The following is a 42,728-nucleotide window of genomic DNA, read 5'->3' on the forward strand; positions in this document are numbered from 1 at the left end:
GCAGTTTGTTCCAGGCTTTGAGCCGCCCGGTAAACGGGGATCCAGGGCTGGTTTACCTCCACGGAAACAATTTGAGGAGCCCCCTAGCTTAACTCCCAAAGCCTGCGCGACCACTTCTCCTTTCCGCCGGGCATCCTGCACGGCCAGGCTCAAAGCCTCAAGTTCCAATTCACGAGCACTAGATACCAAGAAACGTAAGCCGTGGACTTGATTTGCTCCCGCGGCAAGGGCAGCATCCACCACTTGACCTGCTTTTTGTACTGGCTTTACTGTTACGATCAAACTGCTAGTAGCCCGGTAAGCTACGATCCGGGGCACCTCTTCCTTCTCCGGAGAAGGAGCATATTCTGGAAAAAGGCTTAACTCTCCTGTCTTAAGATCAACATCCTCAATGCCAGCTTCTTTAAGTTTTTGAATTACTGCATGCATGATCCTGCTGTTTTCTTCTTGGGCCTGGCTAGCTGTAAGACCCCGGGTCACCACACCGACGGTGATTTCTGCTATATCAGGCACAGCCCACACCTTTCCAATACCGCTCACCGTTATTCCACTATAGTCAACACCCGCCATTGCCGGGGAAGCAAAGCACAAAATGAATACCAAAACTAAAAAAACTACTATCAGTTTGCTTGCCTGCATGAAATATACACTCCTCTCCCAATTTAAACGTTGCTAAAAACTGGTACCTTCCGAGTTTGCTAGTAAAAGCAAGCTCACGAAGGGCAAGTAGACAATTCTTTCTCGCCCTCAATAATTTCTTCCTCACTTCGCCAAAGGCTTCTTCTATCTAGATTGTCGCATAGCTTCAAGGATGGCAGAGTTTTCCTTAACCTTCTGAGCTATATCTTGAGCCGATTTTGAAGTGCGCGCAGCCAGCTCACGGACGGACTGCGCTACTACTGCAAAGGTTCGCCCGTGTTCCCCTGCCCTTGCCGCCTCTATAGAGGCATTTAAGGATAAAATTTTAGTTTGGTCGGCGATATCGCTGATTATAGAAGCCACAGCAGCTATCTCTTCATGGAAGTGGGTGAGCTTGTCGAGCTGGTCTACTATGTAGCTCTCAATGGCTAACTGCATATCAAAAATAATACGCTTAACAAAGGCTTCCATCAAGCGAAGGCATAATTCAGGGTCTTCACGGTTATATTTCCATATAATGCGTTGAATGCTCTGGATATACAGCCGATAAGCCCCTAAGTACCATTTGGGATAAAGCCCAATCTCCTGGTGTTTTTTGCCAATCTTTATCCGCCAGCGGATGTAATTGTTGTCGATCTTGTCATCGGTTAAACTTATAAAATATTCCTTTTGAGTTTTAGAAAGCCTTTCTACAGTGCTATGCTTATTTATAAGGGAATTAAGGTACGAATACTTCACAAGATAATCATAAAATTCCTTTACGACCTGGTCGGCTTCCTGTAGAAAATTTTCCCGTTGGCTATGCATCAACTTCAAATCTTCTTCTGTTATTTGAAGGAAATTCACCTGCTCGTAATAACTCTCTAGCACTTGCTTATCCTTCCCCACACCAACAGCCATTGTTCTGCCCTCCTAGACTTCGGTAATATAGGGTATATTTCGCCCTGAAGGTGGACTTTCCCTTTCGGGAATTTTTTAGAAACCTTGCTCCCGGAAAGGGCATATTTTAATCATGTAAGAAATTCTAAATAGTGGAGAATCCTAATGAGGCGTTTCGGTCTCGCCCTGGGAGGTGGGGGGCTTAAGGGGGCAGCCCACCTCGGAGTCCTTCAAGTGCTGGTAGAAAACCACCTTTATCCCGACCTGGTTGTGGGTACCAGCGCCGGCTCCATCGCCGCTGCCCTCTTTTGCAGCGGAAAAATGTCCAATCTTAGGGTCCTCAAAGAGTTGGTTCAATTTGTTATTCCTGGTAAAAACTTTCTTAAAAGCTGGCCATCGGGACTACTTAACGGAAAATTACTTGAGCAAATATTAAAAGAAACCTTAGGTACCTTAAAGTTTAGCGAGCTAAAGATACCCATGGCCGCAGTAGCTTGCGATCTTTATAGCGGTAATACCGTAGTTTATACTTCCTTAATTCCCTCTCGTCCCCTTCCCCCCGGGACAATATTAGGCGGCGATATCGCCGTCTGGCAGGCAGTCAGGGCTAGCATCTCTTTACCGGGTATTTTCTCCCCTGTCCCTGTAGGGCCTTACCTGTTAGTAGACGGAGGTGTAACCTGTAACGTTCCTGCTGATATCGCGCGCTTTTTGGGTGCCTCCGCTATAATTGCGGTAGACCTCAGTACCCCAAAGGCACCGCGCTCCTTTGACCATCCCGGAGAAGTTCTATGGCGAAGCTTCGAGATCATGGGCAGCCGCTTAACAACGACAATCCTGTCTCTTTATGCCGACTTGGTTATCTCCCCTTTCCGGGCCTTGGAGAATCCGCCGGGTTTCTGGGAAGCTCACCGTATTAAAGAATTTGTGGAAGCGGGAAAAGCCTCAACTCAGGCAGCTTTACCCAAAATTAAGGAATTGTTAGGAAAGTACTCTCTAATAGCCCCAAAAAACGGTGAATGAGGGCTGCAGCCTCTGCACGGGTAAGAAGGGCTTGGGGCTTAAGAAGCCTTCCGGGGTAACCGCGGAGCAGGCCCTGGTCTACCGCCCATTGGACACCTTCTGCAGCCCAGAGTGATACAGATGGCCCATCGATAAAGGCTTCTAAACTGTTAATACTGGCCTGCTCTTCCCCTTGGCCCTCCCCTACAGATACAGAGTTTCCCCTGCCATAAGAGGCCCTAGCATAGGCATCAACTCTTTCTTGCCCTTCAACTTTCTTTAAGCTCCTAAATAGGACTAGAGCAGCTTCCTCCCGTGTCACCCCGTTTTGAGGCCGAAAAGTACCATCCTGGTATCCGTTCATTATCCCTGCCCATGCAAGGCGGGCAACCGCTCCTCTATACCAAGCCCGGAAAGGCACATCTGGCCAGTCACCCTTACCCCCTTCCGGAAGCCCCAACACCCTGTCTAGCAATATAGCAAATTCTGCCCGGGTTATGGGGCTTTCCGGGGCGAAAAGGCCATCTCCCCTGCCATAGATTAAACCTTTATGAAACAAGGCCGTTATAGCTGTATAAGCCCAGTGGGAGGGAGGGACGTCTTTAAAACTTGCTATTTCACGTGCAGGCTTCTTCCTATCTTCTCTTTCCCGACCGCCATTACCGGTGTTATGGGAGAGTTCGCTCCCGATATCCCCAGATGAGCCATCATCAGAAAGAAAATCATTACCAGGAAAACCATTACTAGAAGAGTTACCGCTAGAAGATCCCTCACCCCCTTCAAAACCCTGCTGATCCTCGCTGTCATCACCCCCAGGTCCCGGCTGCTCAATCAACGGCGCGTATACGATGGTGGCCTTGGCTTCGGCCTCCCAGCCAGCTCCATCGCGGAAAATGACTATAACTCTCCGTTCCCCCGGCGGTCCGGGCAGGAGCTCCCACGCTTTAAATTCTGAAAAAGGCTCCCACGATCCTCTAGGTCCGCCTTCGTTGGATATAGATACTTCCTTTATACCGGTTGCATCCTCTCCGCGCAATCTCAGTTCCACTGTTAGTTGCGAGGTCTCCATAGCGCCTCCGTTAATCAATACCTCCAAATTAGAGGGGGGTTCCCGGTCAAGAACCAACCTGTCCTCAACCCTACGAGCATTACCCTTCCCATCCTCGGCTGCAAAGATTAGCGTATACCAGCCATCGGGTATCTCTGCCGTCTCCCAAACTAAGATCTCCTGTAAATTACGCCCTTCTTCCCCCCACCATATCCTCTCCATTACCTTTTCTCCAGAAGAACCATAGATAACCAAAGTGGCTTTATCCAGCCAGGTTTCTTCATATACGGCCACCCCTAATGTCAAAGGCTCCCTGGTAAGCCATTTTTCTGCTGGACAGGTAAGAGTGAGTTCGGGAGGTTTATCATCTAGATAATAACCATGAGGTGCCCAGGGTGAAAAAATCAGCTTCCCGGTTATGTATTCTCCATGCCCCTCCGGATTAAGTTCCCGGTGGTAAGGCCCGCTGCTGCTGCCCCAAAAGTTTAGGGGAGCAGCGATCTCTATTTCTTCCTGAGCCTTCACTCCCATGGTATTGTTAAAAATATCGTTACGGGTCAAATCTAATCGAGCTTGAGTTATACCCTGTAGATCTAAACCGGTATTATTAGCGTTAAGAAAGTTATCTTTAAAAACTCCTTCTATCCCTCCCACCATCCTTACTCCGGTATCATTTTCTTTAAAAGTGGAGTGCGAAAAAAGAAGGCCTGCAATATTCTCAATATGGGCACCTACGGTGCTCCGGGTAAAAATATTGCCCTCGAGATTTACTTGGGTAGACCCGGAAATCATCAATCCCGTATCATTTTCTTCCCATAAAGAACCAGAAAGGATTACATCCCTGCTTCCGCTCAACAACACGCCTATCCCGTTATTGCGGAAACTAGAACTTGTAATATTTACTCCTTCGCCTTCGCTCACTTTAAGACCTACAGGCCATCGTTCTGATCTAAGACCTTCTATATCCAAAGCACGGCTCCTCAAGATAAGTATGCCGGGAGCAACGCCACCCGTAAATCCCAACGGCCTCTGTATCGTATTATTTCTTAAGTTTCCGCCGGAAACAGTCTCCATTACAATACCCTGACTGGTAGATATTACGCTATTCTCTTCGGCTATTATTTTTTGAGCCCCGCTTATATAGAGGCCCGTGGCAAAACCTTCCAAAATATTGTCTCGCATTATTATATCTCCGGCTGCACTGATGGATAAGCCCAAATCCCCGGGCCCCTTTATTTCATTATTCTCAAGCTCTAGGAAGGCCGGCGGGCCTCCGCTACGGCTTTTTAGAACTATAGCAGGAATGTTGGGTGAGGGCGAGGTTGTAAAAGCTCCGCGGCTTAAAAAATTCTCTCTCAACCTTACTGCTTCAGTCTGGATATCTAAGGCTGTTCTATCGCCACGGTGTATAGATAAGCCCTTTATATCTACTTCGCCATAGGCATTTATTTTAATGATAGATAAACCTTCTCGGCTGGCTTCGATAGACCCGCCCTGGATGCTAACCGAAGTAGTCCCTGCCTCTACCCATAAGGCAGAACCGGCAAGCGGGTTGTCAGGTCTACCCCACTGGCAGTTCTGGAAGGCAAAATAAGTAGATGGATGATTACTGTTTAAGCCGCTAAAATAAACCGCCCCTTTTGTGTGACGTTCAAAGGTAACGGAGGAAAAAACACCGGTAAAATTTTGTACTGCATAAGCCACCCATACACCGTAATTCAACCCCCGGGCCGCTCCACCGTACCATTCCAGTTCCCCATCACGTTCGAATTTTATAGAGGAACTTCCTTCAATTTCCATGTTCTCCAACCGCAGTTTTAAAGGGTAGTAGGCCCCATCCCCAGGAGCGTAAATGCCGTTAGCCTTTATGCTGTCCGCTAATAAACTACCATTACGGATAACGGCATGGTAAACTTGGCCTGCTACCGTAAGGGCGTCCTGTCCACCCGGGGCCCTAACCCTAGCCCCGTTCAGATCTAATACGACGTCATTAACACGCAACTCCATTCCTTCGTTGAACTCCACCCCTGGCTCGGTCACCCTAATATAATCTCCTGGCCAAGCATCATCCAGGGCCTCTTGTAAAGTAGTAAAATACCTCCCTTGGGTTTCGTTATAAACTGCATAAGTAACGCCAGCAACAGCGTGGGTTCCCGCAGTTCCTGCTATAAAAGATAAACTTCCTCCGACTAAAGCTGCGAAAGTGATAAAGAGTAATTTGAAAAGTGGCTTCCGCACTTTCCCGTCACCTCATTGTCTTAATTCGCCCCTTTCCCCTATTTTTCCTCCTTTGGAACATTTTTCGACAAAATATGCACCCTTCTTCTAGAACCGGGTTCCCAGGGTTGCTCCTCCCAGGGAATAGCTGTTTCGCGGCGTACCGGTCGCAACCAAAAGTAGAGCCAGGCAATTATTTTTTCTCCGGTTTCTACTAACACTACTGGCCACAAGCGACGCCGGTAAAGCTTCCCATTGTCTTCCAGCTTATCGATGTCTAGAAGAAGCTCTAAAGATATTTCGTATAATTCCCCCCGCACCGCTTTGTTCTTTTCGGGGACAGCACCGGGAAAATAAGGGGTTACTGCATACAGCCCTACATCGTAGGCCACAGCTTCCCCTAGGAAACGAGCATGTTCCAAGAGCCCATGGTTTCGCCTACCTCTAAGGAGGGAACCGTACACAAAAAGGTTCTCCGGCATCCTAAAGCTCCCCTTCGGTCTTTTTATGCTTCCTTAAGCACGCACATCCCAGGTTTTTCGCAGGAGAAAGCCCAGTCTCAGCTTGGAAGATAAGGGTGGAAAAGGGTATATTGCCCATGCGCTTCTACAGCTAGTATACTAAAAATAGTATACTAGAAGGTTAATCAAGATAAATCCGAGGTGAAAACGCTGATGCCAGACGCAGTGCGTATAGCCTGGAGTAGCACCCATCAGGAATTTTTAATAACGGATAGTTATTATTTCTCTATCCTAGCTAAAGAAAGCCAAAAACAAGGGCTCATCATCGAGGAAATATCCGAGTTCCCTGACCTTTTCTCATATGATGTAATTGTTTTCAATTACCCGGAGCAACCCTTTACTGAGGAAGAGATTAACCAAATAAAAAGGGCGGTTACCGAGGAACATAAAAGGGTAATATTTGCCGCCCATTTCCAAAATAAAGACAATGTCGCCTATATATGCTCTCAAGTGGCCCAACATTTCGGAATGCGGGCTTATCCAGGTGAGGTAATGGACCGGGAAAATTGTCTTATGGACGATCCTTATATGGTAGTGACCTCCAATGTTCTAGCTTATAATGAAGGCGTACAGAAGGTAGTTTTCCCTTACGCCGCCCCGATAGAAGTGTGTGGTCCTGCCCGGATCATCCTTAGGGGAATGCCCACTACTTGTACAAAAGAAGGACAAGCCTTTCCAGTCTTAATGGCGGAAAAAGTTTTAGCTGGAGGGGGAAGCTTTATACTTTCGGGAAGCTGTGTCTTCTGGGATAATTTCTCTATAGTGCAGCTAGATAATCTTAAATTCATACTTAACTTACTAAAAGGCCCCTTCTAAGCTTCTTTTTATCTCGGCCTTATACGGCAGCGAGTTAGCTTGTCAAATTCTTCTATAACCTTTCCGGCTTTCCCCTCAGAAACAATAACTTTTAAATGGTCCCCTTCTAGAAGTCTAGTAGAACCACGGGGAATTATCTCTCTGGTACCCCTATTAACAGATACCAAAAGGCACTCGGGGGGAAGCCTTAGATCTTTTACCCGACATCCGCTGGCAGGAGAGCCGCTTTCCACCACAACTTCTATAACCGTTGTTTTCTCTCCGCAAGGCAACGAAGCTTCCCCCTCGCTTTTATTTTTCATTAAATCCCTCTCTAAAAGCATCTCATAAACAGGTAAAGTGCCTAAAGCCTCTGCTACTATATAGGCCACTACACAAGTAAGTAAAAGAGGTAACATGTGCTGGTAGTGACCAGTCATCTCGATTATTAATACAATCCCTGTAAGAGGAGCGCGCACGATAGCCACAAAGTAAGCTGCCATACTTATTATGGCAAAGCTTGGTGCCATACCTTGGAGATTGGGAAAAAGATAACCGCTGATTTGGCCTAAAAAAGAACCTATCAAGGTTCCTAAAACCAAAAGAGGCAAAAAGATGCCCCCTGGTACTCCTGCGCTATAGCTTATAATTGTTAAAAGAAATTTAGCTATAAAGAGGACGGGAATAACCTGTAAGGCTACTTTGTTGGCCAACACACTCTCTACCAAAAAGTGCCCGCCTCCCAAAACCTCTGGTAAAAAATAGCCCACTATGCCTGCCAAAACAGCCACTGATGATGCTCGGAGCCAACGGGGCACTTTTGTTAACTTATCGGCTAAATCCAGGCCTCCTTGTAAGGCGCGGTTAAAGCTTGCTCCTAAGACACCAGTGGCTACTCCCAAAATTACAAATAAAGGTAACGTAGTTAGGGGCAAGGGCAATAAATTTTTTACCTGGAAAGTAGGGAGCGGCCCCAGGATTTTCTGGGATATAAGATCTGCAGCAATGCTGGCTGTAAGAGCTCCTCCCAGAACGTAAGGAGAAAAATTACGCCGGAGCTCTTCCAAGACAAAAACTACACCAGCTAAAGGAGCATTAAAGGCAGCCGCCAGCCCTGCTCCAGCTCCACAGGCTATCAACTGTAGCTCTTCTGCTTTTGTTCGCATAAGACTTTTACTTACCGCCTGGCCTGCAGCAGCTCCCATCTGTACCGTAGGGCCTTCCCGACCTAAGGATAACCCTGCCCCAATAGCTAAAGCCCCGGCTATAAACTTCACAGGAATTATTCGCCACCAGACCAGCCTCTGTTGCCTCATCAAGACTGCTTCCACATGGGGAATACCGCTACCAGCAGTTTCCGGAGCAAAACTGGTCAACCAACCGGCAAGCCCTCCGGCTAAGGCACCCAAAAAAGGCAATATCAGCCATCCCCAAGCAGGTATACTACGCGCCCATATCAAAACATTATTGCGGTATATCTCAACCTCTGTTAATACTAAGCGAAAGGCTACACCTACTATTCCAGCAACAATTCCTGCTAAGGTCCCCTCCAGTAAAAAGCGGAGGAAAAAGTTATACCTGTTCACCCACGGGATAGCAGGATTAGAGGGACCTTTAGATAAAACAGCTTCGTTTTTCACCGGTTTCCCTGCTCCTAGATATCTTTTTTGAATACTCACTTCCTTATTATAGCATCCCTCTCTTCCATTGTTAGAAGTGCTTTTTACCCTTCTCCCTGTCTATTACTGCTTCGCCCCAGTAGGTCCAACGAACCTTACGCGCAAGTCCCTTCCCTCCTGTAATACTATCACCTTGCTTCAGCTTTGTTCCTGTTTTACCCGCTCGATGGTGTTTTTAAGGGCCTGGATAAACATGGCCCTGGTCTCGGCTGCTGTACGCTGGGGCCGGTAACCCAATTCCCGGGCAGCCTTATCCCAGCTTAAATCCCACACCTCATTTAAAAAGGCGGGCCCTTCCCATTGATCACTCGGTATAAGCTTAACAGAAGATCTCGACCCAGTCAGATCAATGATCATGGCTCCTATTTCTTCCCACGTCAAAAATAAACTGCCTACGTTATAGATTTGACCGGCTGCCCGGGGATTCCCCATGGCCAGCCGCATGGCTTCAGCCAAGTCAGCCATAGTGACAAAAGTGCCTCCGGCCCCGGATACCATTTCTAAAGGCTGGTTCTCCAGAGCCCTCTTAATTAAATTGCGCAGGTGCCTGCCGCCTATTTGTTCGCCAAAGGCCCACCAGAAGCGAAAGATGGTGACAGGCAACTTCTGTTCTCTACAATATATAAGACATAACTTCTCCGCCACATATTTACCGAGAGCGTAAAGGGGTTTCCGCGCTTCTTCTATTAGACAAGGATGGTTTTCCGTCACGGGATGGCTTACAGCCCGGCCGTACACGGTAGCCGTACTGGTATATAAGAAACAAGGGGACCGTAAAGCCTTTGCCTCCTCCAGCAGGTTGATGTGGCCTTGAATATCCTCGCCAAAAATAGTTTCGGCATCATCTGAAAAACTCCAGGCTAGGTTTATGATTACATTTACTCCTTGCACGGCTTCTTTAACCAGCGCTTTGTCAATTAAATTCCCCTTAAAATATGTCGAAATAAACTCATCCTGCTTGAATACTTCTTTTACCTTGTCTAGTACTTTTACCTGGTAACCCTGCTGGGAAAAGTATTTAACCAAATATTTCCCTACATCCCCCGCGCCGCCAGCTATTAAAACTTGCAACGACGTTCCCCCCTTTTCCTAAAGTAAGGCGGCCGGTAGCAAAAACCATTTTATTTGCCACCGCCGCCCATAATTGGGTTTTCGATTTTTATCAACATAAAACTAGCTGAAGTAATAAGTGATGACCCCTGCCGCTAATAACACAAGAAATCCCGCAACAATTACATAAGCATTATGATTCACTACCCCGCTATAAAGCAGAGGGAAATCCAGCCACATCATTATAAATGCAGCCAATTGTCCCTCAGACTTGTATTTTTTTCGAAAAGACTCCTTTTTAACTTCACTCATAGGTTAAGGTACCCCCTTTATTCGATACCCGGGAAGAACACGTAGAGTATAAACCAAGCTACGATACCCACCACAAAAGTCTGCACGGTATTATACAAAGCCGTACGTCTTAAAACTTCCCCTTCTCGTCCGCCCTGACCGGTAACCCCCGTGCCCAAAGCGACGTTCATAGGACAAAACATATTACCGATTGCTCCACCTGTTGTTTGAAGACCTAAAATTACATAAGGACTCAACATAAGAAGTTTAGCTACGTCCCATTGGAGACCCGTAAATAAGACATTAGAGTTAGTATTGCTTCCCGTCATGAAGGCGCCAAGAACACCTATCCACGGAGAGAAAATAGGATAAAGCACACCAGTAGCTGCTAAGCCTTCCGCAATATAGCGCGTCATCCCTGTCTCCATCATAACCACGCCCATCATAGTCATGGTTACCACCGTCATGGTGGCACCCATAACTTGTTTAATGAAGCGGCTGACCAGTAACCTTCCGCCCTTTTTAGGCCAGAGCCCCTTCGCTCGGTAATAGAGGTAGCCCAGTAGGGCGGCCGTAAAAATCAAAGTCCCGGGTGCTGTAAAGAAAGGAATGGGTTGATACTTACTCACTGCCTTATTCGTAAATCCGAGCAGCGTCTTAGTTTCAGGAAAAGCAAATCCTATTTGCCAGGCATTTTGCAAGAATTGTTTTAGAGGCGAGATTAAGTAAACTGTAAATACGACGACAATAAGTATATAGTATGCAGCAAAAGCTACATGAAAGCTATACAGCTCACTGCTTGCCGCAATCTCCGCTTCTAGTGCGGTCTCCTTCGGCTTATATAACCTGGGTACCACAAAACCTCCAACCAGAAGCCCAGCAGCTCCCGCTACCATAGATGCAACATATGGAGTAACAAAATTTGCGACCAGGAACAGAACTATGGCCATAGTCAAAGACATGGTTAAAATAATCGGCGAGTATTCCTTCATACTTCTCCAGCCGCCGTACATATGTGCGATGGAATAACCGCACATAACACAAGCAATTCCGAGGAAAATAGAGGCAAAGAAGGCCAGCCGCCCGGGATCCAAGGTGGTCAGGCGTACTAGAATAGAATAAGAAGAACCCAAGGATCCAAAGGTAACCGCCCAGGAATGCCCGATAAGCGCTGTTGCAGCCGCAAAAATCGGCTCATACCCTAAACCTACCAATATGGGCGCCGCAGTGGCCACGGGCACTCCGTAACCGCAAACACCCTGGACAAAGCCCGGAAAAGCCCAGCCCATCACCAACAACTGAAGCACTCTATTACCCCGTGTAAGCCTAGTGAAAGTATCCGAGATAACTTTGAAGCCGCCGACAAGATCCACAACATTGTATACCGTCATGGCGCCCCAGATAATATACAGCACCCATACCGTAGCCCACAGCCCTTTTAACATCCCCGCAGACAATACGTGCAAATTGCCACCAAACCAAAGGTAAGCCACAACAAGGGTCAAAAACCACCCAACTACCCCTGCCTTACCCCCGCTCCAACGGAAAATCATCATTAGGACAAGCACACTAATAATCGGTAACAGACTTAAAATCCACAACCAAAGTTGAAGATCCGGTAGGCCCCTCATGTTCCCCCTCCTTTAGTTGTTCCGATTCGCCACCTATCCGTATTTTCAACCAGCCAGGCTAACTTTCTGAACTTTTTCACCTCCTTCAGACAAAATTTTCTTGATTTTTACCGTATCACTTCTATGCAAAAGCGCAGAACATCCCGACTAGCAGGGTAGTGTTTAAAGCCTGCACAACTGCTGCGGAAAAGGGGGCAATGAGAGGCTCAAATAATGTTGCGGCTTTCATCTCGAGGGGACTTGATCAAAGCACGAAGATAGGTACAATAGTAAAGGCAGACCTAGCAACCTAAAATTAGCACGTCTTTGCTCCGGGAGCAAGACCACCCGGAGCAAAGACGTCACTACAACCTACAAATTTCTATACCGAAGCCACTGCCGGCACCATAATGCCCACTTCAGCACATTTGGCATCTACAAAAGCCTGAAGCTTCTCGATGTGCTCCGGCTTAAGGTGGGCGAAACGCTTTTGCATCTTGAGGTACTCCGCCACAGGCTTCCTCTTCTCCAGCTTCACCGAAAGCTTGTATTCGCCGTTTTCATATTCATAGAGCTGGAACATGCCCGTCTCTACCGCCAGCTTAGCCATCTCTATAGTCTTTTCGGCCGGGAACTGCCAGCCCTTAGGGCACGGAGCCTGAATGTGGATATAAGCCGGTCCCTCCACATTTAGGCCTTTCCGTACCTTGTTCATCAGGTCCACGGGCCACCCTATAGAAGCGGTAGCCACGTACTTGAGTTCAGGATGACCGTGGGCGATGATCTTGGGATTGTCCTTGGGGAACAACTTTTTCCCTTCCGGTACCTTGGGACCAGACGGAGTGAAAGTGGTCCAGGCTCCGTACGGCGTGGTAGGCGAAGTCTGGATACCGGTGTTAGCATAAGATTCGTTATCATAACAGATGAAGAGCACATCATGGCCACGATAAATCATTCCCGAAAGGGCTTGGAGCCCGATGTCCACAGCTCCGCCATCCCCAGCGAAGACAATCACGTGAGGGATTTCACCCTGATATTTCTTCTTACGGGCTAAGACCTTGAAAGCCGCCTCTATTCCTGAGGCCACCGCCCCCCCGTTAGTGATCTGGGCGTGGATCCAGGGTACACGCCACGGGCCGCAACCGTAGCTTGTATTAGCCACATACATACATCCGGTCGGACCTACAAAAATCGTATTGGGCCCTGCTGCTTTGGCGGTAAGCCTGTAAGCCAAGGCAGGCCCGCACCCGGCACAGGTGCGGTGCCCGGGTACGTAATATTCCTCGTCAGGCGCTTTCCTTATGGACGGTATCCTTTCTAGCATTTTTCTACCCTCCCTCCATTGAGTTACAGCTCAAAGGGAAGCCAATAGGCCGTCTTTTCTACTTTACCGGTCTTGGCGATCTCTTTTAGTTTCTGGAACATCAGATAAAACTCCTCACGGGTAACCACTTCGCCGCCCAGACCGGCTACAAATCCCACTGTCTTTACCTTATCACCGAAATCATACAGCGCTGCCCGCAGTTCGCTGAGCAACACACCGCCGTTACAGGCTATACCAAAGTTTACGGAGTTATCCAACACCCCGATAGCCTTGAATCTGGACATGCGCTGTCGTATCTCTTCCGTCGGGAAAGGACGGAAGGTCCGTAACCTTACCACGCCCACTTTCTCACCCAGGTTACGCAGCCTTGCTGCCACAGCCTTAGCGGTGACCATATGAGCACCCTGCCCGAAAATAACCACTTCCGCATCATCCGTCAGATATTCCTCCAGGAAAGGATCATACCGACGGCCGAAGATACGGGCGAATTCTTCATGGGCTTCTTTAAGGACCTCGTAGGCCGCCTGCATGGCCTGGTAGCGCTGGTACTGCAAAGGTGGTCCCATGGCTGGCTCAATCTGGGCACCAATGATCATGGGGTTCTTGGGGTCGAGTACGTGATGATTCTTATAGGGCGGCAGGAACTCTTTCACCTGAGCGGGATCCGGGATATCCACTTCCCCTAGAATATGGGTTATATAGTACCCATCCTGGCACACGTACTGCGGAAGCATAACCCGGGGGTCCTCGCCGACTCGGTAATAAATGAGGTGCATGTCTAGAACTTCTTGCTGCGTTGAGGCCCAACCTTGGATCCAACCCTGATCCCGGCAGCATTCGGCATCGGTATGCTCAGACCCAAAATCTCCGGGCGGATCCAAGGTACGGTCGCCTATAGCCATCTGCACCGGCAGGCGAGCTCCTGAAATCGGGGAATAAACCTCAAAGGCGTAAGTCACGCCTACACCGGAGCTCCCGGTGAAGGTCCTGGCCCCGGCGGCCGACGCGCCGTAAACAACGCTTAGCTGTGCGTGCTCACCCTCACCATGAATGAATTCAGCATCCAGTTCACCATCGGCAACCATACGGGCCAGCTCAGACATGATACCCGTGTAGGGCCGGATAGGATAAGATACTATTACATCTACGTCCGCTAACTTGACCGCATTAGCTGCGGCCACACATCCCGAGATACGCTTCACTTCACCCATAATTTTCACCTCCTAAAATTTTAGTCTTTGAAATCCAATTCTGGCACATTAGTCAGGGCCCCGCTCGGGCATACATCTACACAGATGCCGCATCCCTTGCAATACTTAAGGTTGAATACAGGTCCTTCATCGGTACGGGTGATACAAGAATCCGGGCAGTAAATCCAGCAAGTATAGCATTCCGTACACATCTCCCGGTTGATGACCGGCCGCTTCATCCGCCAATTGCCCGTAACCATGCCCTCGTTCTCAGATACCGGCGAAGGCACCGTGCCGGCAAAAGGCAATTGTTTAAGCCTCTCTGCCGCCGTAACTGCCACTTCCTCTACTGCTTCTTTAGCCTCGAGCTTAGTTATCTTCGCTAACTCGTAGCCACGCCGCATAGCATCAGGATTCTTAACTACTTTGGCCAAGTTATCCAAGCTGACAATACCGGTCGCCTTTACTACTGCACCCACTAAAGGAGCCGAAATACCCCCGCCGATGCCTGTAGCATCAGTGGCACCTTCCGCACCGGACAGGGTAGTTACCGCAGTAGACAGGCTGGAAGCATCTACAGTAACAAGAGTCTCCAGATTACCCGTATCACCAAGGAAACTTAAAATTTCTTCGGGGCTTCGAGCCGTGTTCACTACGAGTACCCCACCACGCCGTAAACCTTTTAGAACGGGCACACCCTTAACCAGGGTCTCCTCTACCAGTACCACAATGTCCGGAGTCTCATTTTCATAAATGTACTTGCTTTCGATGGGGTCCGTGCTGATGCGGGCATAAGCCCGTACGGGAACGTATACGCGGTCCGGGAGATCCACATAGTTCTCCCATGCCTGCACATACTTACCTTCCCTGGCAGCTGCTTCGGCCAAGGCTACCACAATATCTCGGGCATCCTTGTTCATCACCACGCCCCGGGCCCATACAGTAATCTGCTTTAGCCCAGGTTCGGCAAACAGATCTTTAGGAACAGAGGTAACAGACAATTTAGATGCCTCCTTTCTCTTAAGGTTTGCAACATCTCGACAGCACACATTTTTAATACATTTACAAAACCCTTGACTTTTCCCGGTAGCTATTCCTTTCAAGATAACTACTCCTCTCCCCTAACTGCCCATCACCTCCCTATCTTACTCCATTCCCGCCCGCTTCCGGAGGCAGGCCATACCTGGCGCAGGTTGCGCGCTTCCGGTTTACCAGTTTCTTGGCATTTTTCCTCAATTATCTCTTTCAAGGCCTGCTCCAGATGGCGGCAAGAGATACGCCAGAGTGCCTTGTTTTCTGGCGATACTCTACCACTTGTTACAGCTTCACTTAGGGCCAAGAGCGCGGCTCTCTTACAGATAGCCTCAAGTTCTGAACCTGCCAATCCTTCCGTCATGCTAGCCAGCGTCTCTAGGTTCACATCCTCGGCCAGAGGCCTCCTCCTAAGATGAACCTTAAGTATCTCCAGTCTTTCTTTGGGTCCGGGAAGTGGAAATTCCAGGATAATGTCAAAACGTCCCGGCCGTAAAATAGCAGGATCCACCAAGTCTATTCGGTTGGTAGCGGCGAGAACAATTACTTCCCGGAGCTCTTCTAGTCCGTCCAGCTCGAGCAAAAACTGACTTACCAGGCGGCTCGCTAAACCGCCTTCGCCTCCCCTACGTACTGGCGCTAGAGCGTCTATTTCGTCAAAGAAGAGGATACAGGGGGAAGCCTGACGGGCCTTCCTAAAGACCTCATGCAATGTCTTTTCCGCTTCCCCCCACCAATGGGAAAAGAGGAGGGAACTATTCACGGGTATGAAGTTTACCTGGCTTTCCCGGGCCAAGGCTTTAGCCACCAAGGTTTTGCCCGTCCCCGGAGGGCCAGAAAGGAGCACACCTTTGGGCGCTTTCAAATCGAAATGCTGGAAAAGTTCGGGATACTTTAGGGGCCACTCTACCAAGGCTTGAAGACGAAGCTTAACAGAATCGAGACCTCCTACGTCCTCCCAGGATACACTAGGGATCTCGGTAGCAAATTCCCGTGTAGCCGAGGGCTCAATTTCCGCCAAAGCATCCAGAAAATCGCGCATAGTTACTTTAAGGTCCAGAGTAGCTGCCGCGTCGTTGCCCAGGGGTACGTCTTTAAGAACCCGGCGCAGCGCATACATACCGGCTTCACGGCACAGGGCAGCTAAATCCGCACCTACAAACCCGTGAGTCATAGCAGCCAGGCGGGAAATGGATACGTCGGGCGCAAGGGACATTCCCCGGGTATGTATCCTTAATATTTCTTCCCTTCCCTTCTGGTCAGGCACATTTATAGCTATCTCGCGGTCAAACCGGCCGGGCCGCCGAAGGGCAGGGTCTACTAAATCAGGAATGTTTGTAGCCCCTATTACTACCACGTTGCCCCGCGACTCTAACCCATCCATCAAGGCTAATAACTGAGCCACTACCCGCTTTTCTACGTCACCATGGACGTCAGCCCGCCTGGGGGCGATAGCATCTATTTCGTCCAGAAAGATTATGCTCGGGGCTTTTTTCCTTGCTTCTTCGAAAACCTGCCTGAGCCTCGCCTCGCTTTCACCGTAATATTTATGCATTATCTCAGGCCCGTTGACGTGAATGAAATGGGCATCTGTCTCGCTGGCTACCGCGCGGGCAATGAGAGTCTTGCCAGTACCGGGAGGCCCGTACAGAAGTATTCCCTTGGGGGGGTCTACGCCCAACATCTTAAAGAGCTGGGGATACTTCAAAGGAAGCTCTATTATCTCACGCACACGCTGGACTTCCTTGGCCAGCCCGCCTATATCCTCATAGGTCACACGTTGTCTTTTGATTTCTCCGGCTTCCCCGCCTTTAAAGTGGACGGCCGTATCCTTGTTGATAACTACTGGTCCCCGTGGGGTGACTCCCTCTACTATAAACGCCTCTTCCCGGCCGCTAAACAAAGTGACGCTTACCTGGTCTCCCTGTATTACCGGAAGGCCTATGAGCCGGGTCTTAATGTGAGTTATTTCGTGCTCCCCTTCTAGGGTCCACCCGGGCAGTACGGGTGCGAGAACAACAATTTTAGCCCGCTGACATTCGACACGTTCCAAAACCACTTCTTCCCCTAAACCTACCTGAGCATTTTGGCGGATAGTCCCGTCCATCTGGATGGAACCGGAGGGACACCGGTCTGGAAAAGCGGGCATCACCCGGGCTACCGTGCTACGTTTGCCGGTAATGGCCACGATATCACCCGGATTCAAGGCCAGGCGCTTCATCACCTCATTTACTACCCGCACAATCCCCTTTCTTGCATCTTCTACCATGCCTTCAATTACCTTTAAGGTTACCTTATCTTCCATTTTCTGCCCTCCGGCCTCCTGGATCTGCTCTTGGTGCTATAATTTTGGCGCACGGTATACCAAGAATAGTTATTATTAATTGAATTACAGTTTTCGACAAATTATTTGTTCCCGCTATACTGAAAATATAACGGCTAGATCATTCCCCAAGATTATTTAACCTCAAACAACTGACGTTACCATCCTGGCTGAGCAGGCCAACTTAATTTGTGTACCATCTAATATATCCGGTCTAAATTTGGTATACCGAACTTGACGATATAATATTTCGCCATCGAGCTTAAAACTCCTGCTGGTTTTAAAAAAAATTTTTAGCAAAATTTTAGTCGCCACTTTCCTCTTCCAAAGCCAATTGTGCAAAGTAAGCCTGCCGGGAGTTCTCAATATGTTGGCGGGCTAACCTTTCGGCCTTATCCGGATCCCCTGCCTTCAACGCCTCTAATATCTCCCTGTGTTCCCTAGTAGCAGCATGGGTACGGCCCGGAACCGCATATCCGACCTTAGTAAAGCCTACTATATAATCCACCAAGCTGTTTATCATCTGGTGCAATCGGGGGCTTTCTGCCGCCTGATAGATTAATTCATTATATTCCATGTGCAGTCTTTCAAGCTCCTTAAGGTCTCGTCTCGCCCGGGCTTCCTCCATGCCTCGGACTAATTCTTCCAATTTTTCCAATTGTTTGGGGGTAATTTTTTCTGCCGCAAGCCTTGCGGCTAACCCCTCCAAAACAGCACGAATACTGTAAATCTCCCATGCTTCTCGCTTGGATATACGGGCTACGACTACTCCCCGCCGGGGCACATGCTCCACTAAGCCCTCTAATTCCAGCTTGCGTATAGCCTCTCTCACTGGCGTACGGCTCACACCTAGTTGGCGGGCAAGGTTCCGTTCCACCATCCTTTGCCCCGGCTGCAGCTTCCCTGTCAGAATGGCTTCCCGTAAAACCCGGTAAACTTCCCGGCGCACAGGTTGGTAGGTATCCAAGTCTATGGGTTTAAGCAGGCCTTCCACTGTTTTCACTCCTTTGAGTTTCAAGGCTTCAAGGGCTGGAATCTAAAAACGGAGCTTTGGTATTTGGCATACCTTAAAATAATTTAGCATACTGCCTATACTCGGGGCAATACTTTGTTCAAATCACCGTCGCCTGAGACCTGCTAAACTCTTTAATGCAATCGGTAACTTGGACTTTTTCTTGCGCCGACGCGTAAAACCCCACCGAGCGTTCTCCTTGTCTCTCTAGCAAAGCAGCCAGAACTCGGCTCGTCCCGAACAGTTTTGCCCGAAACAAAAACCTGGACACCCTAGTTTTAGAACACCTGAATCTGCCCCTCCCCCTCGGTTACCTCTCCGATGACACGGGCTGCTTCCACGCCCCGCTCGTGCAACCGCTCAAGCAATTCGGTGGCCTTCTCAGAAGGTACGGAAATTAAAAGCCCTCCCGAGGTCTGGGGGTCAAAAAGAAGGTCCTGCCAAGCCTCACTTACTCCCGGGGCAAACTTTACCTTCCCCTTGGCGTGCTCCCGGTTTCGGTAGGCACCGGCCGGTATCAGCCCCATGCCCGCAAAATCTAATACTTGGGGGAACACCGGTATTTCCCGAGTATACAATACCACATCCACCCGGCTACCCTGCGCTAGCTCCAAACAATGGCCCAAAAGACCAAAACCGGTTATATCAGTACAGGCATTTGCTCCAACTTCTACCATAACCTCCGCCGCATCCCTGTTAAGCAAGGCCATCCAGTATCCCATAAGCTTTTCCGTCTCTTTCCCTACCAGTTCTGCCTTAAGAGCCGTCGCCAATATTCCTGTTCCCAACGGTTTGGTAAGGATAAGTTTATCCCCCGGGCGGGCACCGCAATTGGTTATCACCCTTTCCGGGTGCACGATCCCGGTTACTGCCAGGCCATATTTGGGTTCCTCATCGTCTATACTATGCCCACCCACGAGGACAGCGCCGGCCTCCGCAAGTTTGTCTGCACCGCCCTTCAGTATCTCCCCCAAAACGGATAAATCCAGCTTTGCGCTGGGAAAACAAACGATGTTCATGGCTGTCAAGGGTCGGCCACCCATAGCGTAGATATCGCTTAAAGCATTGGCCGCGGCTACCTGGCCGAAAAGATAAGGATCGTCCACAATGGGGGTAAAGAAGTCCAGCGTCTGGATCAAGGCCAGTTCAGGAGTTAACCGGTAAACCCCGGCATCATCCAAGCTTTGGATCCCCACTAAAAGTTCGGGGTGGTGTACGACCTGGGCGGGCAAAAGATCCAAAATACGGTTAAGGGTCCCCGGACCCATCTTAGCAGCTCAGCCGGAGCTGCAAGAGAGGCGGGTAAGTTTTATCTCTTCCTTGCCCAAAGAGTTCACCCTCTTTTCGCGTTATCCCAGGCCTATTTTAGCACAAAAAGATTAGTTTAATTATAACCTTTGGTTATCCATGACCGGCCAGAACCCGTGCTAGGTCGACTAATAATTTTCTCTCTCTGCTAGTACACCTTTCTAGGAAGGATAAAAACTCTTGCTTCTCGTCGTCTCCCAACTCAAGCGGCCGACGGTAACGATTAAGTATCCTGATAAAGGAGGTCAAGCCCCCTATTTCCTCATCCGTCCATGAAGATATAGAATTTACCAACTCCTGCACGGCCGGCCGTTCTAAGCCCGGTGGTAGGGTAGGCTCTTCTTCCTCCATAAGGAAATAGCAGGTGGAGACCCCTAAAGCCTCAGCCAAGCGGCTTAAAGTGGCCAAAGAAGGCTGTATACGGTCAGTTTCGATCTGGCCGATAAGACTATGAGAGATACCTATCTGGTCGGCCAGTTCTTTCTGAGTAAGACCCATCTTTTCCCGTAATCGCCTTACCTTGGTGCCCAAAGTCTCACCGCGGTCCTCCTGTAAAAGATAGCTGGTACTGACCTCTAAAGCCGCAGCCAGTTTCTCCAGTGTCTTCAGGGAGGCTGTGGAGCGCCCCCTTTCAATTTCGCTGATATGAGCTAAGGATACTCCCGAGCGCTGGCTCAGTTCGTTTAAAGTGAGACCCCGCTGTTCCCGCAAGCGTCGCAGCTTGGCTCCGATGCGTGAAGTCGCCCCCTGAGAAAGCTCGCTATCCTTTTCCTCGAAATAGCTTATATCCACCCCGAGGATAGAAGCTGCTTCAGCCAAAGTAGCCCGGGAAAGGCGCCGCTTCCCCTCCTCTACTTCCTTCATACAATCCGGGGGGATATCCAAGAGATCGGCCAGTGTTTCCAAAGGCATCCCCCGTTCCTCACGTATTTGCCTGAGTCTAGCCCCTACCGACATTATGTTCCCCCTTCTGCGAGCCCGCCACCCAAGCCACTAATCTTTCGGCCCATTCCGGATGGGCAGGAGCAAAAAGATGAGTGTAACCTGCAAGTATATTCCTGTAAAGCAAGCCGTCGAACTTACCGTCGATTCCCCAACCCCGCACCACTCTGTAGGCAAAGTGAACAGCTTCCTTGTCAAGGTTGATTACACGCGAGTGGTGAAATTCGTGCCCTTTGACCCCTGCCTCCTCGTTAAAGAAAGGATTACCGGAACAGGCTTTCAAAAAGGTATATCCATGCCCTTGAGGCTTATTTTCCATCTGTACGTCCAAAGGTAAGGCCCCCACCATTTCATACCATCGCTCACCATATTTAATACGCCTGGCCAGGTACATAAGTCCTCCACATTCCGCGTAGATAGGCATACCCTCCCTGGCCACCCGGCGAATATCCCGTCTTAAAGAGAAGTTTTCTTCCAGGGCCCCTGCGAAAACCTCGGGAAACCCCCCTCCGATATACAGCCCGTCCACAGGTGGCAAGGCAGCCTCCTTAAAGCTATCGATAAAAACTAGCTCTGCGCCTGCCCGCGCCAAAGCTTCAAGGTTTTCCGGATAATAAAAATGGAAAGCGCGGTCTCGAAACACTCCCAGACGTACCTTTGCTACAGTAGCAATTTTTCGGTGTATCTTCCCACAAACAATGGGCGGGGCTGTCCGGGCTATATCCAACAAAAGGTCTAAGTTTACACCAGCCTCTACCGCTCCCCGTGCAGTTTCCAAAGCTACGTGTAACCTTTCGTTTTCAGTTGCAGGAACCAACCCCAGATGCCGGTCGGGTATGAGGTATCGGTCGTCTTTAGGTATAGCACCTACCACAGGTATCCCCGTATACTTTTCAATAGCACACCTTAACATCTCTTCATGCCGAGGCCTGGCCACCCGGTTTAAAAGGATACCTGCTAACCTAACTCGCGGGTCAAAGTTCTTAAAACCTTGGACCAAAGCTGCTGCACTTCTGGTCATCCGGGTAGCATCTAAAACCAATACCACCGGCGCCTCCAAAGATAAAGCAATTTCGGCTGTACTACCGGTACCCTCAAGGTCCAACCCGTCAAATAGGCCCATGGCTCCTTCCACTATGGCTAGATCTGCTCCCTGACAACCTAAAAGAAAGGAGTTGCGCAACTGATGAGGTGCCATAAAATATAGGTCTAAGTTACGGCAGGGTCTTCCGGAAGCTAAAGTCAACCAGCTCGGGTCTATATAATCGGGGCCCTTTTTAAAGGGCTGAACTATAAACCCCCTTTTAACTAAAGCAGCAATTAAACCTAAAGTTATAGTCGTTTTACCGGACCGGCCGTGGGGGGCACCCAAAACAAACCGGGGAATAGTAACGTGCATGACGGCTTTCCCTTCCTGGGATCTCCTAGCTAAAATTTAAGGTAGAGGTTTTGCCTAAAACGAACGTCAGAGCTACCTCCTACGGCTTGAAGGAAGCGACCCCATCCCATTCGCTCAACAAAAGCTCCTAGCCTTTCTCCGGCCTGCGCCTTTTCTATCCAGACTTCCAAAATGCAACTTATTTTTTCCTTGATTTCCTTATATTCCGGGGGCTTTACAGGTAAAAACGGAAAAACTACCCCCGCCAAGGAAGGTGCCGGCCCTCCCCGGCCCCCGACCAAGATGGCCGCGCCCCGTTCCCCCTTTAACTTTATCCCGGCGGCCGCTGCCTGCATACACGAGCCGCAGCGCACACAGCGAGCCAAATTTATAGTTACGGAAGTTCCCTTAGGAGTAACTTTAGGCCGGATGGCTTTGGTAGGGCACCAGGAGACGAGCAACCCTATATCTTCGTTAGCTTCTACCAAAGCTTCATCGTCTACCTCGGGAAAACCCTGGTACACCCCGATGATGCCGATATCAGCCTCCACTCCGCCTCCGCACCCGTTGGGGCAACCGCTTATGGAAATTTTAAGCCACGCGGGAAGGCCAAAATCCTGAAAATACCGCCAAAGATGATCTCCCAAAGCTTTAGCCAGGCTAGGAGCATCCAGGGCTGCATTCTGGCAGTGGACAAAGGAGGTACAACATTTTATCTGGTGGGCTGTCTTACCTGTCCCACCCACCAAAAATCCGGCCTGGTGTATCTCCTCAAGAAGCATATCCAGCTTGGCAGGGTCTACTCCTACCAGCTCAAAGGATTGGCGGGAGGTACGCCGGCCAACCAACGCGTATTTACGGATCCAGCTGGCCAGCAGGCGCAAAGAAGGGGCGGCCAGAAGCCCGTTGGGCGGAAGAAGGATTCTTACACTCAAAAGAATGCTCCCGTCTCGGCCTACATGTCTGAGAACTCCGGGTTGAACCGTCTCATGCCAGATCCACTTACCCGCCATCTCTTTAAGATATGAAGGTAATTCACGCCGGAAATCGGGCATTATCCCGGCCGGCATTTCATCCTGTACAGCCATAGAAGGCCCCCTTTATTTCCACCACGGTACCTTTACAAGGGCGAAAAACATTCTTCCTCGGCATCTCTACTACCTGGGGCTCCACACTAAGCCCCAACTCGCGCAGTATCCTGCTAGGACCTACGCGGCTTATAAAGTCCCCCACCCTTTCCTTGGGTTTGGCCTGGTCCGCCCAAAACTCCAAAAAGGCGCCGAAAAGATCGCCCAACGCATCATAATCTTCCGGACCCCTGATAGGGAAAAAGGGTACCATCACATAACCCACCATGGGGCCCTTCGGACCCCGGTGCCCGTATTTTCCACCCGCTACCCAAGCCACCCCGCGCTCTTTACCGGGGCGGATAGCCGAACATAAGTTTATACAAGTCATGCAGCGAACACAAGCCTCTGGGTCTACCTTAAGCTTAGAAGACTTACCTTCCACTACAAGGGCCCCTTCTGGGCAGGCCTCTATAAGACCCTGCCAGTCCCCTCCGCTTTTTACCCACTCCTCCAGCAAAAGTTCATCGATAACGGGCAGGTCCCGGTAAACGCCAATAAAAGAGTGGTCTTTTTGCATCATCGCCCTAATGCAATCATTGGGGCAGCCCGCCACCCCGCTCTTGCATTTCTGAGGAAAACCCGGATATTGCTGGTCATCTATGAAACGCTGGCCCAAGTAGGTAGCCAGCCCCGGAGCATCCACCAGGGCCAGATCACACCGCGCAGGCCCGCAACAGGAGGTGATGCAACGTAGGTCATCTCCCGTGGAGCCTACATCGTAACCTAAAGCATTAAGCTCGCGCACCAAAGGTACTATATTTTCTCGCGTAGTGTAAATCTCTAGGGTCCCGCCAGTCGTAAAATGTACCAAGCCCTGCCCGTACCGTTCGGCCAGGTCAGCCAAGGCTTCCAAGGTTTCTGCGCTCATCCACCCGCCTGCCGGACCTAAAATGCGGATGAAGGGAGACTCCGCCCAGACCTCCGGGTAGCGGCTGAGCCTTAAGGAAGTCCCTGAGGGAAGCTCTGGTATTGAAAGATACCCGCCCGGCCCGAAGGCAGAAGCCCCTTCCTTAAGGCCGGCCTCGTATATCTCCAGGGGATAACGGCTTGAAGCCAGTTCCTTTACATGGCTGGGATACGGGCCGTTGAGGAGCCGGGAACAAAAAGATAATTCTTTTTCTTTTTGCTTCATTCCAGCCCTTCCTTTTAGCACTCTTTGGGCATGGGCAGCCCTGTTATCTTGCTTATTTCTCCAACGGGATTCCCCGGGAATAACTTATAAATTTTCTTCTTTTCCCACCCGCTAAGCTTCATAAGGGTACGCAGGGTACAAATGGTCTTGTGCTTCCGGTAATAATCGTAACTTAACTCTAGAAGATACCAGTGTTCCTCCCCCAAATCTATACCCCGCTCCCTGGCCCTATCCATAATGGCTTCCCTTTCCGCCTGCGAAAGGCCCATAGAAGAACCCCCGGGTCTAATTTTAACATATCAACAAAATAAACGAAATAAATGATTGAGGCTAGCCGTGGTTAACCCAGCTAGCCTCAATTTGGTAGTTTACACACACCCTGTAGGCTTGGGCAGACCGGCGATCTTACAGGCCCCTTTGGCCGGGCCGCTAGGAAATAGATCGTAGATCTGCTTAAGGCTAAAGCCTGTCTCTTTGCATAATTTCCGTATCATGGGAGCAATACCAAATTGCTGGTAATACTGCCGCAGGTAGTTGATGACCTTCCAGTGATCTTCCGTAAGCTCCGTTACTCCTTCCGTCTCGGCTAGGGCTTTAGCTACCTCCTCGTTCCATTTTTCCGGGTCCTGGATGAACCCGTCCTCATCCACTTCAATTTCAATACCCGCCAACACCATTTTCGGCATAAGGCATACCTCCTTGCTTTAATATTTTTACTAACGCTTTAACCATCCCCCTACCTCACCAAAGCGTTAGCCACCAGCTCGCTTATCCCCGCAAACCTAAGGGGAAGTTTGTAATAGTTTATAATCTCCCGGAACTGGCCCTTACAATTAGAGCAGGCCAAGGCCACTATACTGGCTCCCGTAGCTTTAAGCTGTTCGGCTTTAATTTTACCATAAGTCTCCATACGGAATTTAAGAAAATCACCTTTAGTCATTATGGCAAATCCGCTACCGCCCCCGCAGCAGTAGCTCATCTCCCGGTTGGGCTCCATTTCCCGGAAATCCTTACAGCAGGCTTTAAGGATACGGCGGGGCTCCTCATAAAGCCCGCCTAATCGCCCCAGCTTACACGAGTCATGATAGGTTACGGGCTCCGGATTCTTCTCGGGGTCTACTTTTATTCTACCCTCCCGGATCCACTCGTCTATAAGTTCCAGAATGCTTTTCACTTCAAAAGGTCTTTCTGAGGGAGGGATAAGCCTTAACATAAGATATTTAAAAGCCTCAAAGGCATGCCCGCATTCGCCTACCACCAGCGTTTTTACCCCGAGATTAACAATGGTTTTAATTTGCGCCTTCAGTACCTCGGTAAACTCTATATCGCTGAAAAATACTCCGTAATTCACCGCATCATTGATCCCCGTGTCTGGCGAATTAAGGGTCCAGTCTACTCCCGCCGCGTGGAATATTTCCGCTGCTCCCATCACTGTTTCGGCAAAGGCCAAGTAATCCCCTGCGTTATGCATGACGAGGTATTCGGCACCCTTTTTATCTACAGGTATTTTTATCTTATATCCTCTCTGGTCTTCAATTTCCTCCTCTAAAAACTCGATAATATCCAAAAATGCGGCCGTCGGAGTCCCCGTCGCGTTTCCCATCTCCAGTTGCTTGCGGGTACCCTTTTCCTTTAACTCATCGGGTGCTATACCTATGGCGTCAAAAATTTTTCTGGCTTCCCTTACAATGAGCCCGTTATCTATGGCTAACGGGCAGACATAGGCGCACCGGCGGCAAACAGTACAGCGGTATATGCTCTCGGCCAAGGCGTCTAACTTATCCTCCGTCAGGTCTTCCGCCCCTACCAACCCGGGGAAAAGCCTTCCCGGCCAGGTAAAATACCGCCGGTAAACCTTACGGATCAATTCAGATCTCACAGCAGGGTGATATATCTCTTTGCGCCCGCTGGATATATATACCGGGCATACCTCAGCACAAGTGCCGCATTTCATACAAACATCCAGGGAGAGCACATAGGGCAGCCAAAAGGTCCAATTACTACGCCGGTCCAGCGACTTCTTCATCGCATCCAGGAAATGGGGGACGCGGACTTCATTGCTCCTTAGCATTTCATCCGAAAGGGCGCGGTAATCATCAAAAACTTTCCTCAATCCGCCTCACCCCACTTTACCCGGTGGTAGCTAAAATACTTAGCTGCAAAGTGGAACATACGGCCAAAAGGTAAATATATCAAAAATAGTTCTCCAAGTAAAATTTCCCAAAGGAACAAGGGGTTGGTAGGGACTCTTGGCGAAAATGTTAATATACCTAGTAAGTATTCCCTGACCTCTGCCGTACTGCCAAGAAAGCCGGTTATAAGACCTCCAAATGAAAGAAGAAATATAAGGAGGAGATTTAGATATTCCACAGGAGAAGACAGTTGCCTGAGGTCTCCACCTGTCCTCCTGAATATGAGCCACAAGGAACCCGCCCCGGCCAAAATACCTCCCAAAGTCCCCAACATACCTGCGAAGCCGGCCGAAAGCAGACCGGTCACAAGTACCAGTAACCATAAGGCCAGAAGGTATATCCCCCAATGCATCAAAAGGGAGGGAAGCCATAGCCTGCGGTTATAGGTATACAGACTGCGCAGGGTGAGGACTTCAACAACCATTTCCTCTAGTTTGCCTGCCGTAGTACGGGGATAGGGAAAAAGCTCCCAGTGTAGATGTTTAGGCGCCCGGGCCCAAAACGAAATTTTATAAAGGGAGCCCGCCAAGCAAACCCCAACTGCAGCGTAGGGTAACACTACTCCTATAACATAACCTATCCCCTCCATCTCTCGCCCTCCCTTCTCCCCTGGCTACCTCTTAAGTTAGCCCGTCCTTTTTACCTGATTGCATCTAAGCTTGCCCGTCCCGGCAAAGCTACACCGGGACGGGCCTTTATCCTACCACCGGAACTGGGTGGTGGTTCTAAAGGTAGGTACGCTAAAGATGAAGTCATCGATATGCTTATCAGTGAAGGGAATATCTGCCAGCTTGAAGAAGGTTTCCCAACCTATCCTCTCGATCCACTCGCCCATTCTTTCACCCTTGCGGGCATGGGTAGCCCAAACCTCCACCAGCTTCTTAACCGCCTCCACTACTTCCGGCCAGCGCGGTGGATTGTTGGGCAGGTAAGGAATGGCCAACCGGGAGAACATAGGTGCCGTGCGGGCATTGGAAACCTTTCCACCCACCCAGATGGAGACACCGTCGTTCTCGGGATCCATAATCTGCATAGCCGGCGACATGGTGAAGCAGTTCCCGCAGTACATGCAACGCTCCTCGTTAACCTCTACACTCTTAAGTTTAGGATTAGGCCGGATGGCGCCCGTGGGGCAACTGGCCACAACGGTGGGGATCTCGCTCACCTTGGCCAAAAGTTCATGATCCACCCGCGGGGGTGTGCGGTGCACACCCAAGATAGCTATATCTGAGCAGTGGACGGCCCCGCACATGTTAAGACAGCACGCTAGGGAAATGCGCAGTTTGGCCGGTAGCTTCTCCTCCACGAAGTATTCGTACAGCTCATCCATTACCGCTTTTACTATACCTGAGGCATCGGTAGCCGGGGTATGACAGTGGATCCAGCCCTGGGTGTGTACCATGTTACTCAAGCAATTACCGGTGCCGCCTACCGGCCAACCTTTGGCCTTTACTTCCTGGATGAGCGGTTCGATGTTTTCTTTCTTGGTCACCAGAAATTCAATATTATGCCTGCTCGTAAACCGTACGTACCCATCGCAGTATTTATCGGCTAGATCGCACACTTCCCGAATGAAATCGGTGCTCACCAGGCGTGGCGAACCCACACGTATGCTGTATATCTCCTCCCCACTCTCCGCCACATGCTTCAGTACACCGGGTCGCAAGATCTCATGGTACTTCCAACGACCATAATTCCTTTTTATGACCGGCGGGAGCATCTCCATATAGTGGGGAGGTCCGAAATCGGTCCTAGGCATTTCTCTTCACCTCCTCAGGCCACCAGAAAACATAGGGGTTGGCACGCGGACGGAATACCATCTGCGGTACCGGAGGCAGTCCTACTGCCTTAAGGAACGTCCGCATCCCAACGCGATAAATTAGTTCGCCTATCCTCTCCCGGTTCTTACCGTTTTCATCCCACCAATCAAAGATTCTCCTAAGAAGGTCTTTGAGCTCCGTATAAGGAGGTTTAAGCTCCATAAAAGGCACGATAACCCATCCCAGGAAGGCCGACTTAAGTATGGTGGCCTTTCCACCGACCAGTAAGGTGGCACCCCTTTGTTCTCCGGGACGCAAAGCCTTGGGCATCTTGTTGATACAGTGCATACAACGGACGCAGTCTTCCGCCTTAAGTTTAAGCTCCTTCTTTTCACCGTCCCAGGCCAAGGCTCCGGTAGGACACTTTTCCACCACTTCTTCTTGGATATTCAATCCGGCATCCGCGTAGTCAGCCACCGCGGCCTGATCTATCTGGATCGCGCCCTTCCAAGTACCAATGATGGCAAAATCAGCCCTGGCTATAGATGCTACACAATCGTTAGCGCAACCGGAAACTTTTATTTTAAACTTGTAGGGCCACTGCGGGCGGTGGAGGAAATCCTGGAATTCTAGGGTTAAACTGTGGCATACATCCAAAGTATCTATGCAGGAGAATTCGCACCTGGCCGGTCCCACGCATGCACTCGGCGTACGCAGGCCGCCACCGGACCCCCCCAGATCGAAGCCGGCGTCACTCAGCTCATCAAAGCAAGGTTGGAGGTTTCCTGTGGTAGTGCCGAGCAGTATAATATCTCCTGTGGAGCCGTGGAAATTAGTCAACCCGCTACCATATTTATCCCAGATATCACACAGCTTACGGAGAGCCTCAGTGGTGTAAAACCAACCGCTGGGCTGGTTTATACGCATGGTATGAAATTCCTTAACATGAGGGAACTCCTCGGGTTTATCGGAATAACGGCCAATTACACCGCCACCGTAACCCTTGACGCCGACAATCCCACCATGCTTCCAGTGACCGATTTTCTCAGCGTATGATAAATCTAGCTGGCGCAAAAGGTCGCCTGCCGATGGATGTTTTTCCGCTGCCCGCTTTATCTCCTTTACGAAGCTGGGCCACGGACCCTTTTCCAGTTCGTCCACACGTGGTGTTTGGGCATTAGCCATTTAAAGTTCACCTCCAGGCCTTTCGGATTGAATTAAAAAACTATTGTCTGGATGCCGTCTAGGTCTACTCCCCTCAAAGCCACCTCCTTGAAAGCTACATTCCGGTTTCATGTACTTCGGGCTAGTATTCCTGTACCGTTACAGCTCCAGTAGGACACACAGAAGTACAACTTTCACATCCCAGGCACTCCACTGGATCTCCTGTGACTTCCGCTTTACCATCCGCCATAGAAAGGATCTGAGCCGGGCAGGCCGCAGCACACTCGCCGCACCCGCTGCATTTTTCTTGGTCTACATTGACTAGAAACATCAAAGTTCCACCTCTTTTGCTCCGTTTCGTTTTCGTTATAGCAAGTACGTTTTTCTTTTTAACTAAAAGTTCCTTGCTATAACAACTAAGATATATTTCGACGTTCGAGCCAAAAATCCTGCTATGAATAAAAGAAATTACGGTATAATTAAAAAGCCTATATAAAAAATTGCCCCGGGCATCCCCCGGGGCTGTACACCCGCCTTATAGTGCCGTATGGCTCACCCAGACTAATAAAACAAGCAATACTAGCCCTAACCCCAAACTATAACTTATAAGTCTCTTTTCTACAGGAAGAAGGTCAAACCATTGTTCTTGCTCGGGTAAGGGTTTCCCCTGCGCCATAAACCGACCCCCCATTATGCCGCCGAAGGCGGAGTTATTCCGTGGAAGAACAACCAGGAAATTATAAGCCCTATCCAAATAATGAACCCGAACAGACATACAAGGTACACTAAAGCTAGCCGTCCCATGCCCTCTTCCCTAAGCTTCTTAAAGTTGGACATCAAACCGATAGTAAAGAAGGTCAGGGCAAAGAAAATCCCCCGGAAAGTATCCGCTTGACCTACTCCAGCACTGAGTAGCTTTAGAGTATCTTTACTCGCACTAGAGCCAATAAGCAGCACCAGTAGGAAAAGGGCTGCATAACCTAGCACGAATTTGGGGAAGCGCACCCAGATGTCCGCAGCAGAAACCTTTTCCCCTTCGCGCCCCTCTATCTTCCAGGCCCAGATAATGGCCAGAATGAAAGCCCATATAGCGATAAAGATATCGATAAACACCTTTACTGTAGTGGTGGCCATGAGCATCCAGCCTTCTTGCCACTTGATCCCTAAAGCCGTAGCTGCTTTAGCCCGGATTAAAGCATCTACCATCGCTCCGCTGGCAGCCGCAGCACCATCAGTCTTAACCGCCAGCCCCATCCAGGCCCCCGCCACCATGGGCTCCTTATAAAGCCAGGCCTGCGCCACAAAGGGGAGTATCAAAAGTTCCACTACTGCAAAGATAATGACTAGCGACGATACTATCACAGGTACTATCGGGCGGGCCTTGATGGCCGCACCGGTGGCAATAGCCGCTGAAACACCGCAGATGGAGATACCCGAGGCCAATGGTGCTGCCCATTCCGGAGTAAACTTGAAGTACCTACGGGCGATGAAATACACCAAAGGCCAATAAATAAGATAGGCTTCGATAATGGCGCATAAGCCTCGGAATACTACTTGAGCGGCTAAACCTGTAGATTGAAGGGCATACATACCCACTTTGGCGCCCAAGATGACAATGGCCGTCTTTACAAACCATTCCGGTTTAGTGGCCTCCTGAAGATACCTGGCCAACCCGGGCCAGAAGTTACCAATAAGGAGACCTATGATGAGGGCTATGATAAATCCGGCCTCTCCTGTAAGCCTTAAGGACCAATTAATATTGTATTTGGCATATTGGTCGGGGGTAACTGCGATGAAGGCGTAATGCCCTAGCATCCAGCAAAAATAGGTGATCCAAAAGATAATAGTAAATCCAGCGATAAAGCGGCCTACATTACCACCCATGGCAGCGACGCCGATGCTCAATAACACTGTAATGAAAACATAGGTCAAAATGAGGGAGACAATCCCAGGTAACCCCTTATACACATCTGAGACTGGCGATAAGGCCTTGGCTATATCTAGCCATATATTAGTTTTTACTACCCAGCCAATGATATCGAGGCCCGCCACTTTAAGCAAGCCCAAAAGAAAGATAAAACCACCTATCCATACTGCCCACCAGTCTTCGGTTTTAAGTAACGGTGATCTGGCCCCCTTGGCCTCCCTGCGTCATATACTCCCCCTCCTCCTTAGTTTAAAATGCCTTGCTGAGCACCTAATTTTTAAGCCCCAAATGCAATATTTTATTTATCTCCCTCCTTTCTTCGGCCTTATGCCTCATAGGGCTTTGCTCTATAGGTTCTCTTCGGTATAATTTTATTTTGTTTTGGTGTAGATTAATGAAAGGGAAAACAGATACGTAAGTTATAGAGACAACGGTTTTATTTAGCTTGTGTCTACAATCACAATGCCTATATTATATTTCGACATATATAAGGAAATTCCTGCTATGATTAAAAAATAATTTAAAAAAATTGTGGTCCCTATAAAATCAATTAATGACAGGACAAAATAAATTAGAACTCCTCACAGGCAAAGTTATTTAATAAGGAAAAATTATTTTTGGGACTGGTAGCGGCTGATAGCTGCATTATGTTCTTCCAGGGTGCGGCTAAACTCATGGGAGCCATCAGGGCGGGCCACAAAATAAAGATAATCAGTGGGAGCCGGATTAAGGGCCGCAAGCAAGGAAGCTCTACCTGGAGAAGCAATAGGTCCTGGGGGCAGACCGAACACCCGGTATGTATTATAGGGCGAGTCAATCTCTAGATCCTGATAAGTCAATACCGGCTTGGGTTCTTCTAGCAAGTATTCAACTGTAGCGCAGGATTCTAGCTTCATTCCTTTTTTAAGCCTATTCAAGAAAACCCCGGCAATAAGGGGGCGTTCCGCATCAAGCTTAGCTTCTTTTTCCACCAAAGAGGCCAAGGTCACCACCTGAAGAGTGTTAAGTTCTAACCCTGGAGCCCGGTGGCGGCTAACTTCACTATATACCTCCTGAAAACGATCTAACATCTTGCGTATTATATTCTCGGGCTTGTCCCCTACAGCTACCCGATAAGTATCTGGAAACAGAAAGCCCTCTAAGTATTTAGGACCAGGGGATATACCAGCTAAGAATTCATAGTCATAAGGCTTAGATACGGCTTGCCAGAACTCCTCCTGGGTCATCAAGCCTTTAGCTTCCAGTAGCTGGGCGATCTGTTTTAAAGTATACCCTTCTGGGATAGTAAACTCCTCTTCCCAAACCTTCCCGGCCACCAATTGGTCAAGAAGGTACTTTAAATTAGCACCGGGTTGCAACTGGTACACTCCGGGTTTTAGCTGCTGATCTACCCCGTACCATAGGGCAGACAAACGAAAAGCTAGGGCGCTCTTTATCACTCCACGAGACTCAAGGATCTCGCCAACTTCACGGGCCGTAGCACCGGGCGGGATGGTAACCTTGACCAAGGTGGTCCCTCGGTGTACCGAAGTAGCAAAACTGGCCTGCCACCAACCGGAAACAAGGAGAACCAAAACTATAACCAAGCTAAGGAGGCTTATTTCAGGCCGCAGCGTCTTAACACCGGACAGCTTTCTCCCGAATTCTGGAAATTGCTCCATGGGGTATCTCCTCTTTCCACCCCCATTATAGCAGGAGGGGAAGAGGCTTGCCAGCTTTTTTACCTTTTTCCCTTAAGGCTAGCCAGACTGCTTAAGCTTTTCCTCCGGTTGCCCTGTCCCCAGGCGAACTACTTTAGGTAAAGGAGGATAATAATCCTGGGATACAACTTCTTCCCATACCTTTCCTCCTTCCCGCCAACGGCGCTTAACACGCACGCTAAAACCCGGCTGACCCTCTTTTTCTATTATCATGCGCCCCAAGGGAAGACGAGCATCTTTTATAACTTTACAAGGAGTAGGGATCTCCTTAAGTACTTCAGCCGTCACTTCTATAGAAGGAGCTTGTTGAGGTCCATAAAAGGTAAAGGCCAGGTTATCCTCTAAAGCCTCGGCCTTAAGCCAAAACCAATAGGGAGTATCGTTACGAAGCTTAAGATCGATAAGCCCATAGGCTACGGTGGCGTCTAAACCTGGAGGGACATAACTTACGCTTAGACCATGGGGTTGCCGTTCTACCACCGTAAGCCCGGCCCGGAGGGCTGCATTGTAGAGGGTAGTGGATACTTGGCAAACCCCACCACCTATGCCAGGAGCGAATTCCAAGGATTCGATAACCAGGGCTTCCACGTAACCCCGTTCCGGGGTTCTGGGCCCTACTATCTCGTTAAAGGATATTTCTGCCCCTGGGGCTACCCATATACCATCCAGGGCCTGAGCAGCCAGCCGTATATTATGGGCCCGGTTCTCCTCGGCCGGGTTAAAAAAGGTACGGTAACTGGCCACCGGCCTGGTTATCCCCCGCCGAACTATCTCCTCAGTAGTAACCGCCGGCATTAGCCTTACTACTGGTATCTTTATAGCTTCCCCGGAATACCAGGTCCCGGATGTCTTTAACGCGGCCCATAGTTCTTCAATATCTACCATCCACCCCTCATGGGCTGGGACCACCTGGATTTTCCCTTGAGAGTCTACCTCTAAACTGGCATCCTGCGGATTTTGGCGTAGGGCCCCTACCAAATGTTCAAGCTCTATAAGACCTTTATCTTTATCGTATCTATACACCACCTCTACTTCATGCCTTCTACCAAGCCAGAGGAAACCCAATCCCTGCCACCAAGACCCTGACCGGCCCACTGCCCAGGCTTGGGCCAGGGTAGCCTCCACATCCAGGGTCACCCCCAAGGCTCCGTAGGTAGTAATGAGCACCCGGTCCCCCCATATCAATTTTACAGGCCGGGTGGCCTCCTCAAGGGCTTCCCTGATCAGGGCCCGACGCCCCTCCTCCAGGGAAAAGCCACCTAAATACAGGCTCCCGGCATATACTCCTGGGTAAATCCTGCCTGTTAGCCACGGTAAACCGAAAAGACCAAAACCCAAAGCACCTAAGGTGAAAACACCTAAAATGATCTTTAAAACCCTTATTCTGCCAATAGTCTGGCCGTTTGTTTTCAAGCCCATCCCTGCCTTCACGGGGTCCTTTTCTCATAATTATTCCCCCGTTAACCGGCAGGATACCAGCGAATGTTCCGGATACCGTATTCTAATCAAAGAAATCGAAATCAAAGATTTCTTCCAGGAAGTTCCGGCGCTTCTTATGGTGATGGTACTGCTGCGGTGGGGGATTTTCCACGTGATCAGGGTTTGTAGCCAAGAGCTTTTCTAGCTCGCCCCGGTCCAGCCATACACCCCGGCACTCAGGGCAAACATCAATCAAGACCCCCCGCCGTTCCACTTCCTTCATGGGTACATCACAAAAGGGACAGCGCATTTTATCAGTCAAGCCGGCCCCCAGACCAGGCCTTCCCCTCCTTTCTAGGTTTAATTTGCCTTGGGACAGGGCGACAGGGGGCCTAAATACTTACCTGCATAAAGCAGGAGAGGGAATATTTAGTCGCCCAGTATATAGTGTAACAAATCAATTAACTGCTAACAACCGGGCAAAGGGGTTGCTTCGTAACCTTCAAGCGACCTGAAGCCCAGGTTAAATGGCTCATAGCAACTCAACTAAAACCTTTGTACTAAAAACACACCGAGAACAATTAAACCTGCTCCGATCCCCCGCATTAGGGTGATTTTTTCGCCGAGCAGTAAAGCGGCCAGGAGCAGGGCCAGCACAGGGTAGGAGGCTACTATCGGAGCTACCGAGGAAACCTTGCCTGCCTGCAGGGCCTTAAAATAAGCGAAATGCCCGATCACGGACGCGGCTAGCCCTTCCGCTATGAGCAACGCCCAGGTGCGCGCGTCAAAGGTTTTAAGATTTCCCAACCCGGCCGTGGCCGCCCCCCATAAGACAAGCACAACGAATACCCCCAGAGTACGCGCTAACAAGGCACTGAAAGGATCGCTCTTCACCAATCCTAGCTTGGCGAAGATAGGCCCCAATCCCCAGCATATCATGGCTAACAAAGCCCAGAACACCCAACTTATAGCTGCCACCCCCTTTTTAAAATATTATTTCAATATTCATATTCAAACCTCTCGCTTACATTTAGTGTCTTTAGTTACCCTCAGTTACCAATACCTTTGTTTATTAGACTATAGTGCTTACTATTGAAGGGGTAAGAAGCTATAAAATCTTCAAGGGCTCCTCCCTAACGTCACCATCTACAATCCAAAAAGCCCGTAGTACAGGTTGTAATGGATCTCGAAGGGAAAGGATAAAGTAGAGGGCTTCGGGATAAAAAGCGAGACGTACATCAGTAGGTGATGGGTAGGCTTCGGTAACAGGGTGGGAATGAAATATTCCCATTATTTCCCAACCCTTACTTTCCACTTCCCGGAATATGCGGAAAAGTTCTTGGGGATCTATAGTATACCGGGTAGGACTATGTTCAGCATTTGTCGCCGGGTAAAAGGCTAAAATCTCTCCCCCTGTGCCGGCCAGTATACCGCAGGCCTCATTAGGTAGGTTATTTTGGGCATGGGCGATCATTTCTTCTACTAATTCCCGCCGCAGTTTCATGTTCCATACCTCCTGGGCTCAGGAACATCCATTAAACTTAGGTAGCGTTCTCCAGTGTCTGGAAAAACCGTAACCACTGTTTTACCTGGACCTAGCTCACGGGCCACCTTTATAGCTGCATAAGCTGCGGCACCGGAAGAAAAGCCAGCCAGTATCCCTTCTTCACGGGCCAGCCTCCGAGCCATATCGTAGGCCTCCTCGTCTCCTACGGTGATCACCCGGTCAATAATGCCTCTGTTCAACACCCCAGGAATAAAGCCAGCGCCCAGCCCTTGTATGCGGGTAATTCCTGGCCGCCCGCCCGACAAGACTGGAGACTTTGCAGGTTCAACAGCTATAATTTGGACGCCGGGCACCCTCTCCTTTAGTACTTCACCTACCCCTGTCAGGGTACCCCCTGTTCCCACCCCAGCAACAAAAGCATCTACCTTGTTACCTACCACATCCAAGATTTCCTGGGCTGTGGTAAGCCGGTGGATGGCGGGGTTGGCGGGGTTAGTGAATTGACGCAACAAATAATAACCCTTAGTGCGCGCCAGTTCTTCCGCCGCGAAAACAGCGCCAGACATTCCTTCTATGGCCGGTGTAAGGATCACCTCTGCCCCCAGCCAGGTAAAAAGTTTCCGCCTCTCCAGGGACATGTTTTCAGGCATAGTTAACACCAGCCGATATCCTTTGGCCGCTGCTACTACTGCCAACCCTATCCCTGTGTTACCGCTAGTAGCCTCCACCAGAGTATCCCCAGGCCGCAGCAACCCCCTTCTTTCGGCATCTTCTACCATGGCTAAGGCGATCCGGTCTTTAACACTGCCACCGGGGTTAAAGGCCTCAATCTTGGCCAGAATTTGTGCCGCCTCTGGCCCGGGGAGCCTGTTTAGGCGCACCAGGGGGGTCTGGCCTATGGTTTCCAAGATGCTTAAGGCTACTTTGCCCACCCAAAATCCCCCTTTAGTACAACTTCACCCCCGGGAGAATATAGCCAGATACTCTCTAAGGGAGCCAGTTTGCGAGGCACAAAGGGTTATGGAGATCTCACATAGACGCTTGGGAAAAGGCTTCGGGAAGATTCCTCGCTCCCTCCTCCCCTGCCCCGGGCCTCCCCAAGCAGTACTCTTCTCCATAATCCCTTAACTCCTTTATTTCCGGATTATCCCCGCAAGCGGGACAGGAAGGGTTGCGGGCTATACGGAACTGCCGGAAAGTCATGGTAAGGGCATCCACGAAAAGAAGTTTTCCAGCCAGGGAAGAACCCAAGTCAAGAAGGATTTTTAAAGCTTCCGTAGCTTGAATAACCCCTATGAGCCCGGGAAGAACCCCTAAAACCCCTGCTTCAGCGCAGGAAGGGACACTTCCAGGCGGTGGCGGGGCAGGATAAAGGCAACGGTAACACCCTTGGCCGGGTAAAAATACCGTAACCTGGCCTTCAAAACGAAAGATACTCCCATCCACGAGGGGCTTCTGCAAAAGAACACAGGCGTCGCTTAGTAGGTAGCGGGTGGAGAAATTATCACAACCGTTTATCACTAAATCATAGGGCTGAATAACCTCTAAAGCGTTGGCTGCACTTAAAGCGAAAGGATAGGTTACAACCTTCACCTCTGGATTTATATCGAACAAGGCCTCGCGGGCGGAATCCACCTTCAGACGACCCACATCGTGGCCATGATGTAGTATCTGCCGCTGTAAGTTGGAAAGGTCTACCCGGTCAAAATCCACCAGCCCCAGAGTCCCCACGCCGGCAGCCGCCAGGTATAAAGCTGCGGGCGATCCTAACCCGCCCGCACCGACGATAAGCACCTTGGAATTCAATAACTTTTCCTGCCCTTTTCCACCCACCTCAGGAAGAAGGATATGTCGGCTATAACGTTCAACTTGTTCAGGGGTTAAGTTGCTACCTCCAGCCATAGCAGGGATTATAGCTACTTGGTCCCCTTCCTTTAAGGGAGTAGATTTCCCCTGTAGACTGCGAATCTCTTCCTCGTTCACGAACACGTTTAGGTGTTCGTGTATATCTCCTTGAGGATTAAATATCCTTTCTTGGAGTTCCGGAAAAAGCTCAATAAGTTTGGTCAGTACTTCGTCCACTGTATGCGCATCCACCACTACGTTAGCTCGGCCACCGGTTAAGCTCCGATAAGGAGTAGGAATATATACGGAAACAGAAGGCATAATTCCACCCCTCCTTAATTACTTTGGGGTTCACTCACCCACCTTTTCTATAAGCAACCGGAAAGCCCCGCCCAGGTTCTCCACAGATAAAACGCGATGCCCTTCCTCCTTTACGCTACGAGGAATGTTGCGAACCGGATCTCCGGGATCCAGTAAAAGTTCCAGCACCTGCCCGGCCTCCAAATCTTCTAAGGCCAGTTTAGTACGTACAAAATTCATAGGACAGGGGGTTCCCCGCAGGTCTAAAGAAATACTCGGTGCAGGAAGCATCTCTTCTCACCTGCCTAAAATGAAATTTCCATTAATGGCATTTTAATCTTCATAAGCAGGGAAGGTAGCTGCTACCCCGCGGTAAAAGACACTCTGCCACCTTGGCTTTTCTAGGTCAACGTGGGAGAGCAGATACTGTCCAATGACTGGTTTAAGGGCGCGGCGTAAAATATTGATCCCCACCCGGTCTATAGTATCGCCTATCCTCTCTCCAGGCTGACCATGCTCCCGATACCAATGGATTACCGTTTCGATCACCGGGAATATTAATTCATCAGGAACGAGGGAGGCTATAGGATAGGCCACGTGGGGGTGTCGGCCGTGCTTTCCACCCACATACACAGCATGACCACACCTACCGACTGTAAGGGCATCCGTAGGGCAGCTATGAAGACAGTCGCCACAACCTAAGCAACGACCAGGATCCCGCCAAGGCAGATTATCCTTTAGATAAAGGGCTCCCTCCTGACACACCTCTACACATAATCCGCAGCCATTGCATTTATTGGGGTCTAGGGCCGGCTCTACTTCTCCTTGAAAACCTAGATCGTTTTCCCGGGACCGCATACAATCAGTTGGACAGCCGGAGAAAGAAATCTTAAACTTGTGGGGGAGATCCCAGCCGAAGTAACGCTCGTTTACTTCTTGGGCCAATCTTTGGGTATCTACCAGGCCATTGGGGTTATATTCGCATCCACCACAGGCAGTGGGTACCCGCACCCGTTTTCCACAGGAAGCCAACCTTTGTCCAGCAGCCGCCAGTTCCCGAGTAACAGCTTCTACATCTTCTAGTTTCACATATAAAATCTCAGGCGACATGCGCACGGAAAGATGCACTATCCCTCGGCCGTACTTATCGGCCACATCAGCTATGGCCCGTAGCCTTTGAGAAGTAAGTCGTCCGCCAGGAGCCATACACCGGATGGTCACCATCCTTTTTTGCCGCTGGGGGATAAGCCCGCCAGCCTTGAGTTCTTCAGGAGACCTCATCGAGCTTGCCTCCCTAAAGTTTTCTATATGTTAGAATGAATAAAATGGGTAAATTGAGTAATTTAATTGATTTACTGGGATTTATATTAGGATATTACACAAGACTTGTCAAGCCTAACCACAATAAAAAGACCCGCTCTTTAAGAGTAGCGGGTCTTATTTCCCTTCGTCAGTTTTTTGCCAAACTATCTTTCCCTAAATATCTTCCCAAATATTTTCTCCTTCTTGAAGCTTTCTCCAGGCTTCTGCTACCCTCTCCCATTCCTCCTCGCTTTCTATTTCGTACAACACTTCCTTACCTTCCTCATCCCACCCAACCTTCAACACTAAAGCCTCGTCTCCCATCTCCTCTACCGGAAGAAGGATCACGTACTGTTCTCCGTCTAACTCCAAAATGTCTACCACTAGGAACTCGTGCTCCTGCCCTTCCTCATCTTCCAATAAAATGGTAGTTTCTTGATCAGCCATATCCTCACCTCAAATTTTTTAGGGTTGGCCTTATCATAACCTATTCTGCTGCTGGCAGTCAAGATAACTCTGAAGGATCAATACTGCCGCCAGACGGTCGATGACGCTCTTCCTGCGCCGCCGGGAAAGGTCGGCTGTAATAAGCACTCTTTCGGCAGCCGAAGTAGTAAGGCGCTCATCCCAGGGCACCACCGGTAGTTGTAACCGTTCCTCTAAAGCCTCAATGAACTCCAATACCTTCCTGGCCTGGGGGCCCAAACTCCCGTTCATATTGCGCGGAAGTCCTACCACTACACGCTCCACACGATATTCTTTGGCTAACCTCAGAATTGCTTCAAGATCTTCCTCCAGCTTGCCCCGTCTTCTAATGGTGGTAACACCTTGGGCCGTCCATCCCAAGGGGTCGCTTACTGCCACACCTATGTTTTTTTCGCCCACATCTAAACCCATTATACGCAAAGCCTTTAAACCACCTTAAGACAAAAATCCCGGCAAGAACTGGCACAATACCCGCAAAGTATGCACAGGTCCTCGTCCACTACCACTCTGCCCTTCTCTAATTTTAAAGCACCCTGGGGGCACCGCTCAACGCAGGAGCCGCACCCCCGGCACCATTCTTCTATATGCAGCCTCCGCTTTTTATTTTTTATTTTTCTTAAGACTTCAGGCGGTACCTCTTCACCAAGGGTCCAGGCCACGTTTGCTATAACCTCTTCCACGGACTGCACACCCACGGCTACGGAATGGACAAAAGGTAAATTTAACACAAAGGTCAAAGCCTCCTGAGCTCTACCCGCCAGATGACCCCCGCCTAAAGCCTTCATGGCATATATGCCTTTCCCGGCTAAAAAAGCTTCTTTTACAGCCGCCAGCATTTCCTCCCGCGTACCATCTAATATCCCTAATCCTTCCATGTTAATCAAGGGATGAACAACGTCGATCTCCTTCACCTTAAGACTTGCCCGAACGGCAGCTACCGCATGGGTAGAAATTCCTACTGCTCTGATCAAACCTTTGGCCTTAGCCTCTAACAAAAAATCTAGGGCTTCCCGATGACCAGCCAAGGTTTGTTCTGATTCTTGCTCGTGCAGAAGGAAAATATCTATAACCTCCCGGTCCAAGGCCCGGCGGGCTTCTTCCAAGCTTTCCCTCATCCCCTCCCGGGTATAATCATAAGACTTAGTGGCCAAGACCACAGGCCCAGGCCATCCCTTAAGTGCCTCTCGTATATAAGGGTAGGTTCCATAGATTTTAGCAGTGTCTAAGAAATTGATGCCTAATTCCAGGGCTGCCCGTATAACCCGGGCTCCAGCTTTAACATCAAGGTGCGCTTGAAGGGGTCCCAAAGGTAAAGTGCCTAAGCAGAGACGCGAAACCTTTATCCCTGTCCTCCCTAGTTCCACATACTTCAAGGAAAAACACCTTCTTAAAGCCAACAAAAAAAGCCCGAGCATCAGCACCAGGCTTTAAGAACCAATAAGCTCAGCCAGCTTCTTTTCCCAATAAGCCAGGCGGTCTTCCGCTTTAGAAAGCATCTTGCTGTCTACTTCTGTAAAATAACCCCCTTCCGCTCTGGCCCTGGTCTCCTCCAAATGCGCCCGGAGGATGTTAAGTCCCCTTTGGTAAAGTTCCGTGGCATAGCCGGCGCGCCGACGTTCATGGTCCCAGGGGGAATTTTGCCAGTCACGGATGGCGGCCTTTAGGAGGTCGAAAAACTGTTCGCCCTCGGTATAAAGATTTATAATCAGCTCTGAATCTGAGAGGGCCATAAAGTTATTTATCCTCCTTTAAATAGTTCTTGAGTAATTCCTCCAAAATCTCATCTCTTTCTACCCGGCGGATAAGGTTACGAGCTCCTTTATGGCTCGTAATATAAGCCGGGTCCCCGGAAAGAAGATACCCCACAAGCTGATTAATAGGGTTATACCCCTTCTCTTCCAGAGCTGCCTTGACCTCTTGTAATACTTCCCTCACCCGTATTTTTTCCTCTTTTTCCATTTCAAACATCATGGTTTCCTGCATGGTTACCTGCCCCTTTCCGCGCCAGAGGCCCCAAGCTGCTCTGCTATTACTTGTAACACGTGGGCCAGGGCCTGATCTAGCTTAGCCGGATCCTTTCCGCCAGCTTGAGCCATGTCCGGCCGCCCTCCTCCGCCCCCAGCTGCGATGCGAGCTACTTCGCGCAACAAATTACCCGCATGTATACCCTTAGCCACTACATCTTTAGTCGCCATGGCTACAAAATTTACCCGCCCGTTGCTGGTAGAACCCAGAACCACTACACCTGAACCGAGTTTGTCCCGTACGAGATCTGCCATTTCCCGCAAGGCCTCTATATCGGCCACCTGGACCTTGGCCGGAAGCACCCGCACCCCGGCAACTTCTTTAACCTGGGCCAACAATCTATCTACCTCATAGGAAGCAACCCTGTGACGTAAGGAAGCTATCTCCCTTTCCATTTCCTTAAGCTGCCCTAGTAAGGCTTCCAAACGCCGGGCTACCTCCCCAGGAGGTACCTTTAGCAAGCCCGCTACTTCCTCCAGCTCTGCCCGTTCACGTCCTACTAATTGCAGGGCAGCCCGGCCAGTTACCGCCTCTATTCTCCTTAAGCCTGAGCCTATCCCGCTTTCGCTGGTAAGCCGGAAAAGACCTATCTCACTGGT

The 42,728-nt window shown here is 49.8% G+C and carries 44 protein-coding genes; 2 read left to right on the forward strand and 42 right to left on the reverse strand.

Annotation, left to right across the window (positions count from 1 at the left end; translation table 11 throughout):
* Both L5656_RS04050 and L5656_RS04055 read right to left on the reverse strand, forming a co-directional pair.
* Positions 1-639: SIMPL domain-containing protein (locus L5656_RS04050; RefSeq protein ID WP_297199407.1), on the reverse strand; the 639-nt coding region annotated here is incomplete at its 3' end.
* A 144-nt stretch (positions 640-783) separates the two neighbouring features.
* Complete coding sequence (locus L5656_RS04055) at positions 784-1,539, reverse strand: globin-coupled sensor protein (RefSeq protein WP_297199410.1); 756 nt, start codon at positions 1,537-1,539, stop codon at positions 784-786.
* 144 nt (positions 1,540-1,683) lie between these two features.
* On the opposite strand from L5656_RS04055, the gene L5656_RS04060 reads away from it, so the two are divergent.
* Positions 1,684-2,541, forward strand: coding sequence for a patatin-like phospholipase family protein (locus L5656_RS04060; protein WP_297199413.1), 858 nt, complete (start codon positions 1,684-1,686; stop codon positions 2,539-2,541).
* On the opposite strand, the gene L5656_RS04065 is transcribed toward L5656_RS04060, so the two are convergent.
* Positions 2,489-5,806: an S-layer homology domain-containing protein gene (locus L5656_RS04065; protein ID WP_297199416.1), complete on the reverse strand. Its 3,318-nt coding sequence runs from the start codon at positions 5,804-5,806 to the stop codon at positions 2,489-2,491. The two genes, L5656_RS04060 and L5656_RS04065, sit on opposite strands and share 53 nt — an antisense overlap.
* A 38-nt stretch (positions 5,807-5,844) precedes the next feature.
* Entirely contained in the window at positions 5,845-6,267 is a 423-nt protein-coding gene (locus L5656_RS04070; RefSeq protein ID WP_297199419.1) for a gamma-glutamylcyclotransferase family protein, read from the reverse strand.
* A gap of 192 nt (positions 6,268-6,459) precedes the next feature.
* On the opposite strand from L5656_RS04070, the gene L5656_RS04075 reads away from it, so the two are divergent.
* Positions 6,460-7,122: a hypothetical protein gene (locus tag L5656_RS04075; protein ID WP_297199422.1), complete on the forward strand. Its 663-nt coding sequence runs from the start codon at positions 6,460-6,462 to the stop codon at positions 7,120-7,122.
* An 8-nt stretch (positions 7,123-7,130) separates the two neighbouring features.
* Here L5656_RS04075 and clcA read toward each other — a convergent pair whose 3' ends face one another.
* The 38 genes from clcA to L5656_RS04265 all read right to left on the reverse strand — a co-directional run.
* On the reverse strand, positions 7,131-8,741 hold the full coding sequence (gene clcA, locus L5656_RS04080) for a H(+)/Cl(-) exchange transporter ClcA (RefSeq protein WP_297199426.1): 1,611 nt from the start codon (positions 8,739-8,741) through the stop codon (positions 7,131-7,133).
* A gap of 177 nt (positions 8,742-8,918) precedes the next feature.
* Positions 8,919-9,851, reverse strand: a complete 933-nt coding sequence (locus L5656_RS04085) for an NAD-dependent epimerase/dehydratase family protein (RefSeq protein ID WP_297199429.1) — start codon at positions 9,849-9,851, stop codon at positions 8,919-8,921.
* A 102-nt stretch (positions 9,852-9,953) separates the two neighbouring features.
* Positions 9,954-10,142 (reverse strand): hypothetical protein, encoded by a 189-nt coding sequence (locus L5656_RS04090; protein WP_297199432.1) that lies wholly within the window; start codon positions 10,140-10,142, stop codon positions 9,954-9,956.
* Between the two features lie 17 nt (positions 10,143-10,159).
* Positions 10,160-11,752 carry an L-lactate permease gene (locus tag L5656_RS04095; RefSeq protein ID WP_297199434.1) on the reverse strand — a complete coding sequence of 531 codons (1,593 nt, stop codon included), beginning with the start codon at positions 11,750-11,752 and terminating at the stop codon, positions 10,160-10,162.
* Positions 11,753-12,113: 361 nt separating this feature from the next.
* Positions 12,114-13,055: an oxalate oxidoreductase subunit beta gene (locus L5656_RS04100; RefSeq protein WP_297199437.1), complete on the reverse strand. Its 942-nt coding sequence runs from the start codon at positions 13,053-13,055 to the stop codon at positions 12,114-12,116.
* A gap of 23 nt (positions 13,056-13,078) precedes the next feature.
* On the reverse strand, positions 13,079-14,266 hold the full coding sequence (locus L5656_RS04105) for an oxalate oxidoreductase subunit alpha (protein WP_297199440.1): 1,188 nt from the start codon (positions 14,264-14,266) through the stop codon (positions 13,079-13,081).
* Positions 14,267-14,286: 20 nt separating this feature from the next.
* Positions 14,287-15,246, reverse strand: coding sequence for an oxalate oxidoreductase subunit delta (locus L5656_RS04110; RefSeq protein ID WP_297199443.1), 960 nt, complete (start codon positions 15,244-15,246; stop codon positions 14,287-14,289).
* A 131-nt stretch (positions 15,247-15,377) separates the two neighbouring features.
* Complete coding sequence (locus L5656_RS04115; RefSeq protein ID WP_297199446.1) at positions 15,378-17,582, reverse strand: CDC48 family AAA ATPase; 2,205 nt, start codon at positions 17,580-17,582, stop codon at positions 15,378-15,380.
* 322 nt (positions 17,583-17,904) lie between these two features.
* Positions 17,905-18,594: a GntR family transcriptional regulator gene (locus L5656_RS04120; RefSeq protein ID WP_297199449.1), complete on the reverse strand. Its 690-nt coding sequence runs from the start codon at positions 18,592-18,594 to the stop codon at positions 17,905-17,907.
* 296 nt (positions 18,595-18,890) lie between these two features.
* The gene (selD, locus tag L5656_RS04125; protein WP_297199452.1) at positions 18,891-19,940 is read right to left on the reverse strand and encodes a selenide, water dikinase SelD; all 1,050 of its coding nucleotides are present in this window, start codon (positions 19,938-19,940) and stop codon (positions 18,891-18,893) included.
* A 73-nt stretch (positions 19,941-20,013) separates the two neighbouring features.
* Complete coding sequence (locus L5656_RS04130) at positions 20,014-20,877, reverse strand: helix-turn-helix domain-containing protein (protein WP_297199455.1); 864 nt, start codon at positions 20,875-20,877, stop codon at positions 20,014-20,016.
* Positions 20,861-22,261, reverse strand: coding sequence for a cobyrinate a,c-diamide synthase (locus L5656_RS04135; RefSeq protein WP_297199459.1), 1,401 nt, complete (start codon positions 22,259-22,261; stop codon positions 20,861-20,863). The genes L5656_RS04130 and L5656_RS04135 overlap by 17 nt, the downstream gene beginning before the upstream one ends.
* A gap of 29 nt (positions 22,262-22,290) precedes the next feature.
* Positions 22,291-23,328 (reverse strand): hypothetical protein, encoded by a 1,038-nt coding sequence (locus L5656_RS04140; RefSeq protein ID WP_297199462.1) that lies wholly within the window; start codon positions 23,326-23,328, stop codon positions 22,291-22,293.
* Positions 23,312-24,502, reverse strand: a complete 1,191-nt coding sequence (locus L5656_RS04145) for a hypothetical protein (protein WP_297199465.1) — start codon at positions 24,500-24,502, stop codon at positions 23,312-23,314. Before L5656_RS04145 ends, L5656_RS04140 begins: the two co-directional genes overlap by 17 nt.
* Positions 24,503-24,516: 14 nt before the next feature.
* Complete coding sequence (locus L5656_RS04150; protein ID WP_297199468.1) at positions 24,517-24,771, reverse strand: TusE/DsrC/DsvC family sulfur relay protein; 255 nt, start codon at positions 24,769-24,771, stop codon at positions 24,517-24,519.
* 99 nt (positions 24,772-24,870) lie between these two features.
* The gene (locus tag L5656_RS04155) at positions 24,871-25,188 is read right to left on the reverse strand and encodes a TusE/DsrC/DsvC family sulfur relay protein (RefSeq protein WP_084666083.1); all 318 of its coding nucleotides are present in this window, start codon (positions 25,186-25,188) and stop codon (positions 24,871-24,873) included.
* A gap of 50 nt (positions 25,189-25,238) precedes the next feature.
* A complete protein-coding gene (locus L5656_RS04160; RefSeq protein WP_297199473.1) occupies positions 25,239-26,615 on the reverse strand; it encodes a (Fe-S)-binding protein in 1,377 nt (458 codons plus the stop codon).
* Positions 26,612-27,283, reverse strand: coding sequence for a respiratory nitrate reductase subunit gamma (locus tag L5656_RS04165; protein ID WP_297199477.1), 672 nt, complete (start codon positions 27,281-27,283; stop codon positions 26,612-26,614). Before L5656_RS04165 ends, L5656_RS04160 begins: the two co-directional genes overlap by 4 nt.
* A 111-nt stretch (positions 27,284-27,394) precedes the next feature.
* Positions 27,395-28,453 carry a dissimilatory-type sulfite reductase subunit beta gene (gene dsrB / locus L5656_RS04170; RefSeq protein WP_297199479.1) on the reverse strand — a complete coding sequence of 353 codons (1,059 nt, stop codon included), beginning with the start codon at positions 28,451-28,453 and terminating at the stop codon, positions 27,395-27,397.
* Positions 28,446-29,639 (reverse strand): dissimilatory-type sulfite reductase subunit alpha, encoded by a 1,194-nt coding sequence (dsrA, locus tag L5656_RS04175; protein ID WP_297199482.1) that lies wholly within the window; start codon positions 29,637-29,639, stop codon positions 28,446-28,448. Before dsrA ends, dsrB begins: the two co-directional genes overlap by 8 nt.
* 121 nt (positions 29,640-29,760) lie before the next feature.
* Positions 29,761-29,949, reverse strand: coding sequence for a 4Fe-4S binding protein (locus tag L5656_RS04180; protein ID WP_297199484.1), 189 nt, complete (start codon positions 29,947-29,949; stop codon positions 29,761-29,763).
* 204 nt (positions 29,950-30,153) lie between these two features.
* Positions 30,154-30,294, reverse strand: a complete 141-nt coding sequence (locus L5656_RS04185) for a hypothetical protein (protein WP_297199487.1) — start codon at positions 30,292-30,294, stop codon at positions 30,154-30,156.
* A 14-nt stretch (positions 30,295-30,308) separates the two neighbouring features.
* Entirely contained in the window at positions 30,309-31,694 is a 1,386-nt protein-coding gene (locus L5656_RS04190; protein ID WP_366017886.1) for a putative sulfate exporter family transporter, read from the reverse strand.
* A gap of 462 nt (positions 31,695-32,156) precedes the next feature.
* Positions 32,157-33,206, reverse strand: coding sequence for an endolytic transglycosylase MltG (gene mltG, locus L5656_RS04195; RefSeq protein WP_297199492.1), 1,050 nt, complete (start codon positions 33,204-33,206; stop codon positions 32,157-32,159).
* Between the two features lie 78 nt (positions 33,207-33,284).
* Positions 33,285-34,664: a VanW family protein gene (locus L5656_RS04200; RefSeq protein ID WP_297199495.1), complete on the reverse strand. Its 1,380-nt coding sequence runs from the start codon at positions 34,662-34,664 to the stop codon at positions 33,285-33,287.
* Positions 34,665-34,746: 82 nt separating this feature from the next.
* A complete protein-coding gene (locus L5656_RS04205; protein ID WP_366017887.1) occupies positions 34,747-34,974 on the reverse strand; it encodes a zf-TFIIB domain-containing protein in 228 nt (75 codons plus the stop codon).
* A gap of 236 nt (positions 34,975-35,210) precedes the next feature.
* On the reverse strand, positions 35,211-35,624 hold the full coding sequence (locus tag L5656_RS04210; RefSeq protein WP_297199501.1) for an EamA family transporter: 414 nt from the start codon (positions 35,622-35,624) through the stop codon (positions 35,211-35,213).
* A 148-nt stretch (positions 35,625-35,772) separates the two neighbouring features.
* Positions 35,773-36,168: a M67 family metallopeptidase gene (locus L5656_RS04215; protein WP_297199505.1), complete on the reverse strand. Its 396-nt coding sequence runs from the start codon at positions 36,166-36,168 to the stop codon at positions 35,773-35,775.
* A complete protein-coding gene (cysK, locus tag L5656_RS04220) occupies positions 36,165-37,103 on the reverse strand; it encodes a cysteine synthase A (RefSeq protein WP_297199508.1) in 939 nt (312 codons plus the stop codon). Before cysK ends, L5656_RS04215 begins: the two co-directional genes overlap by 4 nt.
* A gap of 97 nt (positions 37,104-37,200) precedes the next feature.
* The gene (locus L5656_RS04225) at positions 37,201-38,337 is read right to left on the reverse strand and encodes a ubiquitin-like small modifier protein 1 (protein WP_297199511.1); all 1,137 of its coding nucleotides are present in this window, start codon (positions 38,335-38,337) and stop codon (positions 37,201-37,203) included.
* Between the two features lie 30 nt (positions 38,338-38,367).
* Positions 38,368-38,607: a sulfurtransferase TusA family protein gene (locus L5656_RS04230; protein WP_297199514.1), complete on the reverse strand. Its 240-nt coding sequence runs from the start codon at positions 38,605-38,607 to the stop codon at positions 38,368-38,370.
* A gap of 42 nt (positions 38,608-38,649) precedes the next feature.
* Complete coding sequence (locus L5656_RS04235) at positions 38,650-39,597, reverse strand: 4Fe-4S binding protein (protein ID WP_297199516.1); 948 nt, start codon at positions 39,595-39,597, stop codon at positions 38,650-38,652.
* 195 nt (positions 39,598-39,792) lie between these two features.
* Complete coding sequence (locus L5656_RS04240) at positions 39,793-40,065, reverse strand: DUF1292 domain-containing protein (protein WP_297199521.1); 273 nt, start codon at positions 40,063-40,065, stop codon at positions 39,793-39,795.
* 33 nt (positions 40,066-40,098) lie between these two features.
* A complete protein-coding gene (gene ruvX, locus L5656_RS04245) occupies positions 40,099-40,524 on the reverse strand; it encodes a Holliday junction resolvase RuvX (RefSeq protein WP_366017882.1) in 426 nt (141 codons plus the stop codon).
* A gap of 5 nt (positions 40,525-40,529) precedes the next feature.
* Positions 40,530-41,477, reverse strand: coding sequence for an aldo/keto reductase (locus L5656_RS04250; protein WP_366017884.1), 948 nt, complete (start codon positions 41,475-41,477; stop codon positions 40,530-40,532).
* A gap of 54 nt (positions 41,478-41,531) precedes the next feature.
* On the reverse strand, positions 41,532-41,834 hold the full coding sequence (locus L5656_RS04255; protein ID WP_297199524.1) for a hypothetical protein: 303 nt from the start codon (positions 41,832-41,834) through the stop codon (positions 41,532-41,534).
* A 4-nt stretch (positions 41,835-41,838) separates the two neighbouring features.
* Entirely contained in the window at positions 41,839-42,087 is a 249-nt protein-coding gene (locus L5656_RS04260) for an IreB family regulatory phosphoprotein (RefSeq protein ID WP_297199527.1), read from the reverse strand.
* Positions 42,088-42,089: 2 nt separating this feature from the next.
* Positions 42,090-42,728: DHHA1 domain-containing protein (locus L5656_RS04265; RefSeq protein WP_297199530.1), on the reverse strand; the 639-nt coding region annotated here is incomplete at its 5' end.

It is taken from the genome of Thermanaeromonas sp., from assembly GCF_021890735.1.
Lineage (GTDB): Bacteria > Bacillota > DSM-521 > Neomoorellales > Neomoorellaceae > Thermanaeromonas.

Bases quoted from the DNA above. Each gene is read 5' to 3' on its own strand.
- L5656_RS04055 (WP_297199410.1), bottom strand. From the start codon at position 1,539: ATGGCTGTTGGTGTGGGGAAGGATAAGCAAGTGCTAGAGAGTTATTAC.
- L5656_RS04060 (WP_297199413.1), top strand. From the start codon at position 1,684: ATGAGGCGTTTCGGTCTCGCCCTGGGAGGTGGGGGGCTTAAGGGGGCA.
- L5656_RS04070 (WP_297199419.1), bottom strand. From the start codon at position 6,267: ATGCCGGAGAACCTTTTTGTGTACGGTTCCCTCCTTAGAGGTAGGCGA.
- L5656_RS04075 (WP_297199422.1), top strand. From the start codon at position 6,460: ATGCCAGACGCAGTGCGTATAGCCTGGAGTAGCACCCATCAGGAATTT.
- L5656_RS04090 (WP_297199432.1), bottom strand. From the start codon at position 10,142: ATGAGTGAAGTTAAAAAGGAGTCTTTTCGAAAAAAATACAAGTCTGAG.
- L5656_RS04095 (WP_297199434.1), bottom strand. From the start codon at position 11,752: ATGAGGGGCCTACCGGATCTTCAACTTTGGTTGTGGATTTTAAGTCTG.
- L5656_RS04100 (WP_297199437.1), bottom strand. From the start codon at position 13,055: ATGCTAGAAAGGATACCGTCCATAAGGAAAGCGCCTGACGAGGAATAT.
- L5656_RS04105 (WP_297199440.1), bottom strand. From the start codon at position 14,266: ATGGGTGAAGTGAAGCGTATCTCGGGATGTGTGGCCGCAGCTAATGCG.
- L5656_RS04115 (WP_297199446.1), bottom strand. From the start codon at position 17,582: ATGGAAGATAAGGTAACCTTAAAGGTAATTGAAGGCATGGTAGAAGAT.
- L5656_RS04130 (WP_297199455.1), bottom strand. From the start codon at position 20,877: ATGTCGGTAGGGGCTAGACTCAGGCAAATACGTGAGGAACGGGGGATG.
- L5656_RS04135 (WP_297199459.1), bottom strand. From the start codon at position 22,261: ATGCACGTTACTATTCCCCGGTTTGTTTTGGGTGCCCCCCACGGCCGG.
- L5656_RS04140 (WP_297199462.1), bottom strand. From the start codon at position 23,328: ATGGCTGTACAGGATGAAATGCCGGCCGGGATAATGCCCGATTTCCGG.
- L5656_RS04145 (WP_297199465.1), bottom strand. From the start codon at position 24,502: ATGAAGCAAAAAGAAAAAGAATTATCTTTTTGTTCCCGGCTCCTCAAC.
- L5656_RS04150 (WP_297199468.1), bottom strand. From the start codon at position 24,771: ATGGGCCTTTCGCAGGCGGAAAGGGAAGCCATTATGGATAGGGCCAGG.
- L5656_RS04155 (WP_084666083.1), bottom strand. From the start codon at position 25,188: ATGCCGAAAATGGTGTTGGCGGGTATTGAAATTGAAGTGGATGAGGAC.
- L5656_RS04165 (WP_297199477.1), bottom strand. From the start codon at position 27,283: ATGGAGGGGATAGGTTATGTTATAGGAGTAGTGTTACCCTACGCTGCA.
- dsrB (WP_297199479.1), bottom strand. From the start codon at position 28,453: ATGCCTAGGACCGATTTCGGACCTCCCCACTATATGGAGATGCTCCCG.
- dsrA (WP_297199482.1), bottom strand. From the start codon at position 29,639: ATGGCTAATGCCCAAACACCACGTGTGGACGAACTGGAAAAGGGTCCG.
- L5656_RS04180 (WP_297199484.1), bottom strand. From the start codon at position 29,949: ATGTTTCTAGTCAATGTAGACCAAGAAAAATGCAGCGGGTGCGGCGAG.
- L5656_RS04185 (WP_297199487.1), bottom strand. From the start codon at position 30,294: ATGGCGCAGGGGAAACCCTTACCCGAGCAAGAACAATGGTTTGACCTT.
- mltG (WP_297199492.1), bottom strand. From the start codon at position 33,206: ATGGAGCAATTTCCAGAATTCGGGAGAAAGCTGTCCGGTGTTAAGACG.
- L5656_RS04200 (WP_297199495.1), bottom strand. From the start codon at position 34,664: ATGGGCTTGAAAACAAACGGCCAGACTATTGGCAGAATAAGGGTTTTA.
- L5656_RS04205 (WP_366017887.1), bottom strand. From the start codon at position 34,974: ATGCGCTGTCCCTTTTGTGATGTACCCATGAAGGAAGTGGAACGGCGG.
- L5656_RS04215 (WP_297199505.1), bottom strand. From the start codon at position 36,168: ATGAAACTGCGGCGGGAATTAGTAGAAGAAATGATCGCCCATGCCCAA.
- L5656_RS04225 (WP_297199511.1), bottom strand. From the start codon at position 38,337: ATGCCTTCTGTTTCCGTATATATTCCTACTCCTTATCGGAGCTTAACC.
- L5656_RS04230 (WP_297199514.1), bottom strand. From the start codon at position 38,607: ATGCTTCCTGCACCGAGTATTTCTTTAGACCTGCGGGGAACCCCCTGT.
- L5656_RS04235 (WP_297199516.1), bottom strand. From the start codon at position 39,597: ATGAGGTCTCCTGAAGAACTCAAGGCTGGCGGGCTTATCCCCCAGCGG.
- L5656_RS04240 (WP_297199521.1), bottom strand. From the start codon at position 40,065: ATGGCTGATCAAGAAACTACCATTTTATTGGAAGATGAGGAAGGGCAG.
- L5656_RS04255 (WP_297199524.1), bottom strand. From the start codon at position 41,834: ATGGCCCTCTCAGATTCAGAGCTGATTATAAATCTTTATACCGAGGGC.
- L5656_RS04260 (WP_297199527.1), bottom strand. From the start codon at position 42,087: ATGCAGGAAACCATGATGTTTGAAATGGAAAAAGAGGAAAAAATACGG.